This window comes from Propionivibrio sp. (genome assembly GCF_017995515.1).
Lineage (GTDB): Bacteria > Pseudomonadota > Gammaproteobacteria > Burkholderiales > Rhodocyclaceae > Propionivibrio.
In genome coordinates this window covers 1-45,676 of sequence record NZ_JAGOIT010000017.1, presented here as the reverse complement: position 1 = coordinate 45,676, position 45,676 = coordinate 1, and the positions used below count along the sequence as shown (strand labels likewise).

Sequence of the window (45,676 nt, the reverse complement as noted above, 5' to 3'; positions counted from 1 at the left end):
GCGAACAACCGCGACATCAAAACACGGGGCCCGATGGGCCCCAATTTCGTGCACCTCTCGACGCCAAATTCAGCCGCCATTCTATGCCGCCAAATTTCTACGGATTTGCGCAGCCGGCAACACCAGGTGCTCTCCGGTCGCCTTCGCCTGACCGGCCGACTCGTCGCCAGTCTCTTCTCCGAAATCGTCAAAAACCTTCAAAAATTCATCCCCAATCGAAACCGACCGCGACCGATTCGACCCAAACCCCACAAGTCTCATGCCTACAAATCCGCACCATGACAAAGTGCTAAGTCATGAGGATTGGGGGAGGGCAAGCCTGGTATTTTGTTACTTGATGTCTGCCTTCCTGACGAAAATGGTTTTGCGCTGTGCCGGCGCATTCACGGCATCGCAGGGCTGGAGAACGTCCCGGTGATTTTCGTGTCAGGCTTTGACGATCTGGAGTCGAAGCTTGAAGGTTACGATGCCGGAGGCATTGATTTCATCAGCAAGCCGGTCAACCTGATCGAACTGACGCGGAAGGTTGACGCTGCGCAACGGATCAGTCTGGAACATCGTTCGCTGTACAAGCGCGCGGTCGAATCGGACACACTCTCCTCGCTGGTACTGTCGAACCTCGACGAATTCGCCGTGCTGATCAAGTTCCTGCGTGCGCAAAATACGTCCGATACACCGCGTGCCGTTGCCGACGAACTTGCGGCGCTGATGCGCGCCTACCAGCTGCAGAGTGCCATTCAGGTGCGGATGGGCAACGACGAGTTGACCATCAGCCATCACGGCGACAACTGGCCGCTCGACGTGTCGGTGATCAAGCACGTGCGGAAAATGGGGAGAATTTTCGAGTTCAAGCGGCAGGCCGCCTACAACTTCGAGCATGTCACGGTGCTGGTCAGCAATGTGCCGATCGACGATCCCGATCTGTGCGGGCGTATCCGCGACAACCTGGCGATTGCCGGCGAGAGCGCCAATGCCAAGCTGGCCTCGCTGTCCACACGCGAGGAGAACCGACAGGCGCGTCAGGCCGTCGGGAGCCTGATCGCCGAGTTGAAGGCAGCCGTTACGTCCTACGAAAAGAAGTACAACCTGGCACGCTACCGTGGTTCCTCGCTGACGGTGGATCTGCAGAATCGCCTGATGTCAGCTTTCGCAGCGCTCGGCATGACGCTCCAGCAGGAAAACGAAATCCTTGATGTGGTTACGTCCATGGCCGAGGAACTGGCCGACGTCTACGACTTTAGCTCGGATATGCAGGAAACGCTGGGAGGCATTAGCGATCGTTTGTCGAGTATCCTGAGCATCGTAATCCCGGCAATGCCGGTGATAAAGTCATTCGAAAAAAAGCATGAAGCCCCTCCCGTTGCCGTGCGGAGCATGACCGGAGTTGATCTCTTTTAACGAAACGCGGAACAAATGGCGTTTTTGTTGATGACTTGGTCAGCGGCCTTCAGCAGTCCGGAGATGACCGCGTCGAGACTGCCGCTCAACTGATCGAGCCGGCCGAGCGTGACCGGCGTGCGATGCCTGGCTTTGCCGGCGTCATCACGGAACGCCTCGGCAAGCCGGTTAAAAACCGCTGTTTTTGGCCTCCAACTGTCGAACTCGGGGTATCACGCCATCTGATATTGGTCGTGGGCAAGGTAATTTCCCCAAGCATTCTCCACTCGACCGCAACCCCATCCAGCGGCTTTTCCAGAACAACACGCTGCTCATGGCCTACAGCTCCTCGGTCTTGAATTCGCTGTAGCCTTCGTAGAAATAGCTCACGTTGATGCTTTTCATGTACAAGGCGCGGTCGTCGATGTGGTCGGTGATGTTGAGCTTGTTCGCGAGAATCATGCGGCCTGTCCCTCAATCTCGGCCACTCCCTTGAGCACGGCGGCCAGGCGGGTGTTCTTGCCCTTGACGGTATTGCCGAGGTGGTTGCTGGTGGTGTCGAAGTCGGCAAACAGGCCCTTGATGTCGCGCTCGGACGGGTAACCGTTGTCCTTCCATGGGCACGAGATACCGTCCCCGCCAGGCGACATCGATTGCAGCAACCCAAGGTTCGGCACTCAGGGCATCCGAGCTCGCGAGGGGCTCGACTTGTTTTAAATCGCCGCCAGTCTATCAGGCGGTCGCCCCGGCGGCGACTTCCCATCTGTTGTGGATATGGGGGTGATTTCGGGCGCGTGGATCAGTCGATGGACGATTTGCCGGTGATCTTCGGCGGATGGGCTGAAGGTGCGAAGGCGATTGATTGAAAAGGCCATTTCATCGTCGGAAGGCTTCCGTGAGGCCCATTTTGCGTCGAGTCCCGGGCGGCAAGCGTGTATCATTCGGCCTTTGATTTTTCGGTCAGTTTTGACTGGTGTCCGCCTTTCATTCGGGGTGCCCGTCGGCCGGCCGTTCGTCTATTTCCTGCCGGAGCAAGCATGACCGCCCCCGTTCCTCGTTTGGAACTGCTTAACGTTACCAAGCGCTATCCCAGTATCGTTGCCTGTTCGGATGTCAGTTTGTCGGTGATGCCGGGCGAGATCCACGCCGTTCTCGGTGAAAACGGCGCCGGCAAGAGCACCTTGATGAAGATCATCTACGGTGCGGTCAAGGCCGACTCGGGTTCGATCCTCCTGAACGGCCACGAGGTGAACATCGCCAATCCGGCGCGGGCGCGGCGGCAGGGCATCGGCATGGTGTTCCAGCATTTTTCGCTGTTCGAGACGCTGACGGTGGCCGAGAACATCGCGCTGGTGCTCGACGAGCGCTTCGATATTCCGGGGCTTTCGCTGCGCGTCCGGGAAGTTTCCGAGCGCTACGGACTGCCGCTCGATCCGGACCGGATGGTGCACAGCCTGTCGGTGGGCGAACGGCAGCGCGTCGAGATCGTGCGCTGCCTGCTGCAGAAGCCGCAAGTGCTGATCCTCGACGAGCCGACCTCGGTGCTGACGCCGCTGGCCGTCGAGGCCTTGTTCCAGACGCTGCGCCAGCTGGCCTCCGAAGGCGTCTCGATCCTCTACATCAGCCACAAGTTGCACGAAATCAAGTCCTTGTGCGACCACGCGACGATTATCCGGCACGGCAAGGTCACCGGCCAGGCCGTGCCGCGCGAGGAAACGCCGGCGAGCCTGGCGCGCATGATGATCGGCCGCGAGCTGCCGGTCTGCCAGGCCCCCGCCTTTACCGGCGAACAGCGGACGGTGCTGGCCGTTGAGGGATTGCACCTGGTTTCGGACGACACCTTCGGCACCGATCTGGTCGATGTCTCATTGACGGTGAACGCCGGCGAAATCCTCGGCATCGCCGGCATTTCGGGCAACGGTCAGGCCGAGCTGATGGCGGCGTTGTCGGGCGAGGATACGGTCGAGCGACACGCGATTCACCTCGACGGTGTGCCGATCGGCCATCTCAACGCCGGGCAGCGGCGCTCCAAGGGGCTCGTCTTCGTGCCGGAAGAGCGCCTCGGGCGCGGCGCGGTGCCGGCCTTTTCGCTCAGCCACAATGCCCTGCTGACGGCGCACCGCAAGGGCATGAAGTACTGGGGGCTGGTGCGCTACAGCAAGGCGCGCGAGTTCGCGGAGAAGTGCGTTGCCCGCTTCGACGTGCGTTGCGGCGGCCATGCCGACGACGCGCGTTCGCTGTCCGGCGGCAATCTGCAGAAGTTCATCGTCGGGCGCGAGATCATGCTCAAGCCGAAATTGATGATCGTCGCCCAGCCGACCTGGGGCGTCGACGTCGGCGCCTCGGCCGTGCTGCGCCAGGCGCTGCTCGACCTGTCGCGCAACGGCGTGGCGATCCTGGTCATTTCGGAGGAGTTGGAGGAATTGTTCGAAATCAGCGACCGCATTGCGGTACTGGCGCAAGGGCGGCTGTCGCCGGCCATGCCGAAGAGCGAGACGAATGCGGAAACCGTGGGCATGATGATGTCCGGCCTGTTCGACGAAGCAGCCGCGCACAAGGAGGCACGCCATGCACTTGCTTGAACCGCGTGCGCGCCCGTCGAAGGTGATGCGCTGGACGGCGCCGCTGATCGCCATTGCCGCGACGCTGGTCGTCGGGTCGCTGCTCTTCTGGGCGCTCGGCAAGCCGGTTGTCGAATCGTTCCACGTCTTCTTCATCCAGCCGATGGAAACGAGCTACGGCTGGAGCGAGTTGCTGATCAAGGCCTGCCCGTTGATCCTGATCGCCGAAGGGTTGGCGATCGGCTTCAAGGCCCGCATCTACAACATCGGCGCCGAAGGGCAGTTGATCATCGGCGCACTGTTCGGCGGCGGCGTCGCGATCTACATGGACGGCAGCGACTCGGCGTGGGTGATTCCGGCGATGGTGGTGGCCGGCGCGATCGGCGGTGCGCTCTGGGGTGCGCTGCCGGCCTGGCTGCGCACGCACTTCAACGCGCAGGAGACGCTGACCACGCTGATGCTGACCTACGTCGCGACCTTCATCCTCTCCTACATGGTGCACGGCCCGTGGCGCGATCCGGGCGGCATGAATTTCCCGCAGTCGATCATGTTCGGCGACAGCGCGCTGTTCTCGATCCTGCTCGAGGATTCGCGCGTCAACACTTCGGTCTATATGACGCTGTTCGCCGTCATCGCCTTCTGGCTATTCAACGCGCGCAGCTTCATGCATTTCCAGCTCGAAGTGGGCGGGCATGCGCCGGCCGCTTCGCGCTACGCCGGTTTTTCGGCGCGGCAAACGGTCTGGTTCAGCCTCGTCATGTCGGGGATGACCGCCGGGCTCGCCGGCGTCGGTGAAATTGCCGGGCCGGTCGGGCAGCTCAACCTCAACATCTCGCCGGGCTACGGTTTTGCCGCGATCATCGTCGCCTATCTCGGTCGCCTGCACGCCTTCGGGATCGTCCTCGCCGGCTTCCTGATGGCGCTCATCTACCTTGGCGGTGAAGCGGCGCAGGTCGGTTTGCAGATGCCTTTCGCGATTACCGGGATCTTCCAGGGCATGCTGCTCTTCTTCCTGCTCGGCTCGGATGTCTTCATCGACAACCGCCTGCGTCGTTCCGCCTGATTCGCTCGAGAGAACAACATGATCGAACATCTCATTCCCATCCTGGCCGGCACGCTGGCCGCGGCGACACCGCTGATCTTTGCGGGTCTCGGCGAACTCGTCGCCGAGCGCACGGGGGTCATGAACCTCGGCGTCGAAGGCATGATGCTGGTCGGCGCCATCGCCGGCTTTGCAGCGGCGGCCGAAACCGGCTACGGTGCGGCGATCGGCCTGCCGGCAGGCGCCGTCGCCGGCGCCGCGACGGTGCTGATCTTCGCCTTCTTCGCGCTCTCGCTCGCTGCCAACCAGGCGGCCTGCGGCCTGGCGCTGACCATCTTTGGTGTCGGTCTCTCGGCCTTCGTCGGACAGAGCTACATCAGCTACAACCTGCCCGGATTGAAGCCGATCGCCATCCCCTTGCTCTCGAAGATCCCGGTGCTCGGGCCGATCCTCTTCGTGCAGGATGCGGTGGTGTATCTCTCCGTCGTCGCCTTCGCCAGCGTCGCCTGGACCTTGAGCAAGACGCGCCTGGGGCTGCTGCTCAAGGCGGTCGGCGAGTCGCCCGATGCAGCGCACGCGATCGGTTACCCGGTGATCCTCATCCGCTTCGGCGCGGTCGCCTTTGGCGGCGCGATGGCCGGCATCGCCGGCGCCTATCTTTCGACGGTCTATACGCCGCTCTGGGTGCAGAACATGAGCGCCGGGCGTGGCTGGATCGCCGTCGCGCTCGTTGTTTTCGCGACGTGGAAGCCGACCCGCCTGCTGCTCGGCGCCTACCTGTTCGGCTTCGTCACCATCCTCCAGTTCCACGCGCAGGGGCTGGGCATCATGCTGCCGGTGCAGTTCCTCGCCGCGCTGCCCTACGTCGCGACGATCGTCGTGCTGGTGATCATCTCGCGCGACCGTCGCCTGTTGCAGAACAACCTCCCGGCGTCGCTCGGCAAGCCCTTTCTGCCCTGATTCGAGGCGCAGAAACACCGTCGTGCATCGCAGGCCTCTTGTAGGAGCCCGGTTTTACCGGGCGATCACCCCATCGGAACACCACCCGCCCCTCGCGCAGAAAATCTGCGCTCCTCAAGGCGTCGTTCAGACGTTCTTCTTGATCGGCGGTACGAACTTGTAGTCGATGTCCCAGGGGAAGTAGATCCACTTGTCCTGGCTGAACTCCTTGACGCACAGATCGACGACGTCGCGACCCAACGGTTTGGCGTAAAGCGTGGCGAAATAGGCCTTGGGCAGGAGCTTGCGGATGACGCGCGCGGTGTTGCCGGTATCGACCAGGTCGTCGATCAGCAGGAAGCCTTCGCCGTCGTGATCGACCCCCTTGAGAATCTTCACATCCGAACGTGTGTTCTGTGCGCCGGACTCTTCGGACTCGTCGTAGCTCGAAGCGCAGATCGTGTCGAGCAGGCGAATCTCGAGTTCGCGCGCGATCAGTGCGGCGGGGATCATGCCGCCGCGCGCGATGGCGATAATGCCCTTGAACGGACCTTTCTCCATCAGCGCATGGCAGAGGATGCGCGTGTCGCGGTGCAGTTCGGGCCAAGAGATCACGATGTCGTCCCGGTAGGGGCTGCTGATCTTGGAATTCATGGGACAGTCCTTAGATGATTGAACGGGGCGAATTATAGTCGGAGCGTTGAGCCTGCCAAAGCCCTGAGCAAGACGCGTATCCCGGAAAACAAAACGCGGCCCGAGAGCCGCGTTTCTGTTGTAGCGATCGCCGATATTACTTCGGAATGCTGCCTTCGACGCCTTCGACGTAGAAGTTCATCTTGAGCAGGTCGGCGTCGGTGTAGGCCTTGCCGGCGGCGAGGAATTCCTTGCCCGACTGGTCCTTGAGCGGGCCGGTGAAGGGGTGCAGCTTGCCGGCCTTGATCGCGTCGCGACGCTCTTCGGCCAGCTTCTTCACGTCGGCCGGCAGGTCGGCAGCGAAGTTGTCAATGTTGACCGCGCCTTCCTTGACGCCCCACCAGATCGACTCGTTCTTCCAGGTGCCGGCTTCAACATCGGCCACCACCTTCTTGTACACGACGTCCCAGTTGAGGATCGACGCGGCGAGGTGCGCCTTGCCGCCGAACTTGCTCATGTCCGAATCCCAGCCGAAACCGATGGCACCCTTCTCCTGCGCGGTCTGCACGACGGCGGGCGAGTCGGTGTTCTGCATCAGCACGTCGGCGCCTTGCGCGATGTGCGCGAGGGCGGCTTCACGTTCCTTGCCCGGATCGAACCAGGAGTTGATCCAGATGACCTTGGTGGTGATCGCCGGGTTCACGCTGCGCGCGCCGACGGTGAAGGCGTTGATGTTGCGGATGACTTCCGGAATCGGGATCGAGGCGACGTAGCCGACCTTGTTGTTCTTGCTCATCTTGCCGGCGACGACGCCGAGCATGTAGGCGCCTTCATAGGTACGCACATCGTAAACGCCCAGGTTCGGCGCGGTCTTGTAGCCGGTGGCGTGCATGAAGGTGGTCTTCGGGAAAGCCTTGGCGACCTTGAGCATCTGGTTCATGTAGCCGAAGGACGTGCCGAAGATGACCTTGTGTCCCTTTTGCGCCAGATCGCGGAAAACGCGTTCCGCATCGGCGGTTTCCTGCACGCTTTCGACGAAGGTCGTCGTGACCTTGCCGCCCGACTGCGCTTCGAGCGCCTTGCGCCCTTGATCGTGCGAGTAGGTCCAGCCGTGGTCACCCGTCGGGCCGATGTAGACGAAACCGGCTTTCATCGGATCTGCGGCGTGGGCGGCGACACTGGCGACAGCCAGAACCGCGACGGAGGTCAGGGTTTTGAGGCGGGACAGCAACATGCTTGATTCTCCTTGGAAGGGACGAGGGTAAACGGGTCTACTTTAGCAGCTTCGGTCGTCGCTTCACATCATGAAATGCGCGAAACGACATCCGGAAACGGCTACAGCAAGGCGTATGTCCGGCTTCAAGGAAAACTGGCTGCGGATTAAACCTGAAAAACTCGGTTCTTCACCGCAAAGGCGCAAAGATCGCAAAGGTTCGCAACGAAAATCAAAGCGCTACGCGAACAGCACCTATCTTTCATCTTGACCCACAGGGTGAATGGTCAAGTACGATCAAGCGGTTGTTTCCTTTTGCGATCTTTGCGCCTTCGCGCCTTTGCGGTGAGGTTTTCGGGTTAACTCGTCATTTCTCGACGAACGCGCGCTCGATGACGTAGTCGCCCTGCGCGCCGATGTGCGGTGAAACCTCGAACCCGCGAGCATCCAGCAAGGCGCAGCAATCGCGGATCATGTGCGGGCTGCCGCAGATCATCGCGCGGTCGTGTGCCGGGTCGAGCGACGGCAGACCAATGTCCTCGAACAGCTTGCCGCTTTCGATCAGCTCGGTGATCCGCCCCCGGTTCTGGAATGGCTCACGCGTCACGGTCGGGTAGTAGATCAGTTGGTCGCGCACCATTTCGGCAAAAAACTCGTGGCGCGTGAGTTCGTCCGAAATGAAGTCGCGATACGCCAGTTCATCGACGGTGCGCACGCCATGCACGAGAACGACCTTTGCGAAGCGCTCGTAGGTCTCCGGGTCCTGGATCAGGCTCAGGAACGGTGCAAGGCCGGTGCCCGACGCCAGCATGTAGAGGGTACGTCCCGGCCGCAGGTCGCGCAGGACGAGCGTGCCGGTTGGTTTGCGGCTGACGATGATCTCGTCGCCGACGGTGAGGTGCTGCAGCTTGGAGGTGAGTGGGCCGTCCGGCACCTTGATGCTGAAGAATTCGAGGAAGTCCTCGTGGTTGGCGCTGGCGATGCTGTAGGCGCGCGTCAGCGGGCGTCCTTCATGCTCCAGACCGAGCATGACGAACTGGCCGTTGATGAAACGCAGGCCGGCATCGCGGGTGGTGCGAAAGCTGAACAGGTTTTCGTTCCAGTGATGGACGGAAAGCACGCGCTGCGAGGAGAGGGAAGCGGCTGAACTCATGGCGATCTCGATGGAGGTTTTCGATGCCAGCGATGCTATTTCGGCCTAACATATCTGTAAAACAGATTGTTTAGATAATTTATATCTGGGATTTGGATATGAAGTTTACTCTGCGTCAAATAGCCGTTTTTGCCGCCGTGGCCCGCCAGGAGAGCGTATCCCGCGCCGCCGAGGCGCTTTCCTTGTCGCAGTCGGCGACCAGCACGGCGCTCGCCGAGCTCGAACGCCTCTACGAAACGCCGCTCTTTGACCGGATCGGCAAGCGACTGCGCCTCAACGAGTCGGGGCAGTCGCTGCTGCCGCTCGCGCTCGACATCCTTGAACGTGCCGAGGCGATCGAGGACGCGCTGGAAGGGCGTGCCGGCTACGGGAAGCTGCGTGTCGGCGCGACGCTGACCATCGGCAATTATCTTGCCACGCTGATCGTCGCCGACTATCTCAAGCGACATCCTTCCGGGTCGGCCGAACTGCACGTGCGCAACACCGCGAGCATCGTCGAGCAGGTGGCGCGCCACGAACTCGACGTCGGGCTGGTCGAAGGTCATTGCCAGCATCCCGAACTCGTCGTCGAACGCTGGGTCGCGGACGAACTGGTCGTCTTTTGTGCGCCATCGCACCCGCTGGCGCATCAAGGCGCGGCACGTCTCGGCGACCTTGAACAGGCGTCCTGGATCGTGCGCGAGGCCGGTTCCGGCACGCGTGAAACGCTCGATCAGGCAATGCGCGCGCATCGCTTCAATCCGAACATTCGCCTCGAACTGGAGCACACCGAGGCGATCAAGCGCGCGGTCGAGCACGGTCTCGGCATCGGCTGCATTTCGCGCCTGGCGCTGCGCGAAGCGTTCCGGCGCGGCAGCCTGGTCGCCATCGAGACGCCGGAACTCGACCTGCGGCGCGATTTCCAGTTCGTGTGGCACCGGCGCAAGTTCCGGACCGCCGGGATGCGCGAATTCGTCGATCTTTGCCGTCAGAAGACGGCGGGCGTCACGCGCAGCGACGAGATCGACTGGCCGTACATCCCTTGAACCTTACCTCACGCGCTACAGCAGCGCTTCGATGTCGACCGCAAGGCTCTCCGGCGTCGCCGCCGGTGCAAAACGCCTGACGACGCTGCCGTCACGGTCGACCAGGAACTTGGTGAAGTTCCACTTGATTCCCTCGCTGCCGAGCAGGCCGCGCGCTTCCTTTTTCAGGTGCTGGAAAAGCGGATGCGCGTCGTCGCCATTGACGTCGATCCTGGCGTACATCGGAAAAGTCACGCCGTAGTTCTTCTGGCAGAAACTGCCGATTTCGTCCGCGCTTCCTGGTTCCTGTGCGCCGAACTGGTTGCAGGGAAAGCCGAGCACTTCGAATCCGCGATTCTTGTAGCGCGTATAGAGCGCCTCAAGCCCGGCGAACTGCGGCGTGAAACCGCATTGACTGGCGGTGTTGACGATGAGCAGCACCTTCCCCGCGTAGCGGGTCAATAACTCTTCGCCACCCGTGAGACGTTCGGCCGAGAAATTCGAGAGCTCGTAGTTGGCATGATCTATCGTGTTCATCAACTTCTCCAGCGTTTAAGTTGTCTACAATGGGTTGTCTATCACTCAGACAGCAATCCTGTAAGGAGAAATCCATGACTCAGAGAAACAAGACAATCGCGCTGGCCCTGGCTGGTGCCGGGATCGTCGGTGCGCTGACGGTCGGGCACGCGGTTTGGGCGCAAACAGTGGAAGATCCGGTGGCGACCACGACCACGTCGCGACCGGCGGGAAAGCTCGAAGCGCAGTATGCCGTGCTGGCCGGATCGGGGCAAAACGCGAAGTCCCTGATCGCCGGGCTGCGCGACGGGAAGCCGGTGTTGCTGCTTGCCACGCCGGACAGCACCAACCCCGATGCGGCCTCGCTGACCTTCACGCCGCTGACCCCGAAGCTCGGGTACGGCAACGTCAATGTCGCCCTGGCGCTTGCCCAGGCTGATCTGGCAAAGGCCGGGATCACGGCGCCGACGCCAGAACAACTGGCGGCCGTGCTGAACGGTGGCGATGTGTTTACCGCCGACGGTCAGATGATTACCTTCGCCGGCATTCTCGCGCAGCGGCAGGCCGGCATGGGCTGGGGTGCGATCGCGAACGCCATGGGGGTCAAGCTCGGCGCGGTGGTCAGCGCGTCGAAGAACAACAAATCGCTCAGCGAATTCAAAGCCAGTAACGCGCAGAAGGCGAAGAACGTCGCCGTAAGCACGACGTCGAACGAGCGCGGCAAGTCCGGCGCGCAGAGCGACAGCCGCGGAAATTCCGGTAACAACGGTGGCGGCAATGGCGGTGGTAATGGCGGTGGTAATGGCGGTGGTAATGGCGGTGGTAATGGCGGTGGCAACGGCGGTGGCAACGGCGGTGGCAACGGCGGTGGCAACGGCGGTGGTAATGGTGGTGGCGGGCGCGGCAAGTAGCGCGCGATCGGCTGACCTCGCAACTTAAGCGTTTCGCGACAGTCCCAAAGACAAATGGCCGTTTCAGTTCAGCACTGAAGCGGCCATTGTCTTGTGCGGCCCGGAACGGGCGCGCGGGCGTCAGCTGTAGTCGCTCATCGGCGCACAGGCGCAGAAGAGGTTGCGGTCGCCATAGACGTCGTCGATGCGATTCACACTCGGCCAGAACTTGTTGGCGGCCACCCACGGCAGCGGGAAGACGGCTTCCTCGCGGCTGTACGGCCGATTCCAGTTGGCGTCGATGATGTCGGCCTGCGTGTGCGGCGCGTTCTTGAGCGGGTTGTTGTCCGCCGGCCAGACGCCCTGTTCGATCTTGCGGATCTCGTTGCGGATCGAGGCCATCGCGGCACAGAAACGATCAAGCTCGGCTTTCGATTCCGATTCGGTCGGTTCGACCATGATCGTGCCGGCGACCGGGAAGCTGACCGTCGGTGCGTGGAAGCCGTAGTCCATCAGGCGCTTGGCGATGTCGATTTCGGCGATGCCGGTCGCGGCCTTGATCGGGCGGATGTCGATGATGCACTCGTGCGCGACGCGGCCATTCTTGCCCGTGTAGAGCACCGGGTAGTCGGCGTTCAGTTGCGAAGCGACGTAGTTGGCATTGAGGATGGCGACCTCGGTCGCGCGCTTCAGGCCCTTGCCGCCGAGCATGGCGATGTACATCCACGAGATCGGCAGGATCGACGCCGAACCCCACGGAGCAGCCGATACGGCGCTTTGACCCGCGTGCGGCCCGTTGATCGGCTGCACGACGTGGTTGGCCATGAACGGGGCGAGATGCGCCTTCAAGCCGATCGGTCCCATGCCCGGTCCGCCGCCGCCGTGCGGGATGGCGAAGGTTTTGTGCAGGTTCATGTGGCTGACGTCGGCGCCGATGTGGCCGGGCGAGGTGAGGCCGACCTGCGCATTGAGGTTGGCGCCGTCCATGTACACCTGGCCGCCGTGCGCATGAATCATCGCGCAGATGTCCTTGATCGCTTCCTCGAACACGCCGTGCGTCGATGGGTAGGTGATCATCAGGCAGGCGAGGTTGGCCGAATGCAGCTCGGCCTTGACCTTGAGGTCGGCGACATCGACGTTGCCGCTGTCGTCGCAATTGACGACGACGATATCGAGCCCGCACATTTGCGCCGTCGCCGGATTGGTGCCGTGCGCCGATTTCGGGATCAGGCAGACGTTGCGGTGGCCTTCGCCACGGCTGGCGTGGTAACGCGTGATGGCGACGATGCCGGCGTATTCGCCCTGCGCGCCGGAGTTCGACTGCATGCTGATCGCGTCGAAGCCGGTGATCGTCTTCAGCCAGCTTTCCAGCCCGCCGATCATCTCCATGTAACCCTGCGCCTGATCGATCGGCGCGAACGGATGCATGTCGCCGAATTCCGCCCAGGTGATCGGAATCATCTCGCTCGTCGCGTTGAGCTTCATCGTGCACGAGCCGAGTGAGATCATCGAGTGGTCAAGCGCCAGATCCTTGTTTTGCAGGCGCTTGAGGTAGCGCAGCATCTCGTGTTCGGTGTGGAAGCGGTTGAACACGGGGTGCGTGAGGATCGCATCGCTGCGCAACAGGGCACTGGGCAACGACGGATCGGCTTGCCTGATCTGCGCGTCGATAGCTTCGATGTCGGCGGCGACGCCGGCAATCAGCTTGATCAGCGCGGCGACATCGTCGCGCGTGGTTTTTTCGTTGAGCGCAATACCGAGCACGCCGGTCCTCACCTGACGGAGGTTGAAGCCGGTAGCCAGGGCGCCTTGGTAAATGGAATGTGCCTTTGCGCCGAGGTCGATCTGCAGCGTATCGAAGAACGTCTTGCTCAGCACGGTGATGCCGGCGCGCTTGAGACCTTCGGCGAGGATCGCGGCGAGGCGGTGGATGCGCCCGGCAATGGCGCGCAGGCCTTGCGGCCCGTGATAGACGGCGTACATGCCGGCCATGTTGGCGAGCAGCACTTGCGAGGTGCAGATGTTCGAATTGGCCTTCTCGCGCCGGATGTGCTGTTCGCGCGTCTGCAGCGCCATGCGCAGCGCCTTGTTGCCGCGCGCATCGACCGAAACGCCGATGATGCGGCCCGGTACGGAGCGCTTGTGCTCGTCGCGCGTCGCGAAGAAGGCGGCGTGCGGACCACCGAAGCCCATCGGGATGCCGAAGCGCTGCGTCGAGCCGAGTGCGATGTCGGCGCCCATTGCGCCGGGTGACTTGAGCAGCACGAGCGCCATCAGGTCGGAGGCGACGGCGACGACGCCGTGGCGCGACTTGACGGCCTCGATCGGACCGGAAAGGTCGCTGATCTCGCCCTTGTCGTTCGGGTACTGGAAGAGGGCGCCGAAGACTTCCTGCTGTGCGGCTTCATTCGGGGCGCCGAAGACGAGCTCGAAGCCGAAGAAGCCAGCGCGTGTCTTGATGACGTCGATGGTCTGCGGGAAGCAGGCTTCGTCGACGAAGAACAGATTCGATTTCGACTTGCTGACGCGCCGGGCCATCGTCATTGCTTCCGCGGCGGCGGTCGCTTCGTCGAGCAACGAGGCGTTGGCGAGTTCGAGGCCGGTCAGGTCGATCACCATCTGCTGGTAGTTGAGCAGCGCTTCGAGGCGACCCTGCGCGATTTCCGCCTGGTAGGGCGTGTAGGCCGTGTACCAGCCCGGGTTTTCGAGCACGTTGCGCACGATGACCTTGGGCGCCAGCGTGTCGTTGTAGCCCATGCCGATCAGCGACTTGTTGACCCTGTTCTTGCCCGCAATCGTCTTCAACACGGCGAGCGCTTCCGCTTCCGGGCGGGCGTCTGCGAGCGGCATTGGCGCCGGCAAGCGGATGGCCGGCGGAACCGTCTGGTCGATCAGGGTATCGAGGTTGGGCGCGCCGATGGCGTCCAGCATGGCATCGAGCTCATCGCTCGGCGAACCGATGTGGCGAGCAATGAACTCGTCGCGTTGTTCGAGTGCGGTCAGGCTGAAATTCTGGGGCATGGGGAAAATCCGGGTGATGATGATTCGGAAGGCTGTCGGGCGGAATTGCTGCCGCAGAGGTCCGATGTTGGCGGACAAAACTGGCAGGCACTACAGGAAGGCCCGCACTTGCCATTTCACCTCAGGGAAACGGCGTTCGTGCGGCCTTCCGCGTGACGTGCTTGCGCGGGCTTATTCTCCCGCGCTGGCCGTGTACTCGGCGGCACCGAGCAGGGCGTCAACGTCTGCTGCGTTGGCCGGCTTCATCTTGAACAGCCAGGCCGCGTAGGCATCTTCATTGACCGATTCCGGCGCGTCGCTGACGGCGGTGTTGACTTCGGTGACCGTGCCGGAGATCGGCGCGTAGACATCGGAAGCGGCCTTCACCGATTCGACGACCGCGGCTTCCTGTTCGGCGGACAGTGTCTTGCCGACTTCCGGCAGTTCGACGAAGACGAGATCGCCGAGCAGTTCCTGCGCGTGGTCGGTGATGCCGATCGTGACGGTGCCGTCAGCTTCGGCGCGCACCCATTCGTGGCTTTTTGTGTATTTGAGATTGCTTGGGACGTTCATGTGGGCTCCTGGAGAAATGCGTTTTCGAAAAAGGCTTTAACCACAACGTGTACAACGTACATAACGACCGCAACGGGAATCATAAAGTCAAAACCTTTACCCGTTCTTGCTTCGTCGTGACCGTTGCGGCGCAGTGGAAAATTTGTAAATTAAATCATCGACTTGCCGTTACGGGCAAAGCAGGGCTTGAGCACCTTGGCGGCGAGTTCCTTGTCGCGGATGATGACCTTGACGCTATCGCCGATGGCGACGCCCAGCGGCAGGCGGGCGAGCGCCACGGATTGCTGCAAGGTCGGCGAGAAGGTGCCGCTGGTGATTTCGCCGTCGCCTTGTGCGGTGACGACCTTCTGGTGCGCGCGCAACACGCCCTTGTCGAGCAGCAACAGGCCGAGGAACTGCTTCTGCTGGCCGTGGGCGAGCAGGGCGACCTTGCCGACGAAGTCGCGTGGCGAAACGAGATCGACCGTCCAGGCGAGCCCGGCGTCGAGCGGCGAAATCGTTTCGTCCATGTCCTGACCGTAGAGGTTCATGCCGGCTTCGAGGCGCAGGGTGTCGCGTGCGGCCAAGCCGATCGGCTTGACGCCGGCGTCGGCCAGCGCCTGCCAGAAGCCTTCGGCCTTGGCGGCGGGCAGGGTGATCTCGAAACCGTCCTCGCCGGTGTAGCCGGTCGTGGCGATGAAGCAGTCGCCGACGGTCGTAGCGAAGAAAGGCTTCAGGCCTTCGGTCGCCGCGCGGCTTTCCGGCAGCACTTGCCAGACCCTGGCCTTGGCATTCGGTCCCTGCACCGCGATGATCGCCAGGTCGCGGCGCGCGACGACTGCGACGTCCAGCTTCCAGTCGGCGAGACGTGCGGCCATCCAGGCCAGATCTTTCTCCGCCGTGCCGGCGTTGATCACCATGCGGTACTGGCCGTCGCCGATCAAGTAGACGATCAGGTCGTCGACGACGCCACCCGCATCGTTGAGCATCGCGCTGTAGAGCGCCTTGCCGGGCAGCTTGATCTTGTCGACGTTGTTGGCGATCAGGCGCGAGAGAAAGGCCTTGGCGTCGGCGCCTGCGATGTCGACGGCGCACATGTGCGAGACGTCGAACATGCCGCAGTCGCGGCGTACGGTGTGGTGTTCCTCGAGTTGCGAGCCGTAGTGGAGCGGCATGTCCCAGCCGCCAAAGTCCACCATCTTGGCGCCGAAGCGGCGATGTGCGTCATTCAGGACAGTTTTCTGTGTCATATCAAGGCCTTGAAAGAGAAGTGCGGTCTTTTTCGGAAACAAAAAAGGGCGAACTCAAACGAGTTCACCCCCCTGTCCTTGATACCTGAGAGATTGCCGCATGGAATTGCGATAATTCCGTTGCGTTGCCCCATCGGTGGGCGCCTGTCGTGCAGCGCCGCTCTCCAGAGTTCAGTTCACAAACGGTCCTTTTGCCTGAGCGTTTCCGGGTGGATTGCGCCTTCGGCGGCGGGATCGATGCTGCCGCTCTCTCCCGTTTGCGGGCCGAACTATAGCGCGCTGACGGGGCACGCGGCAAGTTTGGCCGCGCGCCCGAGCGCAGCCGTCCGGTTACTTGCCGGAGAACTTCGGTTTGCGTTTCTCGCGGAAGGCGCGCAGACCTTCGCGGTAGTCCTCGCTGTCGTAGACGATCCGCCGCATGCCCTGTATGCGCTCGAACAGGTCGGGCGTGACTGCGTGCGCGCTGGAGAGCAGACGCAACGAGTCCTTCATCACAGCGATGCTGAGCGGCGAGTTGTGTCCGATGCGCGATGCCATGTCATAAACGAAGGCTTCGATCTCGTCGGCAGGCTTCACGTAGTTGATCATGCCGAGGTTCATGGCCTGCTCGGCGGGGAGCGGCTGCGCGGTGAACAGCATTTCCTTGAACACGGGCAGCGGGATCATGTTGATCAGCGTCATCAGTCCGCCCAGGTTGTAGGGGACGCCCAGCTTGGCCGGCGTGATGGCAAACGCGGCTTCGGGCGTGGTGACGAGAATGTCGCAGGCCATCGCGACCTCGCACGCGCCGCCCCAGACGCTGCCTTCGATCAGGCCGATCACGGGGGCGGGAAATTCCTGGATGGAACGGATCAGGATACGCAAGGGGTCGTTCCAGCCGAGCGGATCACGGCCGCTGTCCGGCAGTTCGCTGACGTCGTGGCCGGCTGACCAGACCTTGATCCCCGGTTGGGCGCGCAAGACCACGGCCCGGATGTCGAGTGCACGGAAACCATCGAGTGCGGCGGTGATTTCCATGATCAGCGCTTCGCTCAGCGCGTTGCGCTTTTCGGCATGGTTGAGTGTGATGATGCCGGTCGAGTCCTTCTTTTCTGTGAGTATCAGGGCCATGAGCGCGTCCTTCAGTAGTTGGGAATGTTGCGAGACGTGAGTCTACTCTTCCTGTCTGTTATCATCGCGGGCTTGATTTTTTACCGATTCGTCTCTTTTTCCTGTGCAGATTGTCGACCTTCACTGCCATTCCTCCGCGTCTGACGGGCTTTTGCCGCCAGCCGAGGTCGCGCGTCGAGCGGCCGAAAACGGTGTCAACATTCTGGCGCTGACCGATCACGATGATATGGAAGGCTTGCCGGACGCGCGTGCCGTTGCCCTTGAGGCCGGGATGCAGTTCATCAACGGGGTCGAAATTTCGATCGAATGGGGCGGTTTGCAGGTTCACATCGTCGGGTTGAATTTTGACGATCGCGATGCTGCGTTGAACGCGGGGCTGCTGTCGGTCCGTTCGGGCCGGGTCGGGCGTGCGCAGCGCATGTCGGCCGAGCTTGAAAAAATCGGCATCGAGGGTTGTTTCGCGGGCGCAATGCGCCACGCCGAGAACCCGAACCTGATCAGCCGTGCGCATTTTGCCCGCTATCTGGTCGAAATCGGCGTGTGCAAGGACGTGCGCAGCGTTTTCGAGTCATACATCGTTCCCGGCCGCCCGGGTTATGTGGAGCATCGCTGGGCAACGCTGGAAGAGTCGATCCGCTGGGTCGTTGGCGCGGGTGGCACGGCGGTGATCGCACATCCCGGGCGTTACAAGTTGAACCGCGCGGAAATGCGCCAGCTGCTGGAAGAATTCAAAGCGCTTGGTGGACAGGCGATCGAGGTCGTTTCGGGCAGCCATTCGCCGGAAAACGTCGCGGTATTTTCGCGGTTCGCGCGTGAGTACGGTTTCATGGCGTCCTGTGGTTCCGATTTTCATGGTCCGGGCGAGAGCTACATCGATCTGGGCCGGCTCGCGCCGACGCCGCAAGGCTTGACGCCCGTTTGGGAAGCCTTCTGATCATGGCGCGTTATCTGTCGATCCACCCCGAGGATCCGCAACCGCGCATGCTCGCGCAGGCGGCCGAAATCCTGCGCGACGGCGGCGTGATCGCCGTCCCGACGGACTCGTGCTACGCGCTCGGTTGCGGCCTCGGTGACAAGGACGCCGTCGAGCGCATCCGCCGCATTCGCGGAGTCGACGATCGCCACCATCTGACCCTGATGTGCCGCGATCTCTCCGAGATTGCGCAGTTTGCACGCGTCGACAACGCGCAATATCGCCTGCTCAAGGCGACGACGCCGGGCAGTTACACCTTCATCCTCGAAGGCACGAAGGAGTTGCCCCGCCGCGTCCTGCATCCGAAACGCAAGACGATCGGCTTGCGCGTGCCCGACCACAAGGTCGCGCTGGCGCTGCTGGCCGAACTCGGCGAACCGCTGCTGACGTCGACGCTGATGTTGCCCGGCGACGAGTCGCCGCTGACCGAAGGCTGGGAGATCCAGGACCGGCTCGACGATCACATCGATTTGATCCTTGACGGCGGCTACTGCGGCACCGAGCCGACGACCGTCGTCGATCTGACCAACTGGCCGCCGGAACTCGTGCGCGCCGGACGCGGTTCGCTCGATCCGTTTGGTTTCGAGTAGGCACGGCATGGAAATTTCATCACTGATCCAGACGATTGCGATTTCCGCTTTGCCGGTAATTTTCGCGATCACCGTGCATGAGGCGGCGCACGGTTATGCGGCGCGTCACTTTGGCGACAATACGGCCTGGCTCGCCGGACGCATCAGCCTCAATCCGCTGCGTCATATCGATCCGCTCGGCACAATCCTGTTGCCGCTCCTGCTGTTCATCATCAACAGTCCTTTCTTGTTCGGTTGGGCCAAGCCGGTGCCGGTCAACTTCGGCCGACTGCGCAATCCCAAGCGTGACATGCGCTGGGTCGCCGCCGCCGGACCCGGCGTCAATCTGCTGATGGCTTTCGGCTGGGCGCTCCTGTTCAAACTGGCGCTGTTCATGCCCTTCAATGCGTACACTCGGCCGTTGGCGCTGATGAGCGATATGGGGATCAACATCAACCTGATGCTCATGGTGCTCAACCTCTTGCCTTTGCCGCCGCTCGATGGTGGCCGCATTGCGGTGAGCCTGCTGCCGTTGCCGTGGGCGATCAAGTTCTCCCGGCTTGAGCGCTGGGGTTTTCCGATTCTCTTGCTGCTGTCGTTTATCGGTATCCTTGGCAGCATCATGTGGCCCTTCGTCGCCTTGTTCAAACAACTGATCATCTTCATCTTCCAGCTGAACTAACACTATGTACGCAGAACGAGTCCTCTCCGGAATGCGCCCGACGGGCAGCCTGCACCTTGGTCACTACCACGGCGTGCTGAAGAACTGGGTCAAGCTCCAGCACGAGTATCCCTGCCTGTTCTTCGTCGCCGATTGGCACGCGCTGACGACGCAATACGACGATCCGCACGGCATCTCGCAATCGACCTGGGAAATGGTGATCGACTGGCTGGCTGCCGGCGTCGATCCCGAGAAGGCCTCGCTGTTCATCCAGTCGCAGGTGCCGGAACACGCCGAGTTGCACCTGCTGCTGTCGATGATGACGCCGCTCGGCTGGCTGGAGCGCGTGCCGACCTACAAGGACCAGCAGGAGAAGATGTCGAACAAGGACCTGTCGACCTACGGCTTCCTCGGCTACCCGCTCCTGATGAGCGCCGACATCCTGATCTACCGCGCCGACAAGGTGCCGGTCGGCGAGGACCAGATTCCGCACGTCGAGATCACGCGCGAGCTGGCGCGCCGCTTCAACCACATGTACGGCCGCGAACCCGGCTACGAGGAAAAGGCGAAGGAAGCGGTCGCCAAGCTGGGCAGCAAGAACAAGCGCACCTTCGAGCATCTGCGCACCCGCTTCCAGCAGGACGGCGACAAGGAAGCCGTCGCCAAGGGGCACACGCTGCTCGCCGAAATTCCGCACCTCTCGGTTGCCGATCGCGAACGACTGCTCGGCTACCTTGAAGGCACCGGCAAGATGATCCTTGTCGAGCCGGGCTATCTGCTGACCGAGGCCTCCAAGATGCCGGGCCTCGATGGGCAGAAGATGTCGAAGTCGTACAACAACACGATCACGCTGCGCGAGGACGAAGCGTCGGTGACGCAGAAGATCAAGCGCATGCCGACCGATCCGTCGCGCGTGCGTCGCACCGATGCGGGCGATCCCGACAAGTGCCCGGTCTGGCAATTGCACCAGGTGTATTCGGACGACGCGTGCAAGGAATGGGTGCAGAAGGGCTGCCGCAGCGCGGGCATCGGTTGCCTCGAATGCAAGCAGCCGGTGATCGACGGCATCCTGCAGGAGCAGGCGCCGATGCGCGAGCGGGCGCGGACGTACATCGAGAATCCGTCGCTGGTGCGCGAAATCATCGCCGAGGGCAATCGGAAAGCCGGCGTTCTGGCGCGGGAAACGATGCGCGACGTGCGCGAAGCGATGGGTCTGAGTTACCGCTGAGAACCTGGCGGTCGGCCAGTCATCGATGAGCGATACGGTAACCCGTGAAGCGCCGAACGAGGCGCTCGAAGCGACGGAACCCATCGCGCGCATCTATGGCCAGCCGATGGGGCAGCTGCCACTCGATCTGTACATCCCGCCAGATGCGATGGCGGTCATGCTCGACGCCTTCGAAGGGCCGCTCGATCTCCTGCTCTACCTGATCCGCAAGGCCAACGTCAATGTCCTCGATATTCCGATGGCGCCGCTGACCGTGCAGTACCTGACCTACGTCGAAGCGATGCGTTCGCATAATCTGGAGCTTGCCGCCGACTACCTGGTGATGGCCGCGATGCTGATCGAGATCAAGTCGCGCATGTTGCTGCCCAAGCCGAAAGCCGCCGAAGGCGAGGAGGTCGAAGATCCGCGCGCCGAACTGGTGCGTCGCCTGATCGAGTACGAGCAGATGAAGCAGGCGGCGCGGCGGCTCGACGAACTGCCGCAGGCGGAACGGGATTTCGATTGGGTCGACGTATGGGTCGAGAAGTCGATGCTGCAACGCCTGCCCGACGTCAGCCCGGACGATCTGAAGGCGGCGTGGAGTACCATCCTGCGCCAGGCGAAGCTGCATACGCGGCACATGATCCAGCGCGAGGAATTGTCGGTACGCGAGCACATGGGCCTGATCCTTCGTTCCTTGCGCGATGCCGGCGGTTTCGTCGAGTTTGTCGATTTGTTCGATGCAACGCAGGGCGCCCAGGTTGTCGTCGTGCATTTGCTCGCCATGCTTGAACTTGCGCGCGAGCATCTGCTCGAAATGACCCAATCGGAGGCGTTTGCGCCGATCTATGTGAGGTTGGCCGATGGACGAAGTGAAGACAGAAGCGAAGATGACGCAGACAGCGGAATCGATTTCGACGCGGCCGGATAATCCCGCGCAGCTGAAGCGCGTGCTGGAAGCGGTCTTGTTCAGCGCGCAACAGCCGCTGACGCCGCTCGAACTGAGGAAGGTGTTTCTCGACGAGATCGGCACCGACGTCCTGCGTGCGCTGCTCGACGAACTTCGCCAGGAGTGGGCCGATCGGCCGCTGGAGCTGGTGCAGACCGCGAGCGGCTGGCGTTTCCGCACGCGCGCGGAGTACCTGCCGTATCTCGAACGGCTGAATCCCGAACGGCCGCCGAAGTATTCGCGCGCTGTGCTGGAAACCCTGGCGATCATTGCCTATCGTCAACCGGTGACGCGCGGCGATATCGAGGATATCCGCGGGGTGACCGTCGCCTCGCAGATCATCAAGGTGCTTGAAGAGCGCGGCTGGGTCGATGTCGTCGGCCACCGCGATACGCCGGGAAGGCCGGCCTTGTTGGCGACAACGAAGAAATTCCTCGACGACCTCGGTTTGCGCAGTGTGACCGAGTTGCCACCGCTCGAGATGATGAACCAGACACTGGAGTTGGCCCATGCCCAACAAGACAACGCGTAAGCCCCCCTTTGCAAAGCCGGCAGAAGAAGCGCGCAAGCCGAGAGGCGAGCGCTCGCCCAGAGGTCGAGCGCAGCTGCAGCCGGTCGAAGGCGAACTGCTGGACCGCAAGCCGCGGCGTGCGCCGCGCACGCCCAAGGCCGATCTCTCCAACCGAGCGCGTCACAAGGAACTGCCGGGCAAACCCGAGCGGCTGCACAAGCTGCTCGCGCAAAGCGGCATCGGTTCACGACGCGAGATGGAAGAGCTGATCGCGGCGGGGCGCGTCAACGTCAATGGCGAAACCGCGCAGGTAGGCCAGTCGGCGAGTCCGGGCGACCGGATCAAGGTCAATGGCAAGCTCGTGCATCTCAAGTTCTCCAATCGGCTGCCGCGCGTGATCATCTATCACAAGCCGGAAGGCGAGATCGTCTCGCGTGACGATCCCGAGCATCGCCCGACCGTTTTCACGTCGTTGCCGAGAATGTCGGGCGGGCGCTGGGTCGCGGTCGGCAGACTCGACTTCAATACGAGCGGGCTCTTGCTTTTCACGACGTCGGGTGATCTTGCCAACCGCCTGATGCACCCGCGCTATAACCTGGTGCGCGAGTACGCAGTACGAGTTCTCGGCGAGTTGCCGGAAGGTGCGAAAGAGCAATTGCTGGCCGGCGTCGAACTCGACGACGGCGTCGCCCAGTTCGCCACTTTCGAAGAAGCCGGCGGCGAGGGCGCCAACCGCTGGTACCGCGTATCGCTCTTCGAGGGACGTAACCGCGAAGTGCGGCGCATGTTCGAATCGGTCGGCGTTGTCGTCAGCCGGTTGATGCGCGTCCGCTACGGGCCGTTCATCCTGCCGTCCAACCTGAAGCGCGGCCACGTTCTTGAACTTGGCGAGGCGGATGTCAAGAAACTGATGACGGATTTCGAGATGGAGAGTCCGGCAATCCTGCGAGCACCGCGGAAACCTCGCGAGCGATGATTCAGCAAAGGGCACTACCAACGTTGCGGAGTGCATCCCCCCTTGTTCTGCGGCTCGCTAACAGGTCTTTGCGCGAGCGCGCCAGGACTCGGTGACGGCGAGTTTCAATTTACGTGAGTGGAAAAACTCGTTATAATCCAACGGTTTTTTCCGCTCGCCCCCGTGGGGGCAGTTATTTCGGAGATGGGCGTTTCGCCCATTTTTCATTTGTAGATATGGATTTGCACGAACTTCTCGACAAAACGGTAAGCGGCCTCGGATACGAGCTGGTTGACGTGGAACAGAGCCCGCGCGGTCGCGTGTTGCGGGTTTTTATCGATCGCGCCGACAAGGACGGAAGTATCGACATCGAAGATTGCACGCTGGTCAGCAATCAGTTGTCGCGCGTTCTGACCGTCGAAAACATCGACTATGACCGCCTCGAGATTTCCTCTCCCGGGCTGGATCGGGTGTTGAAGAAGCAGGCCGATTTTGAGCGTTTCGCGGGATCGGAGATAAATCTCAGGTTGCGCGTGCCGATGGCCGGGCGGCGGAATTTCAATGGCGTCTTGCTGGGCGTGCATGATGGGAGGGTGCGTCTGACCGTGGATACGGGCGATGTGGAACTGGAGTTTGGCAATATCGACAAGGCCAGGCTGGTTCCCAAGTTCGACTAGTTAATGATCAGGCTGGATAGGGGGTTGTGAGAATATGAGCCGCGAAATTTTGCTTTTGGTAGACGTTCTGGCGCGTGAAAAGAACGTGAGCAAGGAGATTGTCTTCGGCGCTCTCGAGTTGGCGCTCGCGTCGGCATCGAAAAAGCGGATTCACGACGACGCCGATGTTCGCGTGGTGGTTGATCGCGAAACGGGCGATTTCGAGACCTACCGGCGTTGGGAAGTGGTGGCCGACGAGGACTTTATCCTTGAAGCGCAGCATATTCCCTTGTCGGACGCGCAGAAGCAGGATGCGGACGTCGATATTGGCGACTACCTGGAAGAGGCGCTGGAACCCATCGATTTTGGCCGGATTGGCGCACAGGCCGCCAAGCAGGTGATTCTGCAGAAGATCCGCGACGCCGAGCGCGAGCAGATCCTCAATGACTTCCTTGAGCGCAAGGAGCACCTCGTTACCGGTACGATCAAGCGAATGGAGCGGGGCAATGCGATCGTTGAGGCCGGAAAGATCGAGGCCGTTTTGCCGCGTGACCAGATGATTCCGCGCGAGAACCTGCGTGTCGGCGACCGCGTCAAGGCTTTTCTGTTGCGTATCGATCGCGCGGCCCGCGGTCCGCAGTTGATCCTTTCGCGCACGGCGCCGGAATTCATCATCAAGCTCTTCGAAATGGAAGTGCCGGAAGTCGACGACGGTCTGCTCGAAATCAAGGCGGCGGCGCGCGACGCGGGCATGCGTGCCAAGATCGCGGTCAAGTCGAACGATCAACGTGTCGATCCGATCGGCACCTGTGTCGGCATGCGCGGCATGCGCGTGACGGCGGTAACCAACGAACTCGCTGGTGAGCGCGTCGATATCGTTCTCTGGTCGGCGGATCCTGCGCAGTTTGTCGTTGGCGCCCTGGCGCCGGCCGAAGTGACCTCGGTCGTGGTCGATGAGGATCGTCACTCGATGGATGTGGTCGTCGATGAGGATAACCTGGCGATTGCCATCGGGCGCGGCGGTCAGAATGTCCGTCTGGCGTCGGAATTGACCGGCTGGACGATCAATCTGATGACCGAAGAAGAGTCGCAGACGCGCGTCGAAGCCGAATCGGCGGCGATCCGGGTGCTCTTCATCGAGAAGCTGGATGTGGACGAGGAAGTGGCGAACATCCTGATCAGCGAAGGTTTCTCGACGCTTGAAGAGGTTGCCTACGTTCCCTTGCACGAAATGCTGGAGATCGAGTCATTTGACGAGGCGACGGTTCAGGAACTGCGCGATCGCGCACGCAACGTGCTTCTGACGGAAGCCATCGTGACCGAAGAGCAGATCGGCGATGTGTCCGAGGATATGCTCGGCCTGGAAGGCATGGACAAGATTCTGGCGGGCAAGCTGGCAGTGAATGGCGTCAAGACACGTGACGACTTGGCCGATCTGTCAATTGACGAAGTCATCGAAATGACCGGTATCGATGCCGATCGTGCGAAACGACTGATTACCACGGCGCGCGCGCACTGGTTCGAGTAAGCATAAAAGAGGAATCCACATGGCGCAGACAAGCGTTGCCCAATTAGCCACCGACCTGAAAATGCCGGCGGACGCACTGCTGGAGCAGTTGCAGAAGGCCGGTGTTGCAAAGAGCAAGGCGGGTGACCTTCTTACCGAGCAGGATAAATCGAAGTTGCTGGAGTATCTGCGTCGTTCGCATGGCGATGCTGAGTCCAAGACCAAGATCACCCTGACACGCAAGGAAACGACCGAGATCCGCTCCCAGGACTCGCACGGGAAGCAGCGGACGGTGCAGGTCGAAGTTCGGAAGAAGCGGGTGCTTGTCAAGCGCGATATCGCCGAGTTGCGTGCCGGCGTTCAGGAGTCGCCCGTCGTTCCGCCGGCCAAGCCGGTCGAGGTGCCGGTGGAAGCAGCGGAGCCAGCCCTGGTCGAGGCACCGCCGGTTGTCGAAGTTGCGCCTGTTCCCGAAGTTGTCGCTGTCGCGCCGGTTTCCGAGGTCGCCGCCGAAGCTGCGCCACAGGAATCTACTGAAACACAGGTTGTTGAGGTGAAGGTGCCGGAAGTTGCGGCGGCGAGCGAACCCCCCGTCGAGGAAAAGAAACCGGTCGTCGAGGAGAAGGCCAAGGCCGAGCCCGAGGCAAAGCCGGAGGCGGCAAGCGAGCACAAGCCGGGTGTCAAGAAGGTCGTTACCCGTGCCTCGATCATTGGCGAAGAGCAGCAACGTCTGCGCGCGGAAGAAGAGCGACGCAAGGCGGAGTTGCGGGCACGTCAGGAGGCGGAGTTCATTGAAAAGCAAAGGCGCGCGGCTGAGCTTATCCGCCTGAAGGCAGAAGCCGAAGAAAAGGCCGTGGCGGCGCGTGCAGCCGAGGCCGCGAAGCAGGTCGCGGCAAAAACAGCCAGCGACAAGCCGTCCGAGGACAAGACCTTGCACAAACCGGTGGCGAAGGCCGCCGCTGGCGACAAGAAATCAGCCGACAAGAAGGGCGCGCAGTGGAAGAATGAAGGCGTCAACAAGCGTCAGGGTCTCAAGACTCGCGGCGCGACGGGTGCGACCGGTTGGCGTGACAACAAGCATGGCAAGCGGAGCAATCGCAACAATGACGCGGAAGAGCAGCATGCCTTCCAGGTGCCGACAGAGGCCGTGGTGCATGACGTTCACGTGCCAGAGACGATTTCGGTCTCGGATCTCGCCCACAAGATGGCGGTGAAGGCGACCGAGGTCATCAAGACGCTGATGAAGATGGGGTCGATGGTCACCATCAATCAGGTGCTTGATCAGGAAACGGCGATGATCATCGTCGAAGAAATGGGGCACAAGGCGCTTGCCGCCAAACTCGACGACCCGGACGCCTTCATCAACGACGACACGGCCCACGAAGATGCTGTGCAGGAACACCGGGCGCCGGTGGTGACCGTCATGGGCCACGTCGACCACGGCAAGACCTCGCTGCTCGACTATATCCGCCGGACGCGCGTTGCTTCCGGTGAGGCGGGCGGCATTACCCAGCATATCGGCGCATATCACGTGGAAACCGCACGCGGCATGGTGACCTTTCTCGATACGCCGGGCCACGAAGCCTTCACGGCGATGCGTGCCCGCGGCGCCAAGGCGACGGATATCGTTATCCTGGTTGTGGCTGCCGATGACGGCGTAATGCCACAGACGCGCGAGGCCATCCACCACGCCAAGGCAGCCGGGGTGCCCATCGTCGTCGCGGTCAACAAGATCGACAAGCCGGATGCCAATCCCGAGCGCGTCAAGCAGGAGCTTGTCGCTGAACAGGTGGTTCCGGAAGAGTATGGCGGCGATGCGCCGTTCATTTCGGTTTCGGCAAAGACCGGTGTCGGTATCGACGAGTTGCTCGAGAACGTGCTGCTGCAAGCGGAAGTGCTTGAGTTGAAGGCGCCGAAGGATGCGCCGGCGAAGGGGTTGATCATCGAAGCGCGGCTTGACAAGGGGCGTGGCCCGGTTGCGACGATGCTTGTTCAGTCGGGTACGCTCCGCCAAGGCGACGTGGTCCTGTCCGGTCAGGTGTTCGGGCGCGTTCGCGCAATGCTCGATGAAAATGGAAAGACGATCAAGGAAGCTGGCCCATCGATTCCGGTCGAAATCCTCGGCCTATCCGACGTCCCGGCCGCCGGCCAAGATGCCGTGGTGCTGACCGACGAGCGCAAGGCGCGCGAGATCGCGCTCTTCCGCCAAGGCAAGTTCCGCGACGTGAAGCTGGCAAACAAGCAAGCCGCGAATCTCGAGAACATCCTCGATCAGATGACCGAAGCCGAGGTCAAGAGCTTGGCCTTGATCATCAAGGCGGATGTTCAGGGCTCGCAGGAAGCGCTCGTTCAATCGCTGCAGAAGTTGTCTACCGACGAAGTCCGAGTCAACGTGATTCATGGTGCGGTCGGGGCGATCAGCGAATCCGACATCAACCTCGCGCACGCTTCGAAGGCGGTCATCATCGGTTTCAACACGCGTGCCGACGCCGGTGCGCGCAAGGCGGCCGAGAGTGTCGGCGTCGATATCCGTTACTACAACATCATTTACGACGCGGTTGATGATGTGAAGGCGGCGTTGTCCGGGATGTTGTCGCCCGAAAAGCGCGAGGAAATCACCGGCCTGGTCGAGATCCGTCAGGTCTTCCGTGCGACCAAGATTGGCACCATTGCCGGCTGCTATGTGCTGGAGGGCGTCATCAAGCGCAGCTCGCGCGCTCGTCTGTTGCGCAACAACGTTGTCGTCTGGGACGGCGAACTCGAGTCGCTCAAGCGCTTCAAGGACGACGTCAAGGAAGTTCGTGCGGGCTTCGAATGCGGTCTGTCGCTGAAGAACTACAACGCGTACGAAGAGGGTGATCAACTCGAGACGTACGACGTGACCGAAATTGCACGGACCCTCTAAGTGACGGCGAACAAGAGTTTTTCCCGCAAGGATCGGGTGTCCGAACAGATCCGCCGCGAACTGGCGGAGCTGATTCGGACCGAGCTCAAGGATCCGCGCGTCGGCATGATCAGCATCACGGATGTCGAAGTTACTGCTGATTACGCGCATGCGAAGGTGTTTTTCAGCAGTCTCGCCGGTAGTGAAAACCTGTCGGCCGTAATGACCGGGCTGGAGAAGGCGTCGGGATTCCTGCGCCGGGAGCTCGGAAAGCGGATCAGCATCCACACGACGCCGCAATTGCATTTTGTCTTTGATCATTCGCTGGAACGTGGCGCCGACCTCTCGAAGCTGATTCAGGAAGCAGTCGCGATCTCGGACAAGACTGATCCCGATACGGATCGCTGAACTTCGTGACGAGCAACGGAACAAAGCGCGTGTGGCGCCGCGTTGACGGCGTGCTGTTGCTCGACAAGCCAACCGGAATGACCTCCAACGCCGCGCTGCAAGGTGCGCGGCGTCTGTTTTCCGCAGCCAAGGCCGGTCATACGGGAACGCTGGACCCGCTTGCGACCGGGTTGTTGCCGCTGTGTTTCGGCGAGGCGACGAAGTTCTCGGCCGATCTCCTCGATGCCGACAAGACGTATGAAGCCGATGTCCTGTTCGGTATCACCACCGATACGGGTGATGCTGAAGGCGTCGTCATTCGAAGCTGCCAACCGACGTTCGATCGGACGGCGCTTGAGTCGGCGCTGGTTTCCTTTCGCGGTCCGATTACCCAGGTTCCACCGATGTACTCGGCACTCAAACGCGACGGAAAACCGTTGTACCAACTGGCCAGGCAAGGAATTGAGGTCGAACGTACGCCACGCAAGGTGGTGATTCACGATCTGGAGCTTCTCGGCTACGCAGGCGAGCGTTGTCGTTTTCGCGTCGCGTGCAGCAAAGGGACTTATATCCGGACGCTCATGGAGGATATTGGCAATGCTCTTGGTTGTGGCGCGCATCTCACCGCATTGCGGCGCGTGACCGTCGGCGATTTGAGCGTTTCCGGAACTGTGACCCTGGATCAGCTGGCCGCGTTGTCCGAGGCAGATCGCCTCGCCTACCTGTCGCCGCCTGACGCATTGCTGCAGAGCTTGCCGTCGGTGCGCCTCGATGATCCGGCTGCTGAGCGATTCTGCCACGGCAACCCGGTCATCGTTTCCCCTGAAGGTTCCTTCGGAAAATGCCGCGTCTATGGTCAAGGGCGTTTGCTGGGCGTCGGCGAAATCGACCTGTCCGGTTGCGTCAAACCACGGCGGCTGGTTTGCGCGTGACCTGTTTTGTGTTGTTGCGGCTGAGCCGGTGATGCGGCTATAATCCGCGCCTCGCTTCGCCGCGAAGATTTGTTTTTTAACTTGGCGTTGGCTCTATCAAACTGGGGCGGCGTCGTTTTCTCAGAGAAAGAGAGTTTGACATGGCGATTACCGTTGCGCAAAAAGCGCAGATCATGACCGATTATCAACGCGCAGTCGGCGACACCGGCTCCTCGGAAGTCCAGATCGCGCTGCTCACGGCCCGTATCAATGACCTGACCGGTCACTTCAAGGAGCACGTCAAGGATCATCATTCGCGTCGCGGCTTGTTGCGCATGGTTAGCCGTCGTCGCAAATTGCTCGACTACCTCAAGGCGACGAACGTCGATTCGTATCGTGCGCTGATCCAGCGTCTCGGCCTTCGCAAGTAATCCTGCGCGCCGAACCGCAGTGCGGTTGGTAACGCAGCGTACCTGAACAAATGACAGCGGCCAGTCCCGATCGGACTGAGCCGCTGTTGTCGTATTTGCAGTGTTTCGCCATTTCGGCGGGTTGTTGGATTGCGGGCCGGTGTTGTGGGCTCGTGCGTTGAACTATTGAGAGAGGTAAAAATGTCTACTATTGCCAAGAAAACGTTCACCTATGGTGCTCATCAGGTCACGCTGGAAACGGGCGAAATTGCTCGTCAGTCCAGTGCGGCCATCATGGTGTCGATGGACGACACCGTTGTACTGGTCACCGTGGTCGGCAACAAGTCGGTCAAGCCGGGGCAGGATTTCTTCCCGCTGACGGTTGACTACATCGAAAAGACTTACGCCGCTGGCAAGATCCCCGGGGGCTTCTTCAAGCGCGAAGGGCGTCCGTCGGAGAAGGAGACGCTGACCTCCCGTCTGATCGATCGTCCCCTGCGCCCGCTCTTTCCGGAAGGCTTCTACAACGAAGTGCAAGTCGTCGCGATGGTCATGTCGCTCAATCCGGAAATCGACCCGGATATTCCGGCGATGATCGGCGCTTCGGCGGCGATGGCGGTTTCCGGCATTCCGTTCGATGGCCCGCTCGGCGCCGCGCGCGTCGGCTACGTCAACGGCCAGTACGTGCTCAATCCGACGCTTAGCCAACTCAAGACCAGCCAGCTTGATCTCGTGGTCGCGGGTACGCAATCGGCGGTGCTGATGGTCGAATCGGAGGCCGACATCCTGCCGGAAGAAGTGATGCTTGGTGCGGTTGTTTATGGTCACGACCAGATGCAAGCCGTGATTACCGCGATCAACGAACTCGTTGACGAAGCCGGCAAGCCCGAATGGGACTGGGCGCCTGCGCCAAAGAATGAGGCGCTGGTCGCCAAGCTCAACGCCCTGGTTGAAGCCGATCTGCAAGCGGCCTTCAGCATCACCAGCAAGCAACTCCGTACTCAGCGCATCAGAGAGATTTCCGACAAGGCGATCGAGGTTCTGACGGCCGGCGAAGGCGCGCCGGACGCCGCGACGATCAGCGACCTGTTCTTCGACATCGAGTCGCGCATTGTGCGCGGCCGTATCCTCGCAGGCGAGCCGCGGATCGACGGACGCGATACGCGCACCGTTCGCCCGATCGCCATCCGTTCGAGCGTGTTGCCGCGCACGCACGGCTCTGCGCTGTTTACCCGCGGTGAAACGCAGGCTCTGGTCGTGGCGACGCTGGGTACCGGGCGCGATGAGCAGATCATCGACTCGTTGGCGGGTGAATACCGCGAACGCTTCATGCTGCACTACAACTTCCCTCCCTACGCGACGGGCGAATGCGGTCGTGTCGGTACGCCGAAGCGCCGCGAAATCGGTCACGGCCGTCTGGCCAAGCGCGCGATGATCGCCGTGCTGCCGAAGCCTGAGGATTTCTCGTACACGATGCGTGTCGTTTCCGAGATTACCGAATCCAACGGATCGAGCTCGATGGCGTCTGTTTGCGGCTCGTCGCTGGCGCTGATGGATGCCGGCGTGCCGCTCAAGTCGCACGTGGCCGGTATCGCGATGGGTCTGATCAAGGACGGTAACCGTTTCGCCGTTCTGACCGACATCCTCGGCGATGAAGATCATCTGGGCGACATGGACTTCAAGGTTGCGGGTACGGACACCGGCGTTACCGCGCTGCAGATGGACATCAAGATTCAGGGTATTACCAAGGAAATCATGCAGGTCGCCTTGGCGCAAGCCAAGGAGGCGCGTCTGCATATCCTCGGGCAGATGCAGAGCTCGTCTTCCGGCCCGCGCGAAGAAGTTTCGACCTATGCGCCGCGTCTCTACACGATGAAGATCAATCCGGAGAAGATTCGTGATGTCATCGGCAAGGGCGGTGCGGTCATCCGCGCCATCACCGAGGAAACTGGCACGACGATCGACATCAAGGAAGACGGCACGATCACCATCGCATCGGTCAATGGCGACGCAGCGAACGCTGCCAAATCGCGCATCGAAGCAATCACCGCCGACGTCGAAGTGGGCAAGGCCTACGACGGAACGGTTCTCAAGCTGCTCGACTTCGGTGCGATCGTCAGCATCCTGCCGGGGCGCGATGGTCTCCTGCATATCTCGCAAATCGCCAATGAGCGCGTCAATGCGGTTGCCGACTACCTCAAGGAAGGCCAGAAAGTACGCGTCAAGGTGCTTGAAGCCGACGAGAAAGGGCGTGTCCGTTTGTCGATGAAAGCGCTGACGGCCGAAGAGGGCGGCGTCGCTCCCGCTGCTCCTGCTGAGTCGCAATCGTAAGGTCGCGACGCTTCCGGAAACAAAAAAGGACGCTTCGGCGTCCTTTTTTATTCGACGCAGGCCGCTGTGTTACATAGACTTGGCCTGCTAAGGGCGGATTACTTGGCGACTTGCCGTTCGCGAACCTCTTCAAGCGTTTTGCAGTCGATGCAAAGCGTTGCCGTCGGGCGCGCTTCCAGGCGTTTGATGCCGATCTCGACACCGCAGCCGCTGCAGTATCCATAGTCGCCGCTATCGATCAAAGCGATTGTGTCTTCAATCTTCTTGATCAGCTTGCGCTCGCGATCCCGGTTGCGCAGTTCGATGGCGATATCGGTTTCCTGACTTGCGCGGTCGTTGGGGTCGGCAAATACCGTGGCCTCATCCTGCATCGTATGAACCGTCCGCTCGATGTCGCTCATCAATTCCGACTTCAGCGTTTCGAGGATGGTGCGGAAATGAGCCAGTTGCTTCGCGCTCATGTACTCCTCGCCCTTCTTGGGGACGTAAGGAGCGAACTGTTTGTGGATCAATTCTTCAGGCATGTTCGTGAACCATCCATTCGTTTTTGCAAAGAGGCGATTAAATATCAGAAATCGGGGCGTACTGCAAGTTGTCCGGGTGGGTGCCGTGCGTCGCGGCGATGCTGGAAAACAGCCGCGGGCCGCGCGGGGGCGGTGGTGGAATGGGTTGCATTCGTTCATACACGGCGAACCAAGAATCGAACAATTTCTGCTGTTTTCGATTGACCGCAACATTCGTCATCTGTAGAATGCGCGCTTCCTCGGGGCGTAGCGCAGCCTGGTAGCGCATCTGCTTTGGGAGCAGAGGGTCGTGAGTTCGAATCCCACCGCCCCGACCAGTAACATAGATGTAAAGATTGCGGCACCGGCGGGGAGCAATTGCCCAAAAGTTACGCGACTCGCGCCCGTAGCTCAACCGGATAGAGCACCGGCCTTCTAAGCCGGGGGTTGTGAGTTCGAGTCTCGCCGGGCGCGCCAGAACAATGGCGGTGTTAGCTCAGTTGGTAGAGCATCGGATTGTGATTCCGAGTGTCACCGGTTCGATCCCGGTACATCGCCCCAGACAAGACCCCCGCAAGTCAAAAGCTTGCGGGGGTTTTCGTTTTTTTTGCTTCGGATCCTTCGGTGGCGACTGAGCCATTGTTTAGTCACCGTGCCTCACGGCGGTTGGCGTAGTGCCGGGATTGGGGTGTTAGCTTCATGAAAATTGTCAGTCAGGACGTGGCGGTGGAGTCATCAAAGCCCATTTTTTCATACCGCAAGTACTGGGCCAGGCGGTTTGGCGTTGCGCCATTTCTGCCGATGTCTCGTACCGAGATGGACGAACTTGGCTGGGATTCATGCGACATCATTCTGGTGACCGGCGATGCCTACATCGACCATCCGAGTTTCGGCATGGCACTTGTCGGGCGCTTGCTGGAGGCGCAGGGCTTCCGTGTCGGGATCATTGCGCAGCCGGATTGGCATTCGGCCAAGGCGTTCCGGGCGCTTGGCAAGCCGAATCTGTTTTTCGGTGCGACGGCCGGCAACATGGATTCGATGGTCAATCGCTATACGTCCGACCGCAAGATTCGTTCGGACGACGCTTATACGCCAAACGCCGAGCCGAACAAGCGACCGGACCGGGCGGTGGTGGTTTACGCACAACGCTGTCGTGAGGCCTATCCGGACGCCAATGTCGTCATCGGCTCGATCGAAGCCAGTCTGCGCCGGATTGCGCACTACGATTATTGGTCGGACAAGGTTCGGCGTTCGGTGCTGCCCGATTCGAAGGCAGACCTGCTGATCTATGGCAGCGCCGAGCGCGCGCTCGTGGCGCTGGCGCATCGTCTGGCGGCGGGCGAGAAGATCGGCGAGATACGCGATCTGCGCGGCACGGCGTTCATGGTGCCGCGCAATTGGTTGCCTGGCGGTGATTGGTCAGAGATTGACTCGACGGATGTCGATGCGCCGGGGCCGCTCATTCGCCACGTCGATCCATATGTGATGGCATCGAGTGATGAGCCGTCGGCGTCGTGTTCGAATGTCGACGTTGAGGGAGGGGCGTCTGTAGCGCCAAAACCAGTCACGTTTCATTCGCGCATGCCGAAACTGGATCGTCAGCGAACCGTGATTCGACTGCCGTCCTACGAGCAGGTGAAGGACGATCCGGTGCTCTACGCGCACGCTTCGCGAACCTTTCATCTTGAGTCGAATCCAGGCAATGCGCGGGCGCTGGTCCAGGCGCATGGCGACCGCGACGTCTGGCTCAACCCGCCACCGATTCCGTTGACGACGCCCGAAATGGATGGTGTTTTCGCCGCGCCGTTCCAGCGCAAGCCGCATCCGTCGTATGGCAATGCGAAGATTCCGGCGTTCGAGATGATCCGTTTCTCGATCAACATCATGCGCGGATGCTTTGGCGGCTGTACGTTCTGCTCGATTACGGAGCACGAGGGGCGGATCATCCAGAGCCGTTCGGAGGAATCGATCATTCACGAAATCGAGGAGATCCGCGACAAGACGCCGGGGTTTACCGGGACGATTTCGGATCTCGGCGGACCGACGGCCAATATGTACCGCTTGGCATGCAAGGATCCGAAAATCGAATCCTCGTGCCGCCGGCTTTCCTGCGTTTTCCCGGGCATCTGTGAAAACCTGAACACGGACCATGCGCCGCTCGTTCAGCTTTATCGCAAGGCGCGCGCCGTCACAGGCGTGAAGCGGGTCTTGATCGGCTCGGGTTTGCGCTACGACCTTGCCGTGCGTTCGCCGGAATACGTGAAGGAGTTGGTGCAGCATCATGTCGGCGGCTACCTGAAGATCGCGCCGGAGCATACCGAGGCCGGGCCGCTGGCGCACATGATGAAGCCGTCGATTTCGAGTTACGACGCCTTCAAGACAATGTTCGAGAAGTTCTCGAAGGAAGCGGGCAAGGAGCAGTACCTGATTCCCTACTTCATCGCCGCACATCCGGGAACGACCGATCTGGACATGCTGAACCTGGCGCTCTGGCTCAAGCGCAACAACTTCCGTCTGGATCAGGTGCAGACTTTTTTGCCGACGCCGATGGCGATTGCCACGGCGATGTACCACACGGAACGCAACCCGCTGAAAAAGGTGACGCGCAAATCGGAAGCGGTGGAGACGGTGCGCGCCGGGCGCATGCGCAAGCTGCACAAGGCGTTCCTGCGTTATCACGATCCAGAGAACTGGCCACTATTGCGCGACGCGTTGCGGCAAATGGGTCGTGCCGACTTGATCGGTAATGGAAAGAGGCAATTGATCCCTGCTTTCCAGCCGCCCGGAACCGGTCTGCGCCATCAGGAGCAACGGCATCCGAAAGCGTTGCCGAACCTTGCGCGCCGCTTTGCGGAGAAAGCCGCAAGGAAGCGCTGACCGTCCGCACTCATCAGAACGCGCAATCGTCGCGATGCAATCGGCCTTGGCGCGCAACATCCGATATCGTGAGCGTGCTAGAATCCTCCCCCTTTTTCAAAGAGTTACCTCTCATGTCCCGTTCCGTTCGCAACATCGCAATCATCGCCCACGTCGACCACGGCAAGACCACGCTGGTCGACAAGCTGCTGCAGCAGGCCGGTACCTTCGCGGCGCACCAGCACGTTGCCGAACGGGTCATGGACTCGAACGATCTGGAAAAGGAACGTGGCATCACGATCCTGGCCAAGAATCTGGCGGTTGATTACGAGGGTGTACATATCAATATCGTCGATACCCCGGGGCACGCGGACTTCGGCGGCGAGGTCGAGCGCGTGTTGGGCATGGTTGACGGCGTGCTGCTGCTGGTCGATGCGGTCGAGGGGCCGATGCCGCAGACGCGTTTCGTGACGAAGAAGGCGCTCGCTCTGGGGCTGAAGCCGATCGTCGTGGTCAACAAGATCGACCGCGACGGATCGCGTCCGGACTGGGTGGTCGATCACACGTTTGATCTGTTCGACAAACTCGGTGCGACGGACGAACAGCTCGACTTCCCCGTGATCTACGCCTCGGCGATCAACGGCTATGCGACGACCGATCTGAAGAATCCCGGCGCCGACATGCGCCCGATGTTCGACGCTATCCTCAACTACGTGCCGGCGCCCGAAGCCGGCGACATCGAAGGGCCGTTGCAGTTGCAGATTGCCGCGCTCGACTATTCGTCGTACGTCGGCCGCATCGGCATCGGCCGCGTCCAGCGCGGCAAGCTGAAGCCGGCGCAGCAGATTACGGTGATGTACGGCCAGCCCGATGCTGACGGCAACTTCGAGCACGGCGCGCCGAAGAACGCCAAGGTCAACCAGGTGTTCGGTTTCAAGGGGATCGAGCGCACGGCCCTTGACGAGGCAGTAGCCGGCGACATCGTGCTGGTGACCGGTATCGACGAACTCTCGATCGGCTGCACGATCACCGATCCCGCGAAGCCGGAAGCTCTGCCGATGCTCAAGATCGACGAGCCGACGCTGAACATGACCTTCATGGTTAACAGCTCGCCGTACGCCGGTACTGAAGGCAAGTTCGTCACCAGCCGCCAGATCCGCGAGCGGTTGCACAAGGAGCTGCTGACCAACATGGCGCTGCGCGTCGAGGATACGGCCGATACCGACCAGTTCCTCGTCTCGGGGCGCGGCGAACTGCACCTGACCATCCTCCTGGAAACCATGCGTCGCGAGGGTTACGAACTGGCTGTGGGTCGTCCGAAGGTGATCTTCAAGACGATCAATGGCGAGCAGTGTGAACCGTACGAAATGCTGACGCTCGATGTCGAAGAGCAGCACCAGGGCGGTGTCATGGAGGCCCTCGGTTACCGCAAGGGTGACCTCGTCGATATGGTGTCCGACGGGCGTGGCCGCGTTCGTCTTGAATACCGTGTACCGGCGCGCGGGCTGATCGGCTTCCAGGGCGAATTCATGAACCTTACGCGTGGTACCGGCCTGATGAGCCACGTCTTCGACGAGTATGCCCCGGTCAAGGGTGATATCCCGGGGCGGCGCAACGGCGTGCTGATCTCGGCCGAGCACGGCGAGGCGGTCGCTTACGCGCTGTGGAAGCTGCAGGATCGCGGCCGCATGTTCTCGGTGCCTGGCGATCGTCTGTACGAAGGCATGGTGATCGGCATCCACTCGCGCGAGAACGATCTTGTCGTCAATCCGATCAAGGGCAAGCAGCTGACCAACGTCCGGGCTTCGGGTACGGATGAAGCGGTTCGCCTCGTTCCGCCGGTTGCACTGACGCTCGAATCGGCTGTCGAGTTCATCGACGACGACGAACTCGTCGAGATTACGCCCAAGACCCTCCGGATTCGCAAGCGCTTCCTGTCCGAGCACGAACGCCGCCGCGCGATGCGTTCCGAGGGCTGATTCGGCGACGCCATTTGCAGTGCTCCTACTGGCTTTTGTGGCGCCTGATTCACGGCGCCACGCCAAGTTGTGGTTGCGGACTTTGCACCATTTGATGACGGGAATCCGGGGTAAAATCCAGCCATGAGTTATCAAGTATTGGCGCGCAAATGGCGCCCAAAGACGTTCGAGAGTCTGGTCGGTCAGGAGCACGTCGTGCGTGCTCTGACGCATGCTCTGACGGATCAGCGCTTGCATCACGCCTATCTTTTTACCGGGACGCGTGGTGTCGGTAAGACGACGCTGGCTAGAATTCTGGCCAAGTCGTTCAATTGCGAGAATGGCATAACTGCAACCCCGTGCGGGGTTTGTTCCGCTTGCACCGAAATCGATTCCGGACGTTTCGTCGATCTGCTTGAAGTCGATGCGGCGACCAACACCAAGGTCGACGAAATGCGGCAGCTTCTCGAGAATGCCGTCTATGCGCCGACCCGCGGTCGCTTCAAGGTCTACGTGATCGACGAAGTGCACATGCTCTCGAATTCGGCTTTCAATGCAATGCTGAAAACGCTGGAGGAGCCGCCCGAGCACGTCAAGTTCATCCTGGCGACGACCGATCCGCAGAAAATCCCGGTGACCGTGCTTTCGCGTTGTTTGCAGTTCAACCTCAAGCAGATGACGCCGCCGCTGATCGCGGGGCACCTGAAGCATATTCTTGGCGTCGAGGGAATCGAGGCGGAAGCGGGTGCGCTCAATCTGCTCTCGCGCTCGGCTTCGGGCAGCATGCGCGACGCGCTCTCGCTGCTCGATCAGGCGATCGCGCATGGCGCCGGCAGGGTCGAGGAAGCGCAGGTGCGCGACATGCTCGGCAGCGTCGATCTCGACTATCTGTTCTCGATCCTTGACGAGCTGGTTGCCGGCAATGTGTCGGGAATGCTTCAGGTGGCCGACGGCATGGCGACCCGTAGCCTTTCGTTTGACGCCGCACTTCAGGAAATGGCTGGCCTGCTGACGCGACTGCAGGTCGCGCAGTTGGCACCGCAATCCGTTGCTGCGGATCTTCCCGAGCGCGAGCGGCTTCTCGAGTTGGCTGCTCAACTAGATCCGGAATTTGTTCAGCTGGCTTACCAGATTGCAGTGCATGGTCGCAAGGAGCTGCCGCTGGCGCCCGGCGAGCAGGCGGGTTTCGTGATGACACTGTTGCGCTTGTACACCTTCCGGCCAGCGGTCGACAGCGGTTCGGCCGGGCATCGGCAAGCGCCGGAGGCGGTGGCTGTCAAGGCGATACGGGCCGAACGGCCTGCGATGCTGGAAACAAGCGAAGATCGGTCGAGTGTCGTCACGCCGGCAGCGATGCCAGAGTCTGTCGAACGGCGCGTGGAAACGGTCGTTGCTTCATCTGGCGACGAGAATCATTCGTCATCAGAAGCGGCGATGGTCGAACCGCCTACCGTGGACACCGAGTCGCGAAGCGAGGAATGGCACACGATTCTTGCCGCTCTCAAGTTGGGCGGTATGGCGCGCGAACTGGGTCAGCACTGCGAAATGCGGGCGCTCGATGGCGTGCGGATCGAGCTCTGTCTCGCGCCCGCGCATCGTCACCTGCAAATGAAACCGGCGCAGGACAAGTTGCAGCAGTCGCTCTCCGAGTACTTCGGCCGCAGCATGCAAATGGCCATCCGTCTTGAAGAAGTTGCCGGCGAGACGCCGGCTGCGACGGCCCGGCGCCGACGCGATGAGCTTCAGGAGCGGGCGGTGGCCTCGGTCGAGCAGGACGGTTTCGTGCGCGAAGTCATCGACATCTTCGATGCAACGGTTATCGAATCATCCATCAAACCCGTTTAACAACATAACGTAGAGGCAAACACCATGATGAAGGGCGGAATCGCCGGCCTGATGAAGCAGGCGCAGCAAATGCAGGAGAACATGAAGAAGGCCCAGGAACAGCTGGCTCTGGTGGAGGTCGAGGGGCAATCGGGAGCGGGGATGGTCAAGGTCACCATGACCTGCGCACACGACGTCCGCCGTGTCACGATCGACGCTTCGGTGATGGATGACAAGGAAATGCTTGAGGATCTGGTCGCGGCGGCGGTAAATGACGCCATGCGTCGTGCCGAGCAGGTCTCGCAGGAAAGAATGGCCGGCTTTACGGCTGGTCTCAACCTGCCGGCGGGAATGAAGCTGCCGTTCTGATGACGACGCCATCCAGCCTCGAGTCATTGATCGAGGCGTTGCGTTGCCTGCCTGGCATCGGGCCAAAGTCTGCGCAGCGCATGGCCTACTACCTCATGCAGCGTGATCGGCCGGGCGCCCAGCGTCTGGCAGATGCACTGCAGCTAGCACTTGGTGCATTGCGCCATTGCGAACGATGCAACACGTTTACTGAAGCCGAGATCTGCGATCGTTGTTCGTCAGCCAAGCGCGATGCCAGCCTGCTGTGCGTGGTTGAAACGCCGGTCGACATGAACATGATGGAACAGACGCATGCGTATTCCGGTCTGTATTACGTGCTCATGGGACGGGTGTCGCCGCTTGATGGAATCGGGCCGCGCGAGCTGCGCCTCGAGCGACTGTTGAATCGGGCCTGCGACGGCGTTGTTCAAGAGGTCATTCTGGCGACGAACTTTACCAACGAAGGGGAAGTTACGGCGCATTACCTGACTGAAATGCTCAACAGTCGCGGCGTGCGCGTTTCGCGAATCGCGCGCGGCGTTCCTGTCGGTGGCGAACTCGAATACGTCGATCCAGGGACGCTGGCGCAGGCCATGCGCGAGCGAAGATCGCTTGTGGATTAGGGCCTTAGCGCCCCGCTCCTCTTCATTCGAGGTGGGTTTTAGCGTATAGTCCGACACTTATGTATCACTGTTGGTAATTTCGTTCAGAGGATCCGCACGATGAGCACAACAAGCAAAGTGGACTGCGGCAGAAGGCGGTTGATAATCGCGACTGCTGCGGTCGGCGGCGCAGGGGCAGTCACCGCGTTGGTGCCCTTTCTTTCCAGCATGCTTCCATCCGAACGAGCCAAAGCTGCCGGCGCCCCCGTCGAAGTCGATGTGAGCAATCTAGCGCCGGGGCAGATGATTACGGTCGAATGGCGCGGCAAGCCGGTCTGGGTTTTCAACCGAAGCCAGGAAATGCTGGATTCGCTGCCTGGACTCGATGAGGCCGTCGCCGATCCCGATTCGGCAAACAAGCAGCAGCCCGAATATTGCAAGAACAAGACCCGCTCGATCAAGCCCAATTTGCTGATCGCTGTCGGTATCTGCACGCACCTTGGGTGCTCTCCCACGTCCAAGTTCAAGAAGGGGGCCGAAGAGGGGATGGTCGCAGACTGGCCGGGCGGTTTTCTCTGTCCATGTCACGGTTCGACCTTCGACTTCGCGGGCCGTGTCTACAAGAACAAACCAGCGCCTACCAACCTGGAAGTGCCGCCGCACACGTATCTCAGCGATACCCGCATCTTGATCGGCGAAGACGGGAAAGGGGCATAAGACATGGCTTCGAACAAGGTTTACGAAAAGTACAAATCCGACGGGTCCGTACTCGGCAATCTGCTGGCGTGGTTCGATGTGCGTTTCCCGGTGACGTCGATGTGGCGCAGCCATTTGTCGGAGTACTACGCGCCGAAGAACTTCAATTTCTGGTACTTCTTCGGGTCATTGGCGATCGTTGTGCTCGCAATTCAGATCATTACCGGGATCTTTCTGGTCATGTTCTACAAGCCGGACGGATCGCTCAACGCCAACGGAATCCCCGTCGCATTCGCAAGCGTCGAGTACATCATGCGGGATGTGCAGTGGGGATGGTTGATTCGCTACATGCATTCGACAGGAGCTTCGGCATTCTTCTTTGTCGTGTACATGCACATGTTCCGCGGCATGCTTTACGGCTCCTACCGGAAGCCGCGCGAACTGATCTGGGTTTTCGGTGTGCTGATTTTCCTCGTGCTGATGGCCGAGGCGTTCATGGGTTACCTGCTTCCCTGGGGGCAAATGTCTTTCTGGGGCGCGCAGGTGATCGTGAACCTCTTTTCGGCGATCCCGTTGGTCGGCGAACCGTTGTCGATCTGGATTCGTGGCGACTACGTGATCGGCGACGCGACGCTCAACCGGTTCTTCTCGTTTCACGTTATCGCCGTGCCGCTGGCATTGCTCGGCCTTGTTGTCGCGCACATCCTGGCGTTGCACGAGGTTGGTTCGAATAACCCGGATGGCATCGAGATCAAGGACAAACTCGACGCCAACGGTATTCCGCTCGATGGCGTGCCGTTCCATCCGTACTACACGGTCAAGGATATTGTCGGCGTAGTCGTCTTCCTGATCGTGTTCGCGAGCATCGTTTTCTTCGCGCCCGAAGGGGGCGGTTATCTGCTCGAGTACAACAACTTCTATCAGGCCGATCCGTTGAAAACGCCGCCGCACATCGCGCCTGTCTGGTACTTCACGCCGTTCTATTCGATGCTGCGTGCGATGGTATGGCCGTTGTTGGGGCTGGATGCGAAGTTCTGGGGCGTGGTGGCGATGGGTGCCGGTGTCGTGATTCTTGCATTCCTGCCGTGGCTCGATCGCAGTCCGGTCAAGTCGATTCGCTATCGCGGCCCGATCTTCAAGACTCTGCTTGTCCTGTTCGTGTTTTCCTTCCTGATTCTCGGTCTCTTGGGAACGAAGCCGCCCGAATACGCGTTCTTCGGTGTCATTCCGGGCGCGCCAGTAGCGCAATTGATGACCCTGTATTATTTTTTGTTCTTCCTGACGATGCCGTGGTGGTCGAAAATCGACAAGTGCAAACCGGTTCCGGAAAGGGTGACGTTCAAATGAAGGCGGACATCATGAAGAAATTCCTGCTGGCGCTGGTGTTTGCTCCGACCATCGCTTTGGCTGCGGGCGCGGCTGTGCATCTGGACAAGGCGCCCGACGTCCAGGGCGACAAGGCGGCACTGCAAAACGGTGCGCGCGTGTTCGTGAATTACTGCATGAACTGTCACGGCCTGAGTTTTGTTCGCTATAACCGATTGACCGAGTTTGGCTTGTCGGAGCAGCAGGTCATCGAAAATCTGATGTTCACCGCGGACAAGATCGGCGATCCGATGCGTGTGGCAGCGCGCGCGGCTGAGCAGAAACAGTGGTTTGGCGCCGCGCCTCCGGATTTGACGCTGGTTGCCCGGGCGCGAGCTTCCGCGGATGGTAGCGGTGCGGATTGGTTGTATACCTACCTGCGTTCGTTCTATCGGGACGAAAAGCGGCCGAACGGCTGGAACAACACCCTGTTCCCGAACGTTGCGATGCCGCACGCTCTTTGGGAATTGCAGGGAGAGCTGGTACTTGATGCCGAGACGCATGCGTTGAAGCTCGCCACACCCGGACAGCTGTCGGTTGCCGAGTACGACAAGGAGATCGCAGATCTCGTCGGATTCCTTGTCTGGGCCGGAGAGCCGGGCGCTGGTTTCAGAAAGAATCTTGGCATCGGGGTTCTGGTCTTCCTGTTTGTTCTTCTGGGCGTGTCCTATGCGCTGAAGAAGAACTACTGGAAAGACGTCGAGAAGAATTGAGTTAACTTGTAACCGCCTGAGTAATCAGGCTTCGGCATCGCCGGTATCCGTGCGTTAAGTCGCTCATGCCGATCCGATGCCGGTTCGTTTTTTTGGGGTATTGATCATGATGAATCTCTATTCGGGCACCACTTGTCCATTCAGCCAACGTTGCCGCATCGTTCTCTACGAAAAGGGGATGGACTTCCAGGTGATCGATGTCGATCTCTTCGCCAAGCAGGAGGACATTGCCATGGTCAACCCCTATGGTCGTGTTCCGGTGCTGGTTGAGCGAGACCTGATCCTGTACGAACCGAACATCATCAACGAGTACATTGATGAGCGCTTCCCGCATCCGCAATTGATGCCGGCAGACCCGATCATGCGGGCGAGGGCGCGGCAATTGCTGATCACGATGGAGCGCGAGGTGTTCTCGTACATCGAAGCGCTGGAAAAGAACCAGAAGACCGCCGACAAGGCACGGCAGACGATTCGTGAGCGCCTGACTGAAATGGCGCCGGTGTTCGTCAAGCAGAAGCACATGCTCGGCGACGATTTTTCCATGCTCGACGTGGCGATTGCGCCATTGTTGTGGCGTCTGGATCATTACGAAATCGAACTACCAAAATCCGCAGCGCCTTTGATGAAGTACGCGGAGCGGATCTTCAGTCGCCAGGGGTTTATCGACGCACTGACACCGTCCGAAAAGGCCATGCGCCGCTGACGTGTCCTGCGAGTGATGTTTTTGATGACGCCCGGTTCTTGCCAGACCGGGTGTTTTTGTTTTCTCAGTCAGTTCCTTTCAAGGACTAAGCGTGAACCTGCCATCGACCAAGCCCTATCTGATTCGTGCCATTCATGAGTGGTGTTGCGACAACGGCTTTACACCGTACATCGTGGTCGTTGCCGATGGGCGAGCCCGTGTTCCTCGCGAATTTGTTCGCGATGGGCAGATTGTCCTGAACATCGGTTATGAGGCGACCGGGCATCTCAGCATCGGCAACGATGAGATTGCGTTCCAGGCGCGTTTTGGTGGCGTCGCCCGCGAAATCTATGTCCCAATCGGCAACGTTTCGGCGATCTATGCGAAGGAAAACGGCTCTGGGATGGCCTTCGAGCCTGAAACCGATGGGTCGGTAAACGAGCCGCAGGGTGATAACGAGTCGGTGCCGGGTCCTGATCCCGAATCACCTACGCCGCCACCGGCTCGCCCCAAGTTGCAGCGTGTCAAGTAACGCGGCACGAGTTTGAAGCAAGCGAGTCCCGTGTTGCACCAAGTTGGAGCAACGCGGCTGACTCGCGCCATACCGCCGGACGATTATAGTGCCTCGGGGATTGGCATGGACGTTGCTTCGTCCGTGACGCGTTCTCATCTTTCATTTTGGCGGGCTGCCTTCTGTGTGCGATTCGCGATCCGTTTGCTTGATGGCGCGCGCTGGCTGCGCTGAAGCACGGCACTTTAGTGCCGACACGCGGTTGGTGTGGCGGACTCACATGATCGATGGAACCATCTTGTTATGTCGCTTAGTCAAAGGCGAAATCGAGCATCATCGTCCTTGTCGTGAATGACTCGCGGAGAATGCATGAATTACGCACATTTCATCAAAGAGCTCGGGCGTGGGCGCGAAGGTGCAAGCGATCTGTCCGTCGAGGATGCGCTGCAGTTGTATGGGGCGATGCTCGATGGGGGCGTGCCCGAGCTTGAATTGGGTGCCATCGCGATTGCCTTGCGCGTGAAAGGCGAAACCTTCGATGAAATGATCGGTTTCATGTCAGCCGCGAACGAGCGGCTGCATTCACTGCAGAAGCCGCCCGGACGTTTCCGGCCAGTCGTTATTCCGAGCTACAACGGGGCGCGCAAGGGGGTAAACCTGACGCCACTCTTGGCGATGCTCTTGCGGCGCTACTCGATTCCCGTGCTGATTCACGGTTTGATCGAAGGGTACGGGCGCGTGACGACGGCCCAGATCTTCCGTGAGTTCGGTCTGCTTCCGTGCGCCAGCCAGTCACAAGCACAACAATCACTCGACGAGAGTGGGTTGGCGTTCGTTCCGCTCTCGGTGATTTCTCCCGGACTCAATACGCAACTCGCGCTGCGTAGTCGCCTCGGCTTGCGCAACAGCGCGCACAGCCTGGTAAAAATGCTCGATCCTTTCAAAGGTCAGGGACTGCTGTTGGCGGCGGCAACCCATCCGGACTATCTGGATTCTATGCGTGAAGTACTTGGTGCCTTGGGGGTGCATGCGCTCCTGCTGCGGGGGACCGAGGGCGAGCCGTTCGCCAACCCGCGGCGACGCCCGCGCATCGAGTATCTGCATGATGGTGTGACCGATACGCTCTTCGAAGCTGAGCACGACAGCCTCAAGGCTTTGCCGCATCTGCCCGAAACGTGCGATGCAAGAACCACGGCCGACTGGATACGACGGGTTCTTGCGGGTGAAGTGGCGCTCCCGGCACCGATTGCGAACCAGTTGGCGTGCTGTCTTTACGGCAGTGGTTATGCTGACGATTTCAATCAAGCCAAGGCGATTGTTGCCGTCGAGGGGTCGGGTCAGCACCCAATCCTCATGACTTAGCACTTTGTCATGGTGCGGATTTGTAGGCATGAGACTTGTGGGGTTTGGGTCGAATCGGTCGCGGTCGGTTTCGATTGGGGATGAATTTTTGAAGGTTTTTGACGATTT

Annotated in this window: 44 protein-coding genes, 3 tRNA genes, 1 pseudogene and 1 riboswitch; of the genes and pseudogenes, 36 read left to right on the top strand and 12 right to left on the bottom strand. The window is 60.7% G+C overall.

The features are described 5' to 3' along the window. Together KBA32_RS04685 and KBA32_RS04680 are read left to right on the top strand one after the other, a co-directional pair. The coding region (locus KBA32_RS04685) for a hypothetical protein (RefSeq protein WP_294355977.1) at positions 1 to 282 on the top strand (282 nt) is incomplete at its 5' end. Between the two features lie 21 nt (positions 283 to 303). Beyond that, entirely contained in the window at positions 304 to 1,398 is a 1,095-nt protein-coding gene (locus KBA32_RS04680) for a response regulator (RefSeq protein WP_294355975.1), read from the top strand. Positions 1,399 to 1,716: 318 nt separating this feature from the next. Here the strand turns inward: KBA32_RS04680 and KBA32_RS04675 are convergent. Both KBA32_RS04675 and KBA32_RS04670 read right to left on the bottom strand, forming a co-directional pair. After that, positions 1,717 to 1,842, bottom strand: a pseudogene (locus tag KBA32_RS04675) (cell filamentation protein Fic); the annotation flags it as partial. Next, complete coding sequence (locus tag KBA32_RS04670; protein WP_294355973.1) at positions 1,836 to 2,054, bottom strand: hypothetical protein; 219 nt, start codon at positions 2,052 to 2,054, stop codon at positions 1,836 to 1,838. The pseudogene KBA32_RS04675 and the gene KBA32_RS04670, both read right to left, overlap by 7 nt. A 360-nt stretch (positions 2,055 to 2,414) precedes the next feature. Between KBA32_RS04670 and KBA32_RS04665 the strand changes: the two genes are divergently transcribed. Genes KBA32_RS04665 through KBA32_RS04655 form a run of 3 tightly spaced genes read left to right on the top strand, consistent with a single transcriptional unit; the run spans position 2,415 to position 5,940 of the window. Next, positions 2,415 to 3,959 carry an ABC transporter ATP-binding protein gene (locus tag KBA32_RS04665; RefSeq protein ID WP_294355971.1) on the top strand — a complete coding sequence of 515 codons (1,545 nt, stop codon included), beginning with the start codon at positions 2,415 to 2,417 and terminating at the stop codon, positions 3,957 to 3,959. Next, a complete protein-coding gene (locus tag KBA32_RS04660) occupies positions 3,946 to 5,001 on the top strand; it encodes an ABC transporter permease (protein ID WP_294355969.1) in 1,056 nt (351 codons plus the stop codon). Before KBA32_RS04665 ends, KBA32_RS04660 begins: the two co-directional genes overlap by 14 nt. 18 nt (positions 5,002 to 5,019) lie before the next feature. Continuing rightward, positions 5,020 to 5,940: an ABC transporter permease gene (locus KBA32_RS04655; RefSeq protein ID WP_294355968.1), complete on the top strand. Its 921-nt coding sequence runs from the start codon at positions 5,020 to 5,022 to the stop codon at positions 5,938 to 5,940. Positions 5,941 to 6,066: 126 nt separating this feature from the next. On the opposite strand, the gene gpt is transcribed toward KBA32_RS04655, so the two are convergent. Together gpt and KBA32_RS04645 are read right to left on the bottom strand one after the other, a co-directional pair. Beyond that, positions 6,067 to 6,573, bottom strand: coding sequence for a xanthine phosphoribosyltransferase (gene gpt / locus KBA32_RS04650; RefSeq protein WP_294355966.1), 507 nt, complete (start codon positions 6,571 to 6,573; stop codon positions 6,067 to 6,069). A 136-nt stretch (positions 6,574 to 6,709) separates the two neighbouring features. Further along, a complete protein-coding gene (locus KBA32_RS04645; protein WP_367113743.1) occupies positions 6,710 to 7,786 on the bottom strand; it encodes a BMP family ABC transporter substrate-binding protein in 1,077 nt (358 codons plus the stop codon). 115 nt (positions 7,787 to 7,901) lie between these two features. On the opposite strand from KBA32_RS04645, the gene KBA32_RS04640 reads away from it, so the two are divergent. Continuing rightward, positions 7,902 to 8,036, top strand: a complete 135-nt coding sequence (locus KBA32_RS04640) for a hypothetical protein (protein WP_294355965.1) — start codon at positions 7,902 to 7,904, stop codon at positions 8,034 to 8,036. A gap of 96 nt (positions 8,037 to 8,132) precedes the next feature. On the opposite strand, the gene KBA32_RS04635 is transcribed toward KBA32_RS04640, so the two are convergent. After that, positions 8,133 to 8,918 carry a ferredoxin--NADP reductase gene (locus tag KBA32_RS04635; protein WP_294355962.1) on the bottom strand — a complete coding sequence of 262 codons (786 nt, stop codon included), beginning with the start codon at positions 8,916 to 8,918 and terminating at the stop codon, positions 8,133 to 8,135. Between the two features lie 98 nt (positions 8,919 to 9,016). Here KBA32_RS04635 and KBA32_RS04630 point away from each other — a divergent pair, with 98 nt between their 5' ends. Next, complete coding sequence (locus tag KBA32_RS04630) at positions 9,017 to 9,943, top strand: LysR family transcriptional regulator (protein ID WP_294355961.1); 927 nt, start codon at positions 9,017 to 9,019, stop codon at positions 9,941 to 9,943. Between the two features lie 15 nt (positions 9,944 to 9,958). On the opposite strand, the gene KBA32_RS04625 is transcribed toward KBA32_RS04630, so the two are convergent. Continuing rightward, a complete protein-coding gene (locus KBA32_RS04625) occupies positions 9,959 to 10,459 on the bottom strand; it encodes a glutathione peroxidase (protein ID WP_294355959.1) in 501 nt (166 codons plus the stop codon). Positions 10,460 to 10,533: 74 nt separating this feature from the next. On the opposite strand from KBA32_RS04625, the gene KBA32_RS04620 reads away from it, so the two are divergent. After that, on the top strand, positions 10,534 to 11,349 hold the full coding sequence (locus KBA32_RS04620; RefSeq protein WP_294355957.1) for a hypothetical protein: 816 nt from the start codon (positions 10,534 to 10,536) through the stop codon (positions 11,347 to 11,349). A 120-nt stretch (positions 11,350 to 11,469) separates the two neighbouring features. On the opposite strand, the gene gcvP is transcribed toward KBA32_RS04620, so the two are convergent. From gcvP to scpB (KBA32_RS04600), 4 genes are all read right to left on the bottom strand, one after another. Further along, entirely contained in the window at positions 11,470 to 14,349 is a 2,880-nt protein-coding gene (gcvP, locus tag KBA32_RS04615) for an aminomethyl-transferring glycine dehydrogenase (RefSeq protein ID WP_294355956.1), read from the bottom strand. 171 nt (positions 14,350 to 14,520) lie between these two features. Next, a complete protein-coding gene (gcvH, locus tag KBA32_RS04610; RefSeq protein ID WP_294355955.1) occupies positions 14,521 to 14,901 on the bottom strand; it encodes a glycine cleavage system protein GcvH in 381 nt (126 codons plus the stop codon). Positions 14,902 to 15,050: 149 nt separating this feature from the next. Then, on the bottom strand, positions 15,051 to 16,130 hold the full coding sequence (gene gcvT, locus KBA32_RS04605; RefSeq protein ID WP_294355953.1) for a glycine cleavage system aminomethyltransferase GcvT: 1,080 nt from the start codon (positions 16,128 to 16,130) through the stop codon (positions 15,051 to 15,053). 173 nt (positions 16,131 to 16,303) lie between these two features. Further along, a riboswitch (glycine riboswitch) is annotated at positions 16,304 to 16,396 on the bottom strand. 64 nt (positions 16,397 to 16,460) lie between these two features. Further along, positions 16,461 to 17,240, bottom strand: a complete 780-nt coding sequence (gene scpB, locus KBA32_RS04600) for a methylmalonyl-CoA decarboxylase (protein ID WP_294355951.1) — start codon at positions 17,238 to 17,240, stop codon at positions 16,461 to 16,463. A gap of 103 nt (positions 17,241 to 17,343) precedes the next feature. Here scpB (KBA32_RS04600) and KBA32_RS04595 point away from each other — a divergent pair, with 103 nt between their 5' ends. From KBA32_RS04595 to pnp, 14 genes are all read left to right on the top strand, one after another. Next, positions 17,344 to 18,174 (top strand): 3',5'-nucleoside bisphosphate phosphatase, encoded by an 831-nt coding sequence (locus tag KBA32_RS04595; protein ID WP_294355948.1) that lies wholly within the window; start codon positions 17,344 to 17,346, stop codon positions 18,172 to 18,174. Between the two features lie 2 nt (positions 18,175 to 18,176). Further along, positions 18,177 to 18,803, top strand: a complete 627-nt coding sequence (locus KBA32_RS04590) for an L-threonylcarbamoyladenylate synthase (RefSeq protein WP_294355947.1) — start codon at positions 18,177 to 18,179, stop codon at positions 18,801 to 18,803. A gap of 13 nt (positions 18,804 to 18,816) precedes the next feature. Then, entirely contained in the window at positions 18,817 to 19,464 is a 648-nt protein-coding gene (locus KBA32_RS04585) for a site-2 protease family protein (RefSeq protein WP_294355981.1), read from the top strand. A gap of 4 nt (positions 19,465 to 19,468) precedes the next feature. Beyond that, complete coding sequence (locus KBA32_RS04580) at positions 19,469 to 20,671, top strand: tryptophan--tRNA ligase (protein ID WP_294355945.1); 1,203 nt, start codon at positions 19,469 to 19,471, stop codon at positions 20,669 to 20,671. Positions 20,672 to 20,696: 25 nt separating this feature from the next. After that, positions 20,697 to 21,581, top strand: a complete 885-nt coding sequence (locus KBA32_RS04575; protein ID WP_294355943.1) for a ScpA family protein — start codon at positions 20,697 to 20,699, stop codon at positions 21,579 to 21,581. After that, positions 21,541 to 22,131, top strand: a complete 591-nt coding sequence (gene scpB / locus KBA32_RS04570; protein ID WP_294355941.1) for an SMC-Scp complex subunit ScpB — start codon at positions 21,541 to 21,543, stop codon at positions 22,129 to 22,131. Before KBA32_RS04575 ends, scpB (KBA32_RS04570) begins: the two co-directional genes overlap by 41 nt. Then, positions 22,109 to 23,086 carry a 23S rRNA pseudouridine(2605) synthase RluB gene (rluB, locus tag KBA32_RS04565; protein WP_294355939.1) on the top strand — a complete coding sequence of 326 codons (978 nt, stop codon included), beginning with the start codon at positions 22,109 to 22,111 and terminating at the stop codon, positions 23,084 to 23,086. The genes scpB (KBA32_RS04570) and rluB overlap by 23 nt, the downstream gene beginning before the upstream one ends. Positions 23,087 to 23,301: 215 nt before the next feature. Further along, on the top strand, positions 23,302 to 23,742 hold the full coding sequence (gene rimP / locus KBA32_RS04560) for a ribosome maturation factor RimP (protein WP_294355979.1): 441 nt from the start codon (positions 23,302 to 23,304) through the stop codon (positions 23,740 to 23,742). Positions 23,743 to 23,776: 34 nt separating this feature from the next. After that, positions 23,777 to 25,249, top strand: coding sequence for a transcription termination factor NusA (gene nusA / locus KBA32_RS04555; protein WP_294355937.1), 1,473 nt, complete (start codon positions 23,777 to 23,779; stop codon positions 25,247 to 25,249). 19 nt (positions 25,250 to 25,268) lie between these two features. Then, a complete protein-coding gene (gene infB, locus KBA32_RS04550) occupies positions 25,269 to 28,130 on the top strand; it encodes a translation initiation factor IF-2 (RefSeq protein ID WP_294355935.1) in 2,862 nt (953 codons plus the stop codon). After that, positions 28,131 to 28,517 carry a 30S ribosome-binding factor RbfA gene (gene rbfA / locus KBA32_RS04545; protein ID WP_294355933.1) on the top strand — a complete coding sequence of 129 codons (387 nt, stop codon included), beginning with the start codon at positions 28,131 to 28,133 and terminating at the stop codon, positions 28,515 to 28,517. It abuts the gene before it with no gap. 29 nt (positions 28,518 to 28,546) lie between these two features. After that, positions 28,547 to 29,428, top strand: a complete 882-nt coding sequence (gene truB / locus KBA32_RS04540; protein ID WP_294355931.1) for a tRNA pseudouridine(55) synthase TruB — start codon at positions 28,547 to 28,549, stop codon at positions 29,426 to 29,428. Between the two features lie 140 nt (positions 29,429 to 29,568). Next, positions 29,569 to 29,838, top strand: a complete 270-nt coding sequence (gene rpsO / locus KBA32_RS04535) for a 30S ribosomal protein S15 (RefSeq protein ID WP_294355929.1) — start codon at positions 29,569 to 29,571, stop codon at positions 29,836 to 29,838. A 180-nt stretch (positions 29,839 to 30,018) separates the two neighbouring features. Then, on the top strand, positions 30,019 to 32,148 hold the full coding sequence (gene pnp, locus KBA32_RS04530) for a polyribonucleotide nucleotidyltransferase (RefSeq protein WP_294355927.1): 2,130 nt from the start codon (positions 30,019 to 30,021) through the stop codon (positions 32,146 to 32,148). A gap of 98 nt (positions 32,149 to 32,246) precedes the next feature. On the opposite strand, the gene dksA is transcribed toward pnp, so the two are convergent. Both dksA and KBA32_RS04520 read right to left on the bottom strand, forming a co-directional pair. Beyond that, positions 32,247 to 32,672 carry an RNA polymerase-binding protein DksA gene (gene dksA, locus KBA32_RS04525; RefSeq protein ID WP_294355925.1) on the bottom strand — a complete coding sequence of 142 codons (426 nt, stop codon included), beginning with the start codon at positions 32,670 to 32,672 and terminating at the stop codon, positions 32,247 to 32,249. 37 nt (positions 32,673 to 32,709) lie between these two features. Then, positions 32,710 to 32,940 (bottom strand): hypothetical protein, encoded by a 231-nt coding sequence (locus KBA32_RS04520; RefSeq protein WP_294355923.1) that lies wholly within the window; start codon positions 32,938 to 32,940, stop codon positions 32,710 to 32,712. On the opposite strand from KBA32_RS04520, the gene KBA32_RS04515 reads away from it, so the two are divergent. The 14 genes from KBA32_RS04515 (at position 32,913) to ybiB (ending at position 45,568) form a co-directional block, all read left to right on the top strand. After that, positions 32,913 to 32,989 (top strand) — tRNA-Pro (locus KBA32_RS04515). The two genes, KBA32_RS04520 and KBA32_RS04515, sit on opposite strands and share 28 nt — an antisense overlap. 62 nt (positions 32,990 to 33,051) lie before the next feature. After that, positions 33,052 to 33,128, top strand: a tRNA-Arg gene (locus tag KBA32_RS04510). An 8-nt stretch (positions 33,129 to 33,136) separates the two neighbouring features. Beyond that, positions 33,137 to 33,212 (top strand) — tRNA-His (locus tag KBA32_RS04505). A gap of 240 nt (positions 33,213 to 33,452) precedes the next feature. Beyond that, positions 33,453 to 35,528 (top strand): YgiQ family radical SAM protein, encoded by a 2,076-nt coding sequence (locus KBA32_RS04500; RefSeq protein WP_294355920.1) that lies wholly within the window; start codon positions 33,453 to 33,455, stop codon positions 35,526 to 35,528. Between the two features lie 113 nt (positions 35,529 to 35,641). Beyond that, positions 35,642 to 37,486: a translational GTPase TypA gene (gene typA, locus KBA32_RS04495; protein WP_294355917.1), complete on the top strand. Its 1,845-nt coding sequence runs from the start codon at positions 35,642 to 35,644 to the stop codon at positions 37,484 to 37,486. Between the two features lie 123 nt (positions 37,487 to 37,609). Then, positions 37,610 to 39,310, top strand: a complete 1,701-nt coding sequence (gene dnaX, locus KBA32_RS04490; RefSeq protein WP_294355914.1) for a DNA polymerase III subunit gamma/tau — start codon at positions 37,610 to 37,612, stop codon at positions 39,308 to 39,310. Between the two features lie 24 nt (positions 39,311 to 39,334). Then, positions 39,335 to 39,658, top strand: a complete 324-nt coding sequence (locus KBA32_RS04485) for a YbaB/EbfC family nucleoid-associated protein (RefSeq protein ID WP_294355911.1) — start codon at positions 39,335 to 39,337, stop codon at positions 39,656 to 39,658. After that, positions 39,658 to 40,260, top strand: coding sequence for a recombination mediator RecR (gene recR, locus KBA32_RS04480; RefSeq protein ID WP_294355908.1), 603 nt, complete (start codon positions 39,658 to 39,660; stop codon positions 40,258 to 40,260). The genes KBA32_RS04485 and recR overlap by 1 nt, the downstream gene beginning before the upstream one ends. 99 nt (positions 40,261 to 40,359) lie before the next feature. Beyond that, entirely contained in the window at positions 40,360 to 40,956 is a 597-nt protein-coding gene (petA, locus tag KBA32_RS04475; RefSeq protein WP_294355905.1) for a ubiquinol-cytochrome c reductase iron-sulfur subunit, read from the top strand. A gap of 3 nt (positions 40,957 to 40,959) precedes the next feature. Then, positions 40,960 to 42,282 carry a cytochrome bc complex cytochrome b subunit gene (locus KBA32_RS04470; protein WP_294355902.1) on the top strand — a complete coding sequence of 441 codons (1,323 nt, stop codon included), beginning with the start codon at positions 40,960 to 40,962 and terminating at the stop codon, positions 42,280 to 42,282. Next, on the top strand, positions 42,279 to 43,013 hold the full coding sequence (locus KBA32_RS04465; RefSeq protein ID WP_294355901.1) for a cytochrome c1: 735 nt from the start codon (positions 42,279 to 42,281) through the stop codon (positions 43,011 to 43,013). The genes KBA32_RS04470 and KBA32_RS04465 overlap by 4 nt, the downstream gene beginning before the upstream one ends. 106 nt (positions 43,014 to 43,119) lie before the next feature. Continuing rightward, the gene (locus KBA32_RS04460; protein WP_294355898.1) at positions 43,120 to 43,716 is read left to right on the top strand and encodes a glutathione S-transferase N-terminal domain-containing protein; all 597 of its coding nucleotides are present in this window, start codon (positions 43,120 to 43,122) and stop codon (positions 43,714 to 43,716) included. 91 nt (positions 43,717 to 43,807) lie between these two features. Further along, positions 43,808 to 44,227: a ClpXP protease specificity-enhancing factor gene (locus tag KBA32_RS04455; RefSeq protein WP_294355895.1), complete on the top strand. Its 420-nt coding sequence runs from the start codon at positions 43,808 to 43,810 to the stop codon at positions 44,225 to 44,227. 348 nt (positions 44,228 to 44,575) lie between these two features. Beyond that, complete coding sequence (ybiB, locus tag KBA32_RS04450) at positions 44,576 to 45,568, top strand: DNA-binding protein YbiB (RefSeq protein WP_294355892.1); 993 nt, start codon at positions 44,576 to 44,578, stop codon at positions 45,566 to 45,568. Positions 45,569 to 45,676: the final 108 nt, after the last annotated feature.

Bases quoted from the DNA above. Each gene is read 5' to 3' on its own strand.
- KBA32_RS04625 (WP_294355959.1), bottom strand. From the start codon at position 10,459: ATGAACACGATAGATCATGCCAACTACGAGCTCTCGAATTTCTCGGCC.
- pnp (WP_294355927.1), top strand. From the start codon at position 30,019: ATGTCTACTATTGCCAAGAAAACGTTCACCTATGGTGCTCATCAGGTC.
- KBA32_RS04485 (WP_294355911.1), top strand. From the start codon at position 39,335: ATGATGAAGGGCGGAATCGCCGGCCTGATGAAGCAGGCGCAGCAAATG.
- ybiB (WP_294355892.1), top strand. From the start codon at position 44,576: ATGAATTACGCACATTTCATCAAAGAGCTCGGGCGTGGGCGCGAAGGT.
- KBA32_RS04520 (WP_294355923.1), bottom strand. From the start codon at position 32,940: ATGCGCTACCAGGCTGCGCTACGCCCCGAGGAAGCGCGCATTCTACAG.
- gcvT (WP_294355953.1), bottom strand. From the start codon at position 16,130: ATGACACAGAAAACTGTCCTGAATGACGCACATCGCCGCTTCGGCGCC.
- KBA32_RS04660 (WP_294355969.1), top strand. From the start codon at position 3,946: ATGCACTTGCTTGAACCGCGTGCGCGCCCGTCGAAGGTGATGCGCTGG.
- gcvH (WP_294355955.1), bottom strand. From the start codon at position 14,901: ATGAACGTCCCAAGCAATCTCAAATACACAAAAAGCCACGAATGGGTG.
- rimP (WP_294355979.1), top strand. From the start codon at position 23,302: ATGGATTTGCACGAACTTCTCGACAAAACGGTAAGCGGCCTCGGATAC.
- scpB (WP_294355941.1), top strand. From the start codon at position 21,541: ATGACGCAGACAGCGGAATCGATTTCGACGCGGCCGGATAATCCCGCG.
- KBA32_RS04620 (WP_294355957.1), top strand. From the start codon at position 10,534: ATGACTCAGAGAAACAAGACAATCGCGCTGGCCCTGGCTGGTGCCGGG.
- typA (WP_294355917.1), top strand. From the start codon at position 35,642: ATGTCCCGTTCCGTTCGCAACATCGCAATCATCGCCCACGTCGACCAC.
- KBA32_RS04470 (WP_294355902.1), top strand. From the start codon at position 40,960: ATGGCTTCGAACAAGGTTTACGAAAAGTACAAATCCGACGGGTCCGTA.
- KBA32_RS04580 (WP_294355945.1), top strand. From the start codon at position 19,469: ATGTACGCAGAACGAGTCCTCTCCGGAATGCGCCCGACGGGCAGCCTG.
- rluB (WP_294355939.1), top strand. From the start codon at position 22,109: ATGCCCAACAAGACAACGCGTAAGCCCCCCTTTGCAAAGCCGGCAGAA.
- gcvP (WP_294355956.1), bottom strand. From the start codon at position 14,349: ATGCCCCAGAATTTCAGCCTGACCGCACTCGAACAACGCGACGAGTTC.
- petA (WP_294355905.1), top strand. From the start codon at position 40,360: ATGAGCACAACAAGCAAAGTGGACTGCGGCAGAAGGCGGTTGATAATC.
- KBA32_RS04655 (WP_294355968.1), top strand. From the start codon at position 5,020: ATGATCGAACATCTCATTCCCATCCTGGCCGGCACGCTGGCCGCGGCG.
- KBA32_RS04640 (WP_294355965.1), top strand. From the start codon at position 7,902: ATGTCCGGCTTCAAGGAAAACTGGCTGCGGATTAAACCTGAAAAACTC.
- KBA32_RS04665 (WP_294355971.1), top strand. From the start codon at position 2,415: ATGACCGCCCCCGTTCCTCGTTTGGAACTGCTTAACGTTACCAAGCGC.
- KBA32_RS04645 (WP_367113743.1), bottom strand. From the start codon at position 7,786: ATGTTGCTGTCCCGCCTCAAAACCCTGACCTCCGTCGCGGTTCTGGCT.
- rpsO (WP_294355929.1), top strand. From the start codon at position 29,569: ATGGCGATTACCGTTGCGCAAAAAGCGCAGATCATGACCGATTATCAA.
- KBA32_RS04590 (WP_294355947.1), top strand. From the start codon at position 18,177: ATGGCGCGTTATCTGTCGATCCACCCCGAGGATCCGCAACCGCGCATG.
- scpB (WP_294355951.1), bottom strand. From the start codon at position 17,240: ATGGCCCTGATACTCACAGAAAAGAAGGACTCGACCGGCATCATCACA.
- dksA (WP_294355925.1), bottom strand. From the start codon at position 32,672: ATGCCTGAAGAATTGATCCACAAACAGTTCGCTCCTTACGTCCCCAAG.
- dnaX (WP_294355914.1), top strand. From the start codon at position 37,610: ATGAGTTATCAAGTATTGGCGCGCAAATGGCGCCCAAAGACGTTCGAG.
- recR (WP_294355908.1), top strand. From the start codon at position 39,658: ATGACGACGCCATCCAGCCTCGAGTCATTGATCGAGGCGTTGCGTTGC.
- gpt (WP_294355966.1), bottom strand. From the start codon at position 6,573: ATGAATTCCAAGATCAGCAGCCCCTACCGGGACGACATCGTGATCTCT.
- KBA32_RS04460 (WP_294355898.1), top strand. From the start codon at position 43,120: ATGATGAATCTCTATTCGGGCACCACTTGTCCATTCAGCCAACGTTGC.
- KBA32_RS04500 (WP_294355920.1), top strand. From the start codon at position 33,453: ATGTCTCGTACCGAGATGGACGAACTTGGCTGGGATTCATGCGACATC.
- KBA32_RS04635 (WP_294355962.1), bottom strand. From the start codon at position 8,918: ATGAGTTCAGCCGCTTCCCTCTCCTCGCAGCGCGTGCTTTCCGTCCAT.
- KBA32_RS04575 (WP_294355943.1), top strand. From the start codon at position 20,697: ATGAGCGATACGGTAACCCGTGAAGCGCCGAACGAGGCGCTCGAAGCG.
- KBA32_RS04465 (WP_294355901.1), top strand. From the start codon at position 42,279: ATGAAGGCGGACATCATGAAGAAATTCCTGCTGGCGCTGGTGTTTGCT.
- nusA (WP_294355937.1), top strand. From the start codon at position 23,777: ATGAGCCGCGAAATTTTGCTTTTGGTAGACGTTCTGGCGCGTGAAAAG.
- KBA32_RS04630 (WP_294355961.1), top strand. From the start codon at position 9,017: ATGAAGTTTACTCTGCGTCAAATAGCCGTTTTTGCCGCCGTGGCCCGC.
- infB (WP_294355935.1), top strand. From the start codon at position 25,269: ATGGCGCAGACAAGCGTTGCCCAATTAGCCACCGACCTGAAAATGCCG.